This is a genomic window from Alkalibaculum sporogenes (assembly GCF_009362815.1).
In the GTDB taxonomy this organism is placed as follows: Bacteria; Bacillota; Clostridia; order Eubacteriales; family Alkalibacteraceae; genus Alkalibaculum_A; species Alkalibaculum_A sporogenes.
Map to the genome: position 1 here is coordinate 1 of NZ_WHNX01000002.1, position 57671 is coordinate 57671.

General features: G+C 32.2%; 47 protein-coding genes and 1 pseudogene (1 of these 48 running past the window's edge). 32 read left to right on the forward strand and 16 right to left on the reverse strand.

The annotated features are described in order from the left end of the window. The 3 genes and pseudogenes from GC105_RS17405 to GC105_RS01065 form a co-directional block, all read right to left on the reverse strand. A pseudogene (locus GC105_RS17405) lies at positions 1-294 on the reverse strand (hypothetical protein); the annotation flags it as partial. Between the two features lie 175 nt (positions 295-469). Then, complete coding sequence (locus tag GC105_RS01060) at positions 470-1561, reverse strand: tetratricopeptide repeat-containing glycosyltransferase (RefSeq protein ID WP_152800815.1); 1092 nt, start codon at positions 1559-1561, stop codon at positions 470-472. Between the two features lie 4 nt (positions 1562-1565). Then, positions 1566-2675 (reverse strand): glycosyl transferase family 2, encoded by a 1110-nt coding sequence (locus GC105_RS01065; RefSeq protein ID WP_246169654.1) that lies wholly within the window; start codon positions 2673-2675, stop codon positions 1566-1568. Between the two features lie 253 nt (positions 2676-2928). Between GC105_RS01065 and GC105_RS01070 the strand changes: the two genes are divergently transcribed. From GC105_RS01070 to GC105_RS01085, 4 genes are all read left to right on the forward strand, one after another. Continuing rightward, entirely contained in the window at positions 2929-4305 is a 1377-nt protein-coding gene (locus GC105_RS01070) for a class II fumarate hydratase (protein WP_193708226.1), read from the forward strand. A gap of 236 nt (positions 4306-4541) precedes the next feature. Continuing rightward, positions 4542-7196 (forward strand): DEAD/DEAH box helicase, encoded by a 2655-nt coding sequence (locus tag GC105_RS01075; protein ID WP_152800819.1) that lies wholly within the window; start codon positions 4542-4544, stop codon positions 7194-7196. Then, the gene (locus tag GC105_RS01080; RefSeq protein WP_152800821.1) at positions 7193-7897 is read left to right on the forward strand and encodes an SWIM zinc finger family protein; all 705 of its coding nucleotides are present in this window, start codon (positions 7193-7195) and stop codon (positions 7895-7897) included. Before GC105_RS01075 ends, GC105_RS01080 begins: the two co-directional genes overlap by 4 nt. A gap of 303 nt (positions 7898-8200) precedes the next feature. Further along, positions 8201-9181, forward strand: a complete 981-nt coding sequence (locus tag GC105_RS01085) for a uroporphyrinogen decarboxylase family protein (RefSeq protein WP_152800823.1) — start codon at positions 8201-8203, stop codon at positions 9179-9181. 171 nt (positions 9182-9352) lie between these two features. Here GC105_RS01085 and GC105_RS01090 read toward each other — a convergent pair whose 3' ends face one another. Further along, positions 9353-9826, reverse strand: coding sequence for a glutathione peroxidase (locus GC105_RS01090; RefSeq protein ID WP_152800825.1), 474 nt, complete (start codon positions 9824-9826; stop codon positions 9353-9355). Between the two features lie 195 nt (positions 9827-10021). Here GC105_RS01090 and GC105_RS01095 point away from each other — a divergent pair, with 195 nt between their 5' ends. Then, positions 10022-10342 (forward strand): DsrE/DsrF/TusD sulfur relay family protein, encoded by a 321-nt coding sequence (locus GC105_RS01095; RefSeq protein ID WP_152800827.1) that lies wholly within the window; start codon positions 10022-10024, stop codon positions 10340-10342. 39 nt (positions 10343-10381) lie between these two features. After that, positions 10382-10852, forward strand: coding sequence for a C-GCAxxG-C-C family (seleno)protein (locus tag GC105_RS01100; RefSeq protein ID WP_152800829.1), 471 nt, complete (start codon positions 10382-10384; stop codon positions 10850-10852). A gap of 58 nt (positions 10853-10910) precedes the next feature. On the opposite strand, the gene hydF is transcribed toward GC105_RS01100, so the two are convergent. From hydF to GC105_RS01125, 5 genes are all read right to left on the reverse strand, one after another. Beyond that, positions 10911-12143: a [FeFe] hydrogenase H-cluster maturation GTPase HydF gene (hydF, locus tag GC105_RS01105; protein ID WP_152800831.1), complete on the reverse strand. Its 1233-nt coding sequence runs from the start codon at positions 12141-12143 to the stop codon at positions 10911-10913. Between the two features lie 3 nt (positions 12144-12146). Beyond that, positions 12147-13547, reverse strand: a complete 1401-nt coding sequence (locus GC105_RS01110) for an aspartate ammonia-lyase (protein ID WP_152800833.1) — start codon at positions 13545-13547, stop codon at positions 12147-12149. Between the two features lie 371 nt (positions 13548-13918). Further along, a complete protein-coding gene (locus GC105_RS01115; RefSeq protein WP_152800835.1) occupies positions 13919-15700 on the reverse strand; it encodes an ASKHA domain-containing protein in 1782 nt (593 codons plus the stop codon). A 287-nt stretch (positions 15701-15987) separates the two neighbouring features. Beyond that, positions 15988-18435: a glycyl radical protein gene (locus tag GC105_RS01120; RefSeq protein ID WP_152800837.1), complete on the reverse strand. Its 2448-nt coding sequence runs from the start codon at positions 18433-18435 to the stop codon at positions 15988-15990. Positions 18436-18488: 53 nt separating this feature from the next. Beyond that, positions 18489-19442, reverse strand: coding sequence for a glycyl-radical enzyme activating protein (locus GC105_RS01125; protein WP_193708227.1), 954 nt, complete (start codon positions 19440-19442; stop codon positions 18489-18491). Between the two features lie 329 nt (positions 19443-19771). Between GC105_RS01125 and sdaAB the strand changes: the two genes are divergently transcribed. Together sdaAB and sdaAA are read left to right on the forward strand one after the other, a co-directional pair. Beyond that, a complete protein-coding gene (sdaAB, locus tag GC105_RS01130) occupies positions 19772-20440 on the forward strand; it encodes an L-serine ammonia-lyase, iron-sulfur-dependent subunit beta (RefSeq protein ID WP_152800841.1) in 669 nt (222 codons plus the stop codon). A gap of 12 nt (positions 20441-20452) precedes the next feature. After that, positions 20453-21316, forward strand: a complete 864-nt coding sequence (gene sdaAA, locus GC105_RS01135; protein ID WP_152800843.1) for an L-serine ammonia-lyase, iron-sulfur-dependent, subunit alpha — start codon at positions 20453-20455, stop codon at positions 21314-21316. An 81-nt stretch (positions 21317-21397) separates the two neighbouring features. Here sdaAA and GC105_RS01140 read toward each other — a convergent pair whose 3' ends face one another. After that, a complete protein-coding gene (locus GC105_RS01140; RefSeq protein WP_152800845.1) occupies positions 21398-22780 on the reverse strand; it encodes an MFS transporter in 1383 nt (460 codons plus the stop codon). Positions 22781-23052: 272 nt separating this feature from the next. Between GC105_RS01140 and GC105_RS01145 the strand changes: the two genes are divergently transcribed. Further along, the gene (locus GC105_RS01145; RefSeq protein WP_152800848.1) at positions 23053-24876 is read left to right on the forward strand and encodes a UbiD family decarboxylase; all 1824 of its coding nucleotides are present in this window, start codon (positions 23053-23055) and stop codon (positions 24874-24876) included. A gap of 182 nt (positions 24877-25058) precedes the next feature. On the opposite strand, the gene GC105_RS01150 is transcribed toward GC105_RS01145, so the two are convergent. The 3 genes from GC105_RS01150 to GC105_RS01160 form a co-directional block, all read right to left on the reverse strand. Next, complete coding sequence (locus GC105_RS01150; protein WP_152800850.1) at positions 25059-25502, reverse strand: hypothetical protein; 444 nt, start codon at positions 25500-25502, stop codon at positions 25059-25061. A gap of 3 nt (positions 25503-25505) precedes the next feature. Beyond that, the gene (locus GC105_RS01155; RefSeq protein ID WP_152800852.1) at positions 25506-26117 is read right to left on the reverse strand and encodes a GTP-binding protein; all 612 of its coding nucleotides are present in this window, start codon (positions 26115-26117) and stop codon (positions 25506-25508) included. Between the two features lie 124 nt (positions 26118-26241). Next, entirely contained in the window at positions 26242-27261 is a 1020-nt protein-coding gene (locus tag GC105_RS01160) for a uroporphyrinogen decarboxylase family protein (RefSeq protein ID WP_152800853.1), read from the reverse strand. 334 nt (positions 27262-27595) lie between these two features. Between GC105_RS01160 and GC105_RS01165 the strand changes: the two genes are divergently transcribed. After that, on the forward strand, positions 27596-29293 hold the full coding sequence (locus GC105_RS01165) for an MASE3 domain-containing protein (protein ID WP_152800855.1): 1698 nt from the start codon (positions 27596-27598) through the stop codon (positions 29291-29293). Here the strand turns inward: GC105_RS01165 and GC105_RS01170 are convergent. Continuing rightward, positions 29286-29537 (reverse strand): virulence activator alpha C-terminal domain-containing protein, encoded by a 252-nt coding sequence (locus GC105_RS01170; RefSeq protein WP_343029918.1) that lies wholly within the window; start codon positions 29535-29537, stop codon positions 29286-29288. The two genes, GC105_RS01165 and GC105_RS01170, sit on opposite strands and share 8 nt — an antisense overlap. Before the next feature lie 247 nt (positions 29538-29784). Between GC105_RS01170 and GC105_RS01175 the strand changes: the two genes are divergently transcribed. The 14 genes from GC105_RS01175 (at position 29785) to asnB (ending at position 48707) form a co-directional block, all read left to right on the forward strand. Continuing rightward, positions 29785-30291, forward strand: a complete 507-nt coding sequence (locus GC105_RS01175; RefSeq protein WP_152800857.1) for an NADH-quinone oxidoreductase subunit NuoE family protein — start codon at positions 29785-29787, stop codon at positions 30289-30291. A 15-nt stretch (positions 30292-30306) separates the two neighbouring features. Continuing rightward, positions 30307-32016, forward strand: coding sequence for a (2Fe-2S) ferredoxin domain-containing protein (locus GC105_RS01180; protein WP_152800859.1), 1710 nt, complete (start codon positions 30307-30309; stop codon positions 32014-32016). Between the two features lie 12 nt (positions 32017-32028). Continuing rightward, positions 32029-33780 (forward strand): NADH-dependent [FeFe] hydrogenase, group A6, encoded by a 1752-nt coding sequence (locus GC105_RS01185; RefSeq protein ID WP_152800861.1) that lies wholly within the window; start codon positions 32029-32031, stop codon positions 33778-33780. A gap of 109 nt (positions 33781-33889) precedes the next feature. Continuing rightward, positions 33890-35257, forward strand: a complete 1368-nt coding sequence (locus tag GC105_RS01190) for an FAD-dependent oxidoreductase (protein ID WP_152800862.1) — start codon at positions 33890-33892, stop codon at positions 35255-35257. A gap of 255 nt (positions 35258-35512) precedes the next feature. Further along, positions 35513-36577, forward strand: coding sequence for a uroporphyrinogen decarboxylase family protein (locus tag GC105_RS01195; protein WP_152800864.1), 1065 nt, complete (start codon positions 35513-35515; stop codon positions 36575-36577). A gap of 319 nt (positions 36578-36896) precedes the next feature. Beyond that, a complete protein-coding gene (locus tag GC105_RS01200; RefSeq protein WP_152800866.1) occupies positions 36897-38003 on the forward strand; it encodes an NAD(P)-binding protein in 1107 nt (368 codons plus the stop codon). A gap of 87 nt (positions 38004-38090) precedes the next feature. After that, on the forward strand, positions 38091-39113 hold the full coding sequence (gene splB, locus GC105_RS01205) for a spore photoproduct lyase (protein WP_343029919.1): 1023 nt from the start codon (positions 38091-38093) through the stop codon (positions 39111-39113). Between the two features lie 473 nt (positions 39114-39586). Beyond that, positions 39587-41311: a hydroxylamine reductase gene (gene hcp / locus GC105_RS01210; RefSeq protein WP_343029920.1), complete on the forward strand. Its 1725-nt coding sequence runs from the start codon at positions 39587-39589 to the stop codon at positions 41309-41311. 207 nt (positions 41312-41518) lie between these two features. Continuing rightward, the gene (locus GC105_RS01215) at positions 41519-41899 is read left to right on the forward strand and encodes a GntR family transcriptional regulator (protein WP_152800868.1); all 381 of its coding nucleotides are present in this window, start codon (positions 41519-41521) and stop codon (positions 41897-41899) included. Further along, positions 41899-42744, forward strand: coding sequence for an ABC transporter ATP-binding protein (locus GC105_RS01220; RefSeq protein WP_343029921.1), 846 nt, complete (start codon positions 41899-41901; stop codon positions 42742-42744). Before GC105_RS01215 ends, GC105_RS01220 begins: the two co-directional genes overlap by 1 nt. After that, the gene (locus GC105_RS01225; protein WP_152800870.1) at positions 42744-43367 is read left to right on the forward strand and encodes an ABC-2 transporter permease; all 624 of its coding nucleotides are present in this window, start codon (positions 42744-42746) and stop codon (positions 43365-43367) included. The genes GC105_RS01220 and GC105_RS01225 overlap by 1 nt, the downstream gene beginning before the upstream one ends. Before the next feature lie 161 nt (positions 43368-43528). Further along, complete coding sequence (locus GC105_RS01230) at positions 43529-44092, forward strand: TetR/AcrR family transcriptional regulator (RefSeq protein WP_152800871.1); 564 nt, start codon at positions 43529-43531, stop codon at positions 44090-44092. Positions 44093-44137: 45 nt separating this feature from the next. Next, positions 44138-46477 (forward strand): endopeptidase La, encoded by a 2340-nt coding sequence (gene lon / locus GC105_RS01235; protein ID WP_152800873.1) that lies wholly within the window; start codon positions 44138-44140, stop codon positions 46475-46477. 322 nt (positions 46478-46799) lie between these two features. Continuing rightward, the gene (asnB, locus tag GC105_RS01240; protein WP_152800875.1) at positions 46800-48707 is read left to right on the forward strand and encodes an asparagine synthase (glutamine-hydrolyzing); all 1908 of its coding nucleotides are present in this window, start codon (positions 46800-46802) and stop codon (positions 48705-48707) included. A gap of 90 nt (positions 48708-48797) precedes the next feature. Here asnB and GC105_RS01245 read toward each other — a convergent pair whose 3' ends face one another. After that, on the reverse strand, positions 48798-49478 hold the full coding sequence (locus GC105_RS01245; RefSeq protein ID WP_152800878.1) for a DUF2569 family protein: 681 nt from the start codon (positions 49476-49478) through the stop codon (positions 48798-48800). Positions 49479-49746: 268 nt separating this feature from the next. Between GC105_RS01245 and GC105_RS01250 the strand changes: the two genes are divergently transcribed. After that, positions 49747-50121, forward strand: coding sequence for a hypothetical protein (locus tag GC105_RS01250; RefSeq protein ID WP_152800880.1), 375 nt, complete (start codon positions 49747-49749; stop codon positions 50119-50121). Positions 50122-50185: 64 nt separating this feature from the next. Here GC105_RS01250 and GC105_RS01255 read toward each other — a convergent pair whose 3' ends face one another. Beyond that, on the reverse strand, positions 50186-50404 hold the full coding sequence (locus GC105_RS01255; protein ID WP_152800882.1) for a hypothetical protein: 219 nt from the start codon (positions 50402-50404) through the stop codon (positions 50186-50188). Between the two features lie 245 nt (positions 50405-50649). Between GC105_RS01255 and GC105_RS01260 the strand changes: the two genes are divergently transcribed. The 7 genes from GC105_RS01260 to alsB all read left to right on the forward strand — a co-directional run. Beyond that, positions 50650-51495 carry an HDOD domain-containing protein gene (locus GC105_RS01260; RefSeq protein WP_152800884.1) on the forward strand — a complete coding sequence of 282 codons (846 nt, stop codon included), beginning with the start codon at positions 50650-50652 and terminating at the stop codon, positions 51493-51495. 144 nt (positions 51496-51639) lie between these two features. Then, positions 51640-52635, forward strand: a complete 996-nt coding sequence (locus GC105_RS01265; protein WP_152800886.1) for a LacI family DNA-binding transcriptional regulator — start codon at positions 51640-51642, stop codon at positions 52633-52635. A 140-nt stretch (positions 52636-52775) separates the two neighbouring features. Continuing rightward, complete coding sequence (locus GC105_RS01270) at positions 52776-54317, forward strand: sugar ABC transporter ATP-binding protein (protein WP_152800889.1); 1542 nt, start codon at positions 52776-52778, stop codon at positions 54315-54317. Continuing rightward, a complete protein-coding gene (gene alsC / locus GC105_RS01275; RefSeq protein ID WP_152800891.1) occupies positions 54318-55298 on the forward strand; it encodes a D-allose ABC transporter permease in 981 nt (326 codons plus the stop codon). A 23-nt stretch (positions 55299-55321) separates the two neighbouring features. Next, positions 55322-55996 carry a D-allulose 6-phosphate 3-epimerase gene (alsE, locus tag GC105_RS01280; protein WP_152800893.1) on the forward strand — a complete coding sequence of 225 codons (675 nt, stop codon included), beginning with the start codon at positions 55322-55324 and terminating at the stop codon, positions 55994-55996. 37 nt (positions 55997-56033) lie between these two features. Further along, a complete protein-coding gene (alsK, locus tag GC105_RS01285; RefSeq protein WP_152800895.1) occupies positions 56034-56936 on the forward strand; it encodes an allose kinase in 903 nt (300 codons plus the stop codon). 64 nt (positions 56937-57000) lie between these two features. After that, on the forward strand, positions 57001-57671 hold the 5' portion of the coding sequence (gene alsB / locus GC105_RS01290; RefSeq protein ID WP_152800897.1) for a D-allose transporter substrate-binding protein. It continues 289 nt past the right edge of the window; only the first 671 of its 960 coding nucleotides appear in the window; it begins with the start codon at positions 57001-57003; the stop codon falls past the right edge of the window.

Consider the following 57671-nt stretch of genomic DNA (forward strand, 5'->3'; position numbering starts at 1 on the left):
AGGCCCAATAGGTCCAGTATCACCAGCAGGCCCAATAGGTCCAGTGTCACCAGTAGGCCCAATAGGTCCAGTATCACCAGCAGGCCCAATAGGTCCAGTGTCACCAGCAGGCCCAATAGGTCCAGTATCACCAGCAGGCCCACCAGCAGGACCCTGAGGACCCTGAGGTCCTTGAGGACCCTGAGGTCCTGGAATTGGAATAAATTTTGGATAACAGCCACATTGAGAACTGCAGCTTTTGCCATGGGGGTGGCAGTTGTTGTTTCTATAATCATTACAGCTGTATCTATTCAAAAGATAACCTCCTTGAGATATTGATATTACTATAATAATTTATGGAATTAAAAAGACAATGTTACATATTAGTACTAGTTTAGTTTATGCAATCTTAATAAATATCACTACTTGGATACTCTTAATATTGATAGTGGATTTTTAAGAATTACAATTAGCATGTTGATTTACATAATTACTTACAATTGTACTTTTTTTCTATTATATTTAGATTGTCAATAAGTCGTTTATCATTAGGGGTATATGAAAGTGCTGCTTTTGCATGAGTGAGGGATTTATGATACATACCCAGCCAATAGCAGCTTATAGCCTTCAAATCATCTGGTGTATGATCCCAGCAGTACCCCATGTTCACATACACCGGAGACTTCTCATGTATTTTGAGGGCCTCTTCCGTCATAAAAAATACCATCTCCCAATTTTTTACCAGATATGCCACTTGTGCACATTCTATATAGGGTTCTCTCATATGAGGACATTCTACAATAGCTTTATAATACCAGCTAAACGCTTCAGTGTGATTAGAAAGTTCAAAGTAAGATTTTGCAATCCATCTCATGGCAGCACAGCGCTCTTCTTTCCAAATGGAACTTTCTAAATTTAAATGCCTTTTTAATATACTAATACATTCCTCCCACATACCTTTATACATATATTCACGACCGAGATAATAGGTAACTCGGTCGTCTTCAGGAGTCTCTTCGACAGCCATTTCCAGTAATGGGAGATAGGAGCATCTTGACTTAGTATCATCTGGGTAATGATTGAGTACCATCCCAGTTGCAAATACTTTTTTTTCAGGTAGTTTTCCAATATATTTTAAGCATTCATGTACAGGATAAATCCATTTATAATCATTTCTAGAATGAGCTTTGAAATAATGAAATTGTACGTCCGGGGTGCCATCAGATTTTAAACTCCAGTTATACAGATATTTTGCCATTTTTGTCTCAGGTGTCCAAACATCTTCAAGACATCTTCGCCACCCATCTTCAAAGATTTCATCTAAATCGGTACAAACACATATGTCTATATCTTCGGGAACATGGTCTAAAGAAATATTCCTGGCTAAATCAAAGCGCCAAGGGTTTACTTTTTCATTGTAAACGACAGCACCTTTTTTAAGAAGCATTTGAACTGTACCGTCTTCTGAACCAGTATCAGTTACAATAATCGTATCAGCCTCACTCATTGATTCCATCCACCTATCCACAAATCTTGCTTCATTTTTGCAAATAGCATATACACATACTTTATACTTATTCATATTATCACCCCGTTGATTCTATCATTTTTTGATGAATTAAATGTAGATTATGCTTCAACCGTTCATTTCCTTTTGACATTTCACTAGCTTTTTTAGCATATTCATATGACCTTTGATATAAGCCCAGCCAATAATTGCTAATAGCAGCAAGGTCATAAAGTGTATAATCCCAAGATTGTAGTTCTAGAAGATAACTACCTGTTTTGTTTTTTATTTTTAATGCCTCATTCGTCATAAGGTTGACAAGTGGCCAATCTTTTTCTAAATATCCAAGCTGCGCCATATATAGATACGGTTCACGAACAAAAGGACATTCAGCAATTGCCTTATAGAGCCAGATACGAGATTCTTTAAAGTTCCCTTTTTTTTCATGACATTTTGCAATAAACCTCATTGCTGCACATCTTTCTTCACTCCATTTAGATGTAGGCATATCTAAATATCTTTTTAAAGTAGAAATGCTATCATCAAGTTTATTGTGGTACATATATTCTCTGCCAAGCCAGAACAATCCTCTATTATCATCAGGATTTTCGCGTAGGGATAACTCTAACAAGGGAAGATATTGACTTCTTGATTTTGATAAGTCAGGATAGTGATGTAAAACTAAGCCTGGAACCCAAACAGTATTCTCTTTTTCTGCGCCATGATAGGCAAGAACTTCATGGACAGGATGTATCCAGCGGAATCCGTTCCGGCAATGAACTTTTTCCATTGTGAATTGTTTATTTGGCGTTCCATCTTCATCATAACTCCATGTGAATAGATATTTTGCTCGAGTAACATTCGGCGCCCATACATTTTCGATTTTTTCTCTCCAACCTAATTCAAAGACTTCATCAAGATCATTGGAAACACAAATGTCAATGTCTTCAGGGATATGATCCATAGCGATGTTTCTTGCTACGTCAAATCGCCATGGATGTATTATTTCCTTATATACTAAAGCTCCGCGAGCTTGTAGTTTTTTAACAGTGGAATCAGTGGAACCGGTATCAGTAACAATAACTATATCAGCTTCACTTACTACGTCCATCCAACGATCAACGAACTGTTCCTCGTTTTTGCATATTGCATAAACACATATTTTATATTTATTCAAAGGATACTCCATTCTGCCGCCTTAAACGACTTTGATTTTCATACTATTATATTCAATGTTTTAGATTTGTTATTAATATATGAACTAAGAATAGTGCTTGACACTAAATAAGCGAAATAGCTAAGTCTGTATAGCTGTATTTTATAGAGCTATTTTTGAAATACTTTGACTACATATCACTGTATAACCTCAAACACATATATAATAAATAAACAAATGGTAATAATAAAGCATTATATATTTTATGATTAAAAAGGAGAAAAGTATGAGTTCTAAAAACAAATATCGATTAGAAAATGATACATTAGGTAACATAATGATATCACCAGATGCATATTACGGTCCTCAAACTCAACGTGCTGTAGAAAACTTTCAAATAAGTGGAATAAGGTTACCACGGTCGTTTATTAAAGCACAAGGAATCATAAAAGCTTCTTGCGCATCTGTAAATGTAGAGTTAGGATCACTATCTCCTGAAATGGGAAAAGCCATTATACAAGCATCTGAAGAAGTGATAGAAGGAAAACTAGATGACAATTTTGTGGTTGATGTATATCAAGCAGGAGCAGGTACGTCCCAGAATATGAACGCAAATGAGGTAATAGCTAACCGTGCTACAGAAATCCTTGGCGGTTCTCAGAAAATTCATTCAAATGATCATGTAAATATGTCACAGTCAACAAATGATACATTTCCTTCTGCACTTAATATTGCAGCAGCAGAAACTATTAATCTAAGGCTATTACCAGCTTTGTTAGAATTAGAACAGGAATTTCAAAAAAAATCAGATCAGTTTATGTCAGTATTAAAATCAGGTCGTACACATCTGCATGATGGTGTGCCTATGCGTTTGGGGCAAGAATTATCAGGTTATACATCTATTATTCATGATATATACCTTCAATTAGAGAGAAGGCTTGATACCTTGTATCAAATAGGATTAGGGGGAAAGGCAATTGGTACGAAAATAAATCTACACCCTAATTATATACAAAAGGTTATTTGCGAAGTTAATAATCGAACTAAATTACCATTTCGTGAGCCAGTAAACATTTTTTCATTTATGCAAAATATGAACGAGCCAATTCGATGCATGATGACATTAAAAGAACTAGCAATACACTTAATCAAAATCACTAGTGATTTACGGTTACTTAGTTCTGGTCCTCGAACAGGACTCGCCGAAATAACACTTCCACCTATTCAACCAGGATCAACAATTATGCCTGGTAAAATAAACCCTGCTATTTTAGAGATGACTCATATGGTGTGCTGTCAAGTTATTGGCTATGAGACGGCAATTGCTACTGCCGGTTTAGCAGGTCAATTAGAAATTAATGTAATGATGCCACTTATTGCACATACATTTTTACATTCTATTGAATTACTAACTAATAGTATTTATACACTTTCAAAAAAATGTATAAATGGGATAGAAGCAAATGTTGAAATGTGCAAAAAATGGATGGAAGATAGTCTTTCTTTAGTTACTGCTTTAAGTCCAATCATGGGCTATGATATTGCTTCACAGATTGGAATGAAGGCAGATGAAGAGAATAAAACGATAAAACAAGTTCTTGAAGCACAAGGGTTACTAACAGAAGAAATTATTAATGCACTTGACCCAAATAATATGGTATAGAAATACCGTAAGTAAGTTTAACACTATGATTATTGACAAAATAAAGTGAAACTTTATTCAGTAGGAGTTTTCTTCATCCCTTACAAAATAAAGTTTCACTTTATATATAATATTAGGTTTCAAAACACATTACTATTGAGATTGAAAAGGAGTAGATATAACTATATAATATATATAATGCAAACATCGTCTATTATATAGAGATTAACATATATAAATTAAAGGAAAAGTGAATTATGGCGGAAAATATGGAGTTAATAGCAGTAATTACCAAAGATGACTTTTATATTGATTATGAGATAATATCAAAAAAACATACGGAAGCAAAGATAATATTTGAACAAGAGTGGTCTAAAAGATTTAAAGAAGATAAATACAGTACTTTGTTTTACTTAGGATTTATTAATAAAGTAGATTATTTATCCACATCTTTGAATTTTCTCTATATGATTTCAGATATGTTTATTCAAAAAATATCAAAGCAACCTGATATTGAATTTTCTAGAGATAAGGTATATTTAGAAATAACCTTAGATGAAATGGAAGAAATTCAAAATAAAACTCCTTTTATTAATGGGATGGAGTATTTAGATAATGACTGGATCAATCAAATATGGAGTAGGCTCAATGAAGTGTTTAGAGTTGAGATTAATAACTATGAGGGATCGGTATATGCCTTCTTGACAGAACATAACTCGGGCATAAATGTAGCAGGTAGAATATTTTTTCATTTAGTAGAAAATCAAGATGAAGAATATCCTTTTGCTTTTATGGCTACCTATTCTAGTAAGCAATACAAAAATAAGAAAGCTGTACACACACCTTTGAGGAATGCACTATTAGAGTATAAGGGCGAACAAGAAAAACTTCTCTCGTTATTGTCTACGGTTAGTCAAGTTGCCAACAAGAGTGTTTTCATTTCTAATTTAATGGAAAGTGGTGAATTGTTTTCTCCTCTAAAGATTACAAAGGATGAAGCATATACTTTTTTATCTGAGGTATTAATCTATGAAGAAGCTGGTATTATGTGTCGTATTCCTGATTGGTGGAGAAAGAAAACTAATACTCTAAAGTTGTCACTATCTATTGGAGACAATGAACCTTCAAAGGTGGGATTAGACGCATTACTATCATTTAAACCAACACTATATTTTGGAGATACTAAGATAACAAAAGAGGAAATAGAAGAGTTGTTAACTCAGACTCAGGGGCTTGTCCTTATAAAGGGGAAATGGGTTGAAAGCAATCATGATAAGTTAAATGCAGCTTTACATGCATTTACTAGAGCAGAGGAACTTTCATACAATGAGAATCTTACACTTGCGCAAGCCATGCGTTTAGAACTAAATGTTGAAGATACGCTAGGGATTAAGAGTAAAGAACTCAATTTGTCAGTATCTAATGGACAGTGGTTAAGTAGTATAAAAGAAAAGATGTCTCATCCAGAATATATACAACATGAAAAGTTAGATGAAAGCTTCCTTGCAAATTTAAGACCTTACCAACAAATAGGTTTTGACTGGTTAAAATATATGCTAGACTTAGAGTTAGGTGCGTGTCTTGCTGATGATATGGGACTTGGTAAGACGATTCAGATAATCGCTCTCTTAGAATATATGAGAAACAATCGTGGTGGAAGGGTACTACTCATTATTCCTGCTTCTTTAATTGGCAACTGGCAAAAGGAAATTGAAAAGTTTGCTCCAATGATGTCGTATGGTATTTTGCACGGTCATGCAGCCCGCAAGAATATAGAAGATTTTCAAGAAAGAAAAAATTTTTTAACTATAACGACTTACGGTATGTCAGTCCGTTTAGATAAACTAATGGATACAAAATGGGATTTAATCATATTGGATGAAGCACAAGCTATTAAAAATCCCAATACGAAGCAAACTAAGAGAATTAAAGAATTAAAAGCAAGGACAAGAATTGCCATGACTGGAACACCAATTGAAAATAGACTTTCAGATTTATGGTCATTATTTGATTTTTTAGATGGAGGACTACTTGGAAATGCTAAAGAATTTACCATATTTATAAAAGGACTTAAAACGGATTCAGGAGGTTATGCAAAGCTTAGAAGGATAGTAAATCCATTTATATTAAGGAGACTAAAAACTGATAAATCTATTATAACAGATTTACCAGATAAAATTGAGCTGAAGGAGTATCCGACTCTCACTAAAAAACAAACAGTATTATATCAACACCTTGTAAAAGAGTTGAATCAGAAATTGGACAAAGCTGAAGGTATCGGAAGAAAAGGATTAGTATTATCGAGCATAGTTAAGTTTAAGCAAATATGTAATCATCCAGATCAATATTTAGGGCAGGAAGATTATAAAAATGAGCATAGTGGAAAATTTGAACTATTAAAAAATATATGTGAGACAATATATGAGAAAAGAGAAAGAGTATTAGTATTTACACAATTTAAAGAAATAACTGGTCCTCTATATTTGTTTTTAAAAGAAATATTTCATCGACCAGGTTTTGTATTACATGGAGGAACTTCAGTGTCAAAAAGGACCCAAATAGTAGACTCGTTTAATGGAGAAGATTACATTCCTTATATGGTATTATCCCTAAAAGCAGGTGGTGTGGGCTTAAACTTAACAAGTGCAAATCACATTATTCATTTTGATAGATGGTGGAATCCTGCTGTAGAAAATCAAGCAACAGATAGAGCTTTTAGAATAGGACAAAAAAAAGATGTAATGGTGCATAAGTTTATTAGCTCTGGAACAATAGAAGAAAAGATTGACTTAATGATAGAAGAAAAGCAACATCTTTCAGGAGATATAATTCAGTCATCTGGTGAAAATTGGATTACAGAGTTAAGTAATAATCAACTTATGGAATTATTTACGTTAGGTGGTAGCAAATGAGTTATTATGATTATATATCAGCAGCACAAAAAAGAGAGAATGCTAAGAAAAGTATAGATAAACTGAAGGAAAAGAATCCTGATATTGAACCCATAATTATAGTAGGAAATGCCATTGTTAATACCTGGTGGGGTAAGGCCTGGAATAAAAATTTAGAGAGTTATGCAGATTATCGCAATCGTATTAGTCGTGGTCGTAGCTACGTAAGAGCAGGTGCAGTTTTGCATTTAAAGATTGAAAAAGGCAAAATAATGGCTCTTGTACAAGGAAGTAGATCAAAACCCTATGATGTTTCAATCTCAATTAACCCTTTAGAAGCAAAAACTTGGAAAGAGATAAAGAGTATATGTAATCGTAGGATAGAATCATTAGAACAACTAGCTACGGGTAGATTTCCAAAAGAGTTAGAGATTTTGTTTACTGAAAAAGATGGGATTTTTCCATCGCCTAAAGAAATACATTTTCAATGTAGCTGTCCTGACAGTGCAAGTTTATGTAAACATGTGGCAGCAACATTATACGGGGTAGGAGCAAGACTAGACATGAAACCTATGTTGATTTTCCAGATGAGAGATATCGCTTTTGATGAGCTAATAAAAAGGTCAATAGAAGATAAATTACAGAGTATGCTTAAAAACGCAGATAATGACAGTTCTAGAAAGATTGATAGTAATAAAATTCATGATTTGTTCGGAGTTTAACAGTATAAACAACTATTTATACTGTTTTTTAATGTGCGAAACTTGTTACTACGTAATATATAGTTGTGAAGTTCTTAGAGTCGAATCTTATATTTTATTAATTATTTTAAAGAATATGAAAATAGGTCTTGTATAAAATTGTAATTTGTATTATCATATACAATAAGTGTAGTGAAAATATATTGGATAATACTCAAATATACATTATATTTTAATATGAGATAAAATCTTTATTAGATAGTGTGCTACTACAGATGCTATGAACTTAGAAATACAACATAAAATATGAGGAGGTAGTATCGAATGCTAACTAAGAGACAAAATTTGATTGAAACTATGAAAGGAGGTAATCCTGATAGATTTGTAAAGCAGTATGAAGCTTTTGCAATGATGATGGGTGTCCCTATTATACGTAAAAAACCTCCAATTGGTGGAGAAATAGTGAATGAATGGGGTGTTACGGTAAGATGGCCAGAGGGTCAAATAGGTGCATTTCCTGTACATGATCATGAACATAAAGTAATAAAAGATATTACTAAATGGAGAGAAGTCGTTAAAACACCTTCCATTGATGTTCCCAAAGAAGCTTGGAATGATATTAAAGCACAAGCTGCAGCTATTGACAGAAATGATCAGTATGTAACCGTTTTTGTAGCTCCTGGGCTTTTCGAACATACACATTATCTAATGGGTATGGAAGATGCATTAATGAACTTTTATGAAGAACCAGAGGCAATGCATGAACTAATTGAATGTCTTACTGAATATGAACTAAAGTATGCTAAAGAATTAATTGACAATATTAAGCCTGATGCTGTATTCCATCATGATGATTGGGGTAGCCAGATTTCTTCTTTTCTTTCTCCTTCAATGTTTGAAGAATTCTTTGTTGAGCCTTATAAGAAAATTTACGGATTCTATAAAGAAAACGGCGTAGAATTAGTTATTCACCATAGCGATAGCTATGCAGCAAACCTTGTTCCATCAATGATTGAAATGGGAATTGATATTTGGCAGGGAGTTATGACTACTAACAGTATTCCAGAGCTAATTAAGGAATATGGAACAAAAATTACATTTATGGGTGGAGTTCATAGTGGTATAATAGACACATTTGATTGGACTAAAGAGAAAATAGAACAAGAAGTTGAAAGAGCTTGTAAGGAAAATGGAAAATTATATTTTATACCAGGTGCAAGTCAAGGTCTAAATGTAAGTTCATTCCCAGGTGTATATGAAGCAACAGATGATGCAATAGATAAAATGAGTAAGGAAATGTTCTAAATAATAAAGATTTTAGATGAAAAAAAGTTTCACTTTATTTCAAAGCAATTAAAAAGTCTACATAAAAAGTAGACTTTTTAATTTATAGAGAATAATGAACCAAGAGTCTAATTGCAGACAATGTAACAATTAGTTTATGTAATTTATAATAGCTTGTGTACTAGTATATAATTATAATAAATTAGCAATGCTTGCATCAATTTTTTCTGCTTCTGTAGTTGGAGCAAATCTCTCTATTACATTACCTTTTCGGTCTATTAGGAATTTTGTAAAATTCCATTTAATATTTTTACCTAAAAGCCCCTTTTGTTGCGATTTCAAATATTTAAACAGTGGTTCTGCATTTTCTCCATTTACATTAATTTTAGAAAACATAGGAAAAGATACATTATAATTTAATTGACAAAAATCTACTATTTCTTCTTCAGTACCAGGAGCTTGATTGCCAAATTGATTGCATGGAAAATCTAATATTTCAAGACCTTGATCTTTGTATTTGTCATATAACCTTTGCAAACCCTCATATTGTGGGGTAAAAGCACATCCAGTTGCTGTGTTAATTATTAGTAAAACTTTACCACTATATTCTTTCATACTAACCATATTACCGTTTGAATCTTTTACTTGATAATCATAAATATTCATAGTTTAAGACTCTCCTTTTATATTAGTTTATTACCATTAAATTGTACACAACTTATTATTTTTTGTCAAGACATTGTATTAATTATTCTACATTGTATATATTATGTTTTATTATAAAATTACAAAATATATAGGTTAAGATAACATTTAAAGGTATAATAGGTTGATTACTTTAATTCTATGGGGGGGCGCAATATGAAAATAGGGATAATTATTGAGACAAAGGATTATGAAAAAGCATTTAATGGGATGCGTTTTGCTGTTACTGCATTTAAAATTGAACATGAAGTAAAGATTTTTCTACTTGGAGATGGTGTTGAAATACCGTTTCTTTCTCATGAACTATTTAATGTATCAAGTCAGGTAAAAGAATTTATTCATATTGGTGGCGAAATTTTAGCTTGTGGTACATGTATGAATATAAGAAATATCAAAGAATCAGATTATTTTGAAGTTTCTACAATGGTTGAATGTGTGAATATGGTCGAATGGGCTGATAGAGTGGTAACATTTTAAAATTAATACAATAATTAAAGATACATGGAGGTATAATAAATGATAAAAGAAATAGATGTATTAAAAATAAGAAATACTGCAGAAGGATATTATAGAAATGGTGATTATTATTGTTCTGAAGCAATAGTAAAAACAATTAAAGATGAGTTTGGGCTAGAAATTTCAGATGATATTATTGCAGCTGCATCTGGTTTTCCAATAGGTCTAGGTGGTTCGGGATGTACATGTGGAGCTGTTGTAGGTGGAATTATGGCCTTAGGACTTTTTTTTGGTAGGATAGAACCTAAGGATGAAAAGGTTAATAAGGCTATGGCTCTTACTAAAGAATTGCATGATACATTTAAAACAAATCATAAACATTTATGCTGTAGATTACTAACTAAAGGTATGGAGCTAGGTGCACCTAATCACATGAAAAAATGCATCTCCCTTACAGGAGATGTGGCAATAGAAGCAGCTCAAATTATTATTAGAGAATTAGATCAAAGATATTGTTATAAGTCTATATAATCTACATACTGATAGTATAAGTATAAAATACATAAATGTTTAAATAAATAATCATAGACTAATCTTTAGTCCATAACATTTTTGCTAAAGGAAATGGTTCTAGTGCACGGTCTAAGATACCGTGTACATGGGCAATAAGTATACCGTAGTTTACTATTGGAATGTCATATTGGGATGCAATAGAAAGTCGATGTAACATGGCACGTTGATTAAGCATACAACCCCCACAGTGGACAATTAATGAATATTTGGTAATGTCTTTTGTAAATTCGGTGCCTGAAACATGGGTGAATTTTAATTTCTTGCCAGTAAGTTGGCGTAGCCAACGTGGAATTTTTACTGTCCCTATATCATCAGATTGGCGATGATGGGTGCAGCCCTCCGCGATGAGAACTTCGTCATTGTCTTTTAACTTTGATATTTGTTTTGCACCAGAAACCAAAGTGTTTAAATCTCCTTTGTATCTTGCAAAGAGAATAGAAAAGGAGGTCATTAAGATTTCTCTTGGTGTATCAGCTGCAACTTTTAAAAAAGCTTGTGAATCTGTAATAACCAATTTGGGTTTTGCGGATAACTTATTAAAAGTATCTCTTAACTCAATTTCCTTAGTAATAATAGCCATAGCATCACTTTCTAGAATATCTCTGATAGTTTGTTGTTGAGGTAGTATTAATCGTCCCTTTGGAGCTGATTTATCAATTGGTACTACGAGTACTACTAAGTCTCCAGGTGAAATTAAGTCACCAACAATTTTAAATTTATCATCATCAGTTGGAGTGATCTTTGACAAAGTAGATTTGAATTTTTGAATACTTTTTTTATCAAAAGTAGATACTGGTAATAACTCAATTCCTAAATCTTTTTCAATTATTGATTTAGTTTCCACAGCTTTCTCTATTAAATCTATTTTATTTATAACACCAATAACTGGAATACCTTTGTCTTGTATTATTTGAAGTAATTTCTTTTCTTCTTTGAATTCTTTTTCTGAAGCATCTAAAACTAAAACTGCAATATCTGATTTATTTAAGACATCCAAGGTCTTTTCTTTTCTCAATTCTCCTAAAATAGAAGAGTCACTTAAGCCGGCTGTATCGATCATAGTTACAGGTCCTAATGGCAACAATTCCATAGATTTATACACTGGATCTGTAGTAGTTCCTTCTACAGAAGAAACTATAGCTATATTTTGACCTGTTACTGCGTTAATCATACTTGATTTTCCTGAATTTGTTTTACCCAAAAAAGCAATATGAAGTCTATTGGATGTAGGGGTACTGTTTAAGCTCATCTCTTAACTCCTTCCTGGTATACCTGGTTTTGTTACTTGGTATACATTAAAAATCTTGTTGATCTCTGTTTCATTAAATATCTTTTTCGATAAAAGTAAAGTTTCTATAGAAATATCTTTTTCAAATGATTCCTTTGCAATAGCACTAGCTTGATCATAACCAATATAATCGATTAAAACAGCAGACAATGCAGAAGATTTTTTTAATACATCTAGACAATGTCGCTCATTTGCTTTGACCGATTGGATGCAATCTTTATCAAAAATAGGGATACTATTGATTAGTAAATCTAAAGATTCCAGTAGGCATTCTGCGATTAAGGGTGAAAAAGCATTTAATTCTAGTTGACCAGAAAAGGCTGAAAGTGTTATACTGCTGTCATTTCCAATAATTTTGTATGCTACTTGGACCATCATTTCGCAAATAACTGGATTTACTTTTCCTGGCATGATAGATGAGCCAGCTTGGCGTGGTTCTATGTAAATTTCTGATAATCCTCCCTTAGGTCCTGATCCCATAAGCCTTAAATCATTTGAAATTTTAATAATATTTACGGCACAAGCTTTTAATAAGCCCGAAACCTCTACAAATACATCTGTGTTTTGTGTAGTGTCTACTAATAAATCACTGCGTGCAATGCCTAAGCCAGTTAATCGTTGCAATTTATCCGTCATTCGGTATATATATTCTTGAGGAGCATTTAGACCGGTACCAATAGCTGTTCCACCTATGTTAACTTCGCGCAATCGTTCTTCAACTTTATATATACGCCATCTATCTCTAGATATGGCTTTTGAATAAGCTCCAAATTCTTGACCTAAAGTAATTGGCAATGCATCAGATAACTGTGTTCGCCCTAACTTTAAAACTTCAGAGAATTCATTTTCCTTTTGCTGGAGGCTTTCTTGTAAATTAGAGAGAACTTCCGCTAAACATCTAATCTTATTAATGGCTGCAATTCGTATTGCAGTAGGGTATACATCGTTAGTGCTTTGTGAACAATTCACATGGTCAATAGGATGAACAATATGGTAATCTCCTTTTTTGCCTCCTAAGTTCTCTATAGAGATGTTAGCGATTACTTCGTTTACATTCATATTTGTAGAGGTGCCTGCTCCACCTTGAAGAGGATGAGTAATAAAAGACTCATAATGTGAACCACCTAATATCTCATCACATGAAGCTACAATGGCATCACTTATAGATTCAGATAATAATTTGAGATCCTTATTTACTAATGCAGCAGCTTTTTTTATTATAGTTATAGCATTAATTAAATCCATATTTACGTGATGGTTTGTAATAGAAAAATTAGCCTTCGCTCTTTGTGTGTAGATGCCGTAATAAGCTTCTATTGGAACCTCTAAATTTCCTAATGAATCACTTTCTTTACGAGTAGGCATTATGCACCAACTTTCTTTTGTTATAAGAGTAACGGGTATTTTATTTGTTAGGGAAACATTTAACTATATAGTAATCTTATAGTAACAATAAGTCAATATTATATATACTATAGGAAAAAAAGATATATAAAAGAAAATCTTAAGTAAAAAGAATTAGGGGAGAATATCTATTGCCTAACTACTGTCATATTAAGTTATAGGAGAGGATATGGCAATAAAGTTTTATACTATTTATATTTAATAAACATTAAGCTATTTCCATGGAAATAGCAAGGATTCAACAAAAAATGATAAAATAAGCATTAGAGAACAAACAAATAGCACATAACCTTTTTGCAAAAGGTATGTGCTGTTTGTTTAATGTTAATATTTTAGTAACGTTCAACTTTATTCAGATACAGATTATCAATATAATTATCATTAAAATTAGAGTTTGAAGCGATTTCTATATGAATAGCATTTTCTGCAGTTTTTCTACATTCAGCCTCTTCATTTTTAGATAATAAAAATAATTGTGAACCAGTTGCTGCAGCATTGCCAATTGTATAAACAGGAACACCTTCATAATAGGGTATCATACCTATATACTGGGCTTTATCGATATTGATATAGTTGCCAAAAGCTCCTGCCATAAGTATTTCTTCTAAATCCTCACCTTTTATACCACTCTCTTCAATTAACATAGTGCAACCTGTAAAAATAGCTGCTTTTGCCAATTGAATTTGACGAACATCTAGTTGTGTTAATAGGAGTGGTTTATTATTTTCAGTTTCCTCACTATTTGCAATAATAAATGCCTTTCCTTTTTCCGTTACAATTAATCTACTAGCTAGTTGTGGAGACTCTATCTTTGATGAGTCTACATAAGCTCCAAGTTCGGTAATTATATCGTAGCGTAATAGCTCAGCTATTAAGTCTATAATTCCTGAACCACATATTCCTTGAGGTTTTACATCCCCAATAACCTTGTAATATAAATCACCACCTGTAATTGTAACTCTCTCAATAGCACCTATAGTACCTCTCATGCCATTTTCTAGACCATATCCTTCTAATGCAGGTCCTGATGCCATTGATGAAACTTTAAAACTATAATTTTTTCCTACGCCTACTTCGCCATTTGTTCCTAAATCAATAATAAGTCTATTTTTATCATCATTTTGTAAAGATAATAAAACTGCTGAAGTATCTCCACCTACATGCCCACCTAATATAGGAAGAACAGTTATAACACCACTTGGATTTATTTTAATTTTAAGTTCTTTTGATCTTGTAAAAACTGTTTCTTGGATAGTGCTTGTGAAAGGGATTTTTCCTAAATAAGCAGGATTAAAACCGAGAAGCAAATGTTGCATTGTACTATTTCCGCAAAAATTAGCTTGATAAATCCTATTCTTATCTATATCATGTTCCTTGCAGATATCCTCGATAATTTCATTAATTGTTTCAACAACCAATTCATTTAATCTTTTTAAACCTTTATCGTTATTGATTGTATAATCAATCCTACTGATAACATCGCCGCCAATGCTTATTTGTTTATTTAATTTTGAACTCATACCAATTTGCTTATATGTTTTCATATCATACAGGTATCCTACCACGGACGTAGTTCCAGTATCGAAAGCTAAACCATAAAGTTTCGAATCTATATTTGCGGGGATTATATCAACAAGTATATTTCCGTAAACGATTACCTCTATACCGTCTAAATTATGAAAGACATTTGATAACTTTCGAAGTAATTCTATAGATGGTTTATGTAGATTTAAATTTAATGCTCTAAGTAACGTTAGCCAGTCACTTTCACCTAATTCAGTTTTCAACTCTTCACGTTTTAAGAAGAAGGATTTTAGTGAAGGATCTGGTTCGATATCTTTAATCATGTTGGTCGTAAGTATTTGAGATATTGCTTCTTGACCAGTAATCATAATTTGCATTCCATCAGATACCTTAGTAATACATCCTAGTACGGTTAATTCCTTACCATCTTGAATAATTTCCACTGCACATTTTCCACATTTTCCTTTACCTCCACATACCTGATTCAATGGGTCACCAATCATTGCACAAGCATCTGCAATTTTTGAATCTTCGCCTATTTCTAATTCTTTACCAAGTAATGGGAAATACACTTTTATTATTTTAGACAATCCTATTCCTCCTTAATGATTACAGGTTATATTATAGTTGTATACTATTATATTATACCCAATAAATTTCAAATAAAGAAACAAAATTTAGTAAATTCAATTATTTTTTTAATTGATCGATTCATTTATACTACTATAAGTTATAATAACAGTATAGTAGTTAAAACATATAAAAGTAGCTATAAGTTTAAATTAAGACTCATAGCTACTTTGTTTTTAAACAACTGTAAATTACTAAATGAACAATTATAATTGATAATCTATATAGGCAATTTAAAGTGTACTAATTAAAGACTGTTCATTTCCGTTCTACTGATGACGTCATTTTGCATTGTTGTAGGAAGTTCGTTAAAGTATGCTGAATAGCCTGCTATACGAACGACGAGATCCTTATAACTTTTTGGATCTTTTTGAGCAGCTCTCATTGTATCTGAGCTTACAACATTGTACTGAACTTCCATACCTTGATTTTCAAAGTATGCTTTAGTCATGTCTCGTAGTGAAATTTTAGCTTCCTCAGTGCTCAACGCAGAGGGATGGATTCTAAGATTTAGAGCAAGACCATCCATGTAACGTCCATGATCGAAACAACAGATAGATTTAAAGACAGAAATTGGACCATTTTTATCTCTTCCTTGCCCTGGTGAGGTAGCATCAGCAAGTGGTTGACCGGTATTTCTACCGTCAGGAGTTGCAATAGTAACAGAACCTTGGACAACGTGTTGGGCTGCACCATAGAGACCAGCTTTGTAATACTTGCTTCTTTTACTATAGCATTCGCAACAATTTTCATAGTAAATATCGGTGACCCAAGCCATTAGTTCATCAGCATAAGGATCGTCATTTCCATAGTGGGGCACTAAACTCAAGACTTGTTGTTGTAGAACTTCATAACCATTCCAGTTAGCCATGACTGCGTCGTAAAGCTCCTTAGCAGTACACAGCTTTTTATCAAAGACCATGTATTTAATGGCTGCTAGAGAGTCAGAAACAGTAGCAAGACCCGTTGCAGTACCTCCGTAGGAGTTGTATTTTGCACCACCCACAGTACAGTCTTTACCTGATTCCATGCAACCTTCAATAGATATGGAAAGTGCAGCGGAAGGAGCGTAGAATGTCGATAGGTTTTCAACGTAGTTTTGTATGGTTACTGACCACTTGTGTAAGTAATCAAACTGGGTTTTATATGCAGACTTTACATCATCGAATGTTTTCATGTCGTATAGATAGCCAGTCTGTAAGCCACCTTTCTTTCCATTGGATGGATTGACCCCATTGTTGAGAGCAGTCATAAGGACATTACCATGACTTCCAAGTCCAGCCTTACCATGTAGACCATTTCCAGCAGGATAATCATTTCCACAACCGACGATTTCTTGGCAACCGATTATACCATAGTCTCGGGCATCCCTAAGTTCGAATTCAAGTTCTTTTACAAGGCTAGGAATGATGACTTCATCATTCTGGAAAAGTGGAAGACCACCGACTAGTCTAGTTGTTTCTATAGCACAGTCCCATAGTTTATCTGGAGTGTTTTTATTGATTCTTAAAGAGATAGTTGGATCGTGAAGCTTAAGTCTACCAACAGTCTCGAGTATCATATAAGTGACAGGGTTAGTTGCATCTTCACCAGTATCGCGATTAACACCACCAATAGTTGTGTGATGGTACGTTACGCCAACACCGGTATAAGCAGCTATTTTAGGATTAGAAGCACGATAGAAGCAATTAGACTTTAGAAAAAAAGCATCTACTATTTCCTGTGCCTCATCCATAGTAATACTGCCAGATTTAAGATCAGCCTCAAGAAAAGGCCAAGTATACTGATCAAAACGACCGAAAGCGAGAGCAGGATGCCTAGCTTCTTGATAAAGTAAAATCTGATACATGATTGTAGCCTGACATGCCTCCCAGAAATTGCGAGCAGGATTTTCAGAAATCCACATTAAGCCATTTCCCATCTTCATAAGTTCGGCTTTACGACATTCATCCTTACACAAATTCGCCTTGTCAAAGCAAGCTTGACCGTAATGTTTAATCATATTAATCGCTGCATCACATATAATAACTGCGGACTTGTAAAACATATGTTTATCAACGTCATTACCCATTAGATTACCTTTGTGGGCATCAATCCAGTCTTGAGCTTGTTTTCGTATAGTGTGATATCCGGTGTTAATGATCTTTTCGTAGCCGGCAACAAGATGACCAGTGTGTATAGGTGTTCGCATTTTTGAGCCCATTTCTAGTATGCCGAGTCCTGCAACCTCTTCAAAGCCCTCAGGTGCCCAAGAGTCCATATAAGAAGTTACAGTATTGTCTTTCCAAAAGTCTCGGAATGACATAAAACTATTAATTTCTTCTCTACTCATACTCATGTGTACGCCTGATGGATCAGTACGATGATATAGACCATCATCCCAAAGTTCCCAAAGCTTCATTTCTTCGAGTTCTTGCCATAACCAACTTGCGTCCCATTCTGGCCACATGCCTGAACCTAGAAACTCCTTTCCAATATTGCCAACTATTATCTCAAAATCCTCAACACGACATGTCATTTCAGAGCAGATATCATATGTAGCTAGAGCTGTTTTGATTATTGGTGGTACCTTAGCATTTTTTTTATGCGACTTTGTTAGGGCAGCTACCCTTTCTGTATCTACTGGTATTACTCTGTCCCGCACGAGTTGATGCATAAGCTCTATACGATCTGTTGCAGATCTAAATTTGTACATAATTAAGTTCACTCCTTTTAATGTTAGATATGATTTTTTTATAGTTAAAATGATTAATGAATTTGTGCTGGTAAATCGTAGGACAACATTAAATCTAGATAACTTTGCATTTCCTCGTCAGAAGGAGGATCTACATTTACTAGTTTGTAATTAAGGCCAATGCGAAGATATTTCGTAGTTCCCATATTGTGATAAGGTAATAGTTGAATCATAGTAACAGCATCTCCCAGATCCTTACAAAAATCTGCTGTCTTCATCATATTTTCCATAGATGCGTTGAGTTTTGGAATAGTTGGAATACGTATTTGAAGCTTTCCTCCATTTTTTGCAATGAGTTTTGCATTTTCAAGAATAAGTTCATTGTCTACACCTACAAAGTTTCGACTTCTCTTCGGATCCATATGCTTTAAGTCAAATAAGAAAAGATCTACATAAGGTAATATTTTTTCGTAGTTTTCACCAGGCGCGAACCCTGTAGTATCAACGCATACAGTAAGATTGCTCTCTTTACAACGTTTAGCAATGGCATATGTAAACTCAAACTGCTCCATAGGTTCACCGCCAGAGATAGTTACACCTCCATCCTTTCCGTAATATTTCTTATCTTTTATAATACGTTTAAATACATCTTCAAGTGAAATATCATATCCTGAGGGAACAAGGGCATTAGCTGGACATACTTTAGTGCAGGCAAGACAATTATCGCATTTACTTCTATCTATATTTATCTTAGTTATCGTAGAATTATCTATTAGTGATTTTTCAGGTTCTCTTTCGTACAGAGCACTATTTGGGCAGACATTAATGCATAATCCACACTTTACTGTTCCTATGCAACGCATATCAAACCATGAGAGTTGAAAATCATAATTTTGTGACTCTGGACTATGACACCATAAGCAAGTCAGTGGACACCCCATTAAAAATACGGTAGTACGAATTCCTGGACCGTCATGTACAGAGTATCCTTGTATATCGTATACTCTTCCTTTGATATTTTCGCTCATTAACCACATACATCCCTTTCCATATATTTTTCTAATAATCCTATCATTATGTTAATAGCAATTAATTGATTCATAATTTAATCTACACTTTGAGAGATTACTTGCTATGTTTATATTGTATATACCTGATTTTACTTTCTCAATAACAATAAAGGACATACTTTATAAAAAAACGTCCTTTTTTTACTATAAATATAAAATGGTGATAATGGTACTAATATTAAATATAGTGGAAATAATATGTTATAGATGATTGCCAAGAGTTGCTTGTAGGTGAGTTTAATGAAAGGTATGTAAAAAAGAAAAGATGGATGGGTGATTTATATAATATGAATAATATAAGTGTTTTTGATGTTATAGGCCCTATTATGATAGGTCCTTCAAGTTCCCACACAGCAGGTGCTTTAAAAATTGCACTCCTAGCGGGGAAAATGATCAAAGAAGAAATTGTTAGTGTAAAATTTATACTTTATGGGTCTTTTGCTGAAACTTATAGGGGACATGGAACAGATAGAGCACTTTTAGCTGGAATTATGGGTTTTAATACAGATGACTTCAGAATAAAAGATTCGTACTCTATAGCAGATAAAAAGAACTTATTATATTTTTTTGAGGTAAATAAAACAAATATGGAAGTACATCCAAACACTGTTGATATAATTATTACTAATGAAACAGGGAAGGTAGTAACTGTAAGAGGAATATCTTTAGGTGGAGGTAATATTTCTATTAGAAATATAAATGGTGTAGATATAAGCCTTTCAGGTAATTATAATACTATTGTAGTAAAACAAATAGATACGCCTGGAGTAGCAGCACATATTACAAAAGTTTTAAGTTTAAACAAAATTAACATTGCTTTTATGAGCATTTATCGTGAAGTCAAAGGCGAAAATGCATATACAATTATTGAGGCTGATGATGAAGTAACACAAGATATTGTTACACATTTAGAGAAAAATAGTTTTATAGAAAGCGCTATACTATTAGAGGTTTAGGGAGAAGTTAGAATGGATTTTACAAATGCACAAGGTCTTTTAAAAATATGTAAAGATAAGAGAATTAGTATTTCTAAGGCTATGATTAATAGAGAAGTCGAAATAATTATGGCTCAAGAGAAAGAAGTAATTGAAAAATTAGCTTATACTTTTCAAATTATGAAAGAAGCTATTAATAAAGCACTTACACAAAAAATTGTATCTATGGGTGGGCTTATAGGTGGAGAAGCAATCAAAATAAACGCTAGAAGAATAAATAGCGATCCTGTATGTGGAAAAATAATATCTAAAGCGATATCATATGCAATGGGTGTCTTAGAAGTTAACTCGTCAATGGGACTTATTGTTGCAGCACCAACGGCTGGTTCATCAGGAGTTATTCCAGGGGTGTTTGTAGCAATACAAGAAGAATACGGATGTTCAGATGAAGAGATGGTAGATGCCCTTTTAAATGCTGGAGCTATAGGTTATTTGATAACGCGAAATGCTACTGTATCAGGGGCTGAAGGTGGGTGTCAGGCAGAAGTAGGCTCAGCAAGTGCAATGGCTGCTTCTGCTATTACTCAAATTATGGGAGGTACTCCAGAACAATGTCTCTCGGCAGCTTCAACTGCAATAATTAATACACTAGGACTAATTTGTGATCCAATAGCAGGTTTAGTAGAAGCCCCATGTCAAAAACGCAATGCTATGGGAGCATCAAATGCACTAATTAGTTCAGAGATATCTTTATGTGGAATAATGAGTATCATTCCTTTTGATGAAGTCATTAGTACGATGTATAATGTAGGTAAAAGTCTCCCGCGTGAGCTAAGAGAAACAGCTCTTGGCGGTATAGCCGCGACTCCAACTGCATGTAAGATGTGTATTAGATAACTGTTTTATGAAAAATATCACCTTACGGACATGCAAGGTGATATTTTTTATAGTTAAATATAATTATATATCCTATCTCATTTAAGTGATATTGTTTTGTCTTGTAGTAATTTCTTCTTTCATTTTCTTTAAATCTTCTGGTTTTAAGCCGTAGAATAGAATACAAACAAAACCGAAGACTGCTGCAGTGGCAGGTAGAAGAGTTGCGATAAGCGCAACTCCGGCAGCTATTTCTGGTGTTGGGTCCATTCCACCAACATAACCAATTGCTGCAAGGGCATAGGCTGAGATACTCCCAGAAATAACCATTGCAATTTTTATAGGGAATGCAGATAATGACATTACTACACTCTTAGCAGATTTTCCTGTCTTCCATTCTGCATAGTCAGCACAGTCAGAATATACAGCACCAGATATTGAAAAGCCAAAACCACTGCTAAATGACGCAAGACCACAAAGGATAAGGAAAGCCATAGGTTCTCTACCTATAAAGTAAGCTAGTACGAGGAAGAACGCTTGCCCTGATAAACCAATTACATATGTTTTCTTTGTACCTAATTTTTTTGCTAATACAGGTCCTACAAAGTTTCCAACAAAACCACCTATTGTTAAGCTTAGGAAATAGGAAGAAACAAGTAACATATCTCCAGCTACGTATTGATAGAAGAATACTGCAAATCCAGCTAAAGACAAAGCGGCAGTGAAGCGTCCAAGTTCTGCTAGCATTAATGTAATAAGGTATTTGTTACCAAGTACTTGTTGAGCCATCTCTTTAAAAGTTGGTACATTTTTTGCTGGCCAACGTCCTGGTGTGTCAACTGGTTTAGCTGCAGTAGAGGATACTATGTATGCAAACCACTGAAAGATACAGAATATTAACATGTATAAAAAGAAACCTCTTGCATTTCGCTCTCCTTGACCACCAAGAAAGATAATAATCGGTAATGAGAATAAGCTAAATAAGATACGACTTCCTGTGTTCATCTGATTAGTTCTCGAAGCAACCATTATTCTCTCATCAGGAGTATTTCCCATAGCTGGTAATAAACCAAATCTAGCAGAATACCCAAAGTTAACAAAAATGTGACCTATCATATAGAAAACAGAAAAATAGATAGCCATACTTGCTTGGCTCATACCCGTGGGAACGCGGAACATCATAATAAAAGAAATTGCAACTATTCCAGGTGCAATCATCATCCATGAGCGATATTTCCCCCATGGTAGTTTTGATTTTTCAATAATAATACCAGTAAGTGGTACAGAAATTGCATCAACGATTCTATTGATTAAAATCATTGTACCTACGAGAGCAGGTGCGAGTAATGCAATGTCAGTTAAAAAATAAACATAATAGCTTACAGCAACTTGCATCATTAAACCGAAACCTACTTCGGCAAAGCCGTAAGCAGTGGCTCTTGAAGAACTTAACTTAAAATCTGTAGCAGTATTATTTACATTCATATAAATCTTCTCCTTTATTTTTTATTTTTAATAAACTTTGTCTTTGAAAACATAATAGTATAAATAGAAAATAAAATGTGTTATAAGTGAGTATTTTTTATTTGGATATAGTTACTAGATCATTTCTATAGAGAATATTGTATCTATATATGCAAACTGATACAATAACAATAAAAGACATGATTTATAAAAATAATGTCCTTTCTAATATCTTGTAAATAAGGTGTAGTAATGTATATAAATACTATGAAAAAAGAAATGAGGCTATAAGATTGTATAGAAATTTAGAAGAGTGTATTATCGATTTAGAGAACACAGGTCAATTAGTTAGGGTACATGAGGAAGTAGATCCAAATCTAGAAATGGCAGCAATACATATGCGAGTGTATGCAAATGGAGGACCAGCATTATTATTTGAAAATATAAAAGGAACAAACTATAGAGCAGTATCTAATCTTTTTGGTACAATAGAGAGAAGTAAATTTATTTTTAGAGATACAATTAATGAAACACAGAGCGTAATCGCATTACGTAATGATCCAATGAGTATAGTGAAAAATCCTTTTAGATATATTAAAACAGGGATAGCAGCTACTAAAGCACTACCTTGGAAAAAGTCTAGTAATAAGGTACAAGGGTTTAAAGAAATACAGATTTCTGATCTTCCACTCATTCAACATTGGCCAAATGATGGAGGAGCATTTATTACTTTGCCACAAGTGTATACAGAAGATCTTGATAATCCAGGGATTATGAATAGTAACTTAGGTATGTATCGTGTCCAGCTTAGTGGTAATGATTATATAATGAATAAAGAAGTTGGTATGCATTATCAAACACAAAGAGGTATCGGTGTTCATCAACAGTCTGCTAGAAAAGATAGAGTCCCTCTGAAAGTGAGTATTTTTATTGGAGGTCCTCCTGCACATACCTTAGCTGCAATTATGCCTTTGCCCGAAGGCTTAAGTGAAATGACTTTTGCGGGATTATTATCTGGACGAAACTTTCGATACTGTTATGATGAGGGATATTGTGTCAGTTTAGATGCCGATTTTGTAATAACAGGAGAAATCTATCCATGTGAAACTAAACCAGAAGGCCCCTTTGGTGATCATATAGGATATTACAGTCTCGTTCACGATTTCCCTGTTATGAGAGTAAATAAAGTTTATGCTAAAGACAAAGCAATTTGGCCATTTACAGTAGTCGGACGCCCTCCACAAGAGGATACTTCATTTGGTGATCTAGTTCATGAGTTGACTGGAGATGCAATAAAACAGGAAATTCCTGGTGTGAAAGAAGTACATGCTGTAGATGCCGCAGGAGTTCATCCACTACTATTTGCTATTGGAAGTGAAAGATACACTCCGTATCAACAAGTTAAACAGCCATCAGAAATTCTTACTATTGCAAATAGAATATTGGGAACAGGACATGTTAGTTTAGCTAAATATCTGTTTATAACTGCAGAGGAGAATAAACCACTAGATACTCGAGATGAAATAGATTTCTTAACATATATACTTGAAAGGATCGACCTTCATCGCGATATTCATTTTCAAACAAACACAACTATTGATACTCTTGATTATTCAGGAACTGGCTTAAATGAAGGTAGTAAAGTTGTAATTGCAGCTTATGGTGACAAAATAAGAGATCTGTGTAATGATATTCCCGAACAGCTAAAGGGTATAAGTAACTTTATAGATCCTCATTTAGTAATGCCAGGAATTGTAGCTATTAAAGCACCAGAATTTTCAAGTTATAAACAAGCACAAGAGGAAATAAATCAATTATGTATTACTATTGTTTCAAAAGGTGAAATGCCAATATGTCCAGTAATTATACTTTGTGATGATAGTAAATTTATGAGTATTTTTAATAATTTTTTATGGGCAACATTTACTCGAAGTAATCCTTCCCATGATATTTATGGCGTTAATAGTTACTATAAAAATAAACATTGGGCATGTGATAATATGATCATAGATGCTCGCATAAAACCTCATCATGCACCTCAACTAATTTTAGATCCATTAGTTGAAGAAAGGATTGAACGTTTCTTTGTTGAAGGAGCAAGCTTAAATAGATTATAAGAAGAGAAGGACTTACTTAAAAGAATAAACCTCTATCATCTGACATCTTATTTCTCACTTCTCAAGGGAGCAAGGGCCAATGACGGTCACCCAAAATAGGTGGAGAATAATCTGCACAGGATAATGTAAACGCTACTGATTATGATGAAAAAGGCGACAAAATGTGTCGCCTAGGAATTTGCTTAGTTGATGTAGTCATTAAATACTTTTACGAGTATGCTTTCAAGCTGTTCTGGTTTTATATAGAAGACTATTGCTACACCTTCAATATTACAGCATTCGCTTTTTATATAATGTTTGTTTGACTCATCTTCCGTTATTGAAATCATACACTTTTTATCTTCACAAGTGATAAAAGCTTTAATGTGACCTATAATTCCACTGAGAGTAGTTACTTCCTTTGCAATTTGCTTTAATAAGTCATCGAGTATTACTTCTGCTTGTTCAAATGATTTTTTAATATTGAATCTGTAGGAGCCGACAATACTCATATCATGAGATGATATTGTGATTGGTTTTTGTTCATGATGATGCTCATGATGATGCTCGTGTTGGTGTACATCTTCATTATGTTTATGTTCTGATTTTTCTCCGTGCAAATGATGTTTTTCCTTATGATTACTCATTTCTCACGCCCCTTTACCATTTCCCAGCATTCTATCAAATACTTGTGAGTCTATTTGTTTTGAAGCGCTTATTTTAAAGAATTGAGCATTATTGTTATATGTCCTAACTGAATTCTCTACTTCTGTCAAAGTAGTTTCGTCAACAATGTCAACTTTATTTATTAAAATTACATCGGCATCATTGAGTTGGTCTTTCAGAAGCATTTCCATAGGACGGATGAGCCTTTTCCATCTCTTAGCGTCAGTAACACATGTAATGATACAATTAATATCTGGCATGGACTGAGCTATAGTTTCCTTAATATTGTGTGGATATGCTACTCCTGTTGCTTCCATAATGATGAGTTCAGGATTAAAATCACGTATTATCTTGTGTAATCCTATAACAAGTTCTCCTGACATAGTGCAGCAGACGCATCCGGAAAACATATTTGCAACTTCATATCCATTATTGATGAGTATCTTATCGTCAACGCTTACTTCACCTATCTCGTTTTCTAAGATTACTACCTTTGTCGTATTTTCAGGGTTATCACCAACTATATATTTAGCGAGCTGTATAACGACACTTGTTTTACCTGAACCTAAAAATCCACCTAAAATTAATATTTTCATTGTATATGCACCTTTTTTCTATATTAAATTACTCTGATATAACTAATTGGTATAGAACATATCTAAAGATATTTTAATAACACTTGATAATCTTTACTTTTGATTAAGTTATTAAACAAAATTTTTAATTATAAATTGTTTTACTAAGTTTATTAGCTTCATCTGCGATCCATCCATTAACCTCTTGAATTTTGGGATCCATCCAGTCCAGAGATGTTATCATGCCACTGAAGATAAATCCACCATCATGAGCTAGTTTCTTAAATGTACTCCTTACTTTTTCTCGTACTTCTTCCTCATCAATAACAGGCCATGTAATAGGCATATTAAATTCAAAACCACCGTTTATTGCAAGTTTTGGACCGAATTTTTCCTTAATGGCAACCAGGTCATTTTGTACTTGAGCAGGATCCCAAACATTAACACCTATATCGACCATTGGAGGAATCAAATCTTCACACCTTCCACAATTGTGATAAAAAATAGGAACTTCTTCTTCTCTTACAAGGTCTAAACACTTTTTATATCGAGGGACTAAGAGTTCTTTAAATACAGAAGGTGAAATGAAGGGCTGAAGTTTTGACGCTGTATCATCTAGTAAGTAGTATCCTTCAGGTTTGTAATAGTGAAGTAGATTTTTCGTTATGTATAGTGAGTGTTCAAGCAAATAATCAAAAAGCTCTTCAACTTCTTCTCTTTCTTCGTAAATGGCACATAAACCCTCCGTAAAACCCATAAATCCGATGAATTGCTGGAATATATCTGCATATCCACTAAGAACATAAGCAGTCTTATCAGGGTCTTGTATGTATTTTTTTCTGTCTGCTTTAGCAGCAGCTTCCCAGTCAAACCCAGAGTAATCTGGTGCTTTAAGTACGTCTCTCCATTTTGTTACATCAGTTAATATAAAATCATTTGGCTTTGGAAGAGCTGCAAAGTTAATTTCTTCGCTTGTTACAAATGTAACTCCCCATGGGTCTATACCACCACCAGGGCCTCTAAAACTCCCTATAATAGCTGGGTCAGCCATTGTCATAAGTGGTGCAACATCAGGTCCACCTAATGTTGCCACAGGTACGTATTCAGGCATTTCTCCACGAGCCACCCGTAAAAAGTTTTCTTTTTGAGTTAAATGAGTTGTCATAATTATCCTCCTTCTGTTTTAAAATATTTTTTTAGTTAAATTATGTAATATATAGTATTATAACATTTATTATTAAAAAATAAAGCGAAAATTGTATATATTACGCTTTGTATAAAAATACTTTAAATAAAGTGTAATAAAAATCAAAAATTAGTTAATCAATAAGGTGTTAAAGTAACTACTAGAAAAATAAATTAATATAGAAATTTAGTAGAAAGTCTAAAATAAAGTAGAAATATGTAGAATAAAACAATATTGTTTTGCAAAAGCAAAACTATTATTATATTATAGTATAAAAGACTTAAAAATTACCATAGCGAAAGAGGGTTTAGATATGGATACAAAAGTTGAAGATATGTCTAAAAGTTATCTGTCCCAAATATTCATAAAATTCTCAAATTATCGCTTAATTATAGTAAGTTTCTTCATATCATCGGCAATTTTTTATTTTATACGATATTTGGAAAACCATATATACAGGGTATTTGATACTACAAATTATTTAGTTTTTCATACTATTGTAGAGTTTGCTAGTATTGTAATGTATATATCCAGTTTTTTAATTATTTATTATGTGGGTGAAAGAGATACAAGGCTTAGAATGAAAGTTTTAGCGGGAGTACTACTATTTGTAGGATGCGTAGATTTTTGGCACACATTTTCTTATAATGGTATGCCTGGTTTATTTATTCCAAGTTCGTCACAAACAGCTACTGCTTTTTGGATTGTTGGAAGGCTCGGATTTGCTGGAGGGATTTTAATAAGTAGCTTTATATCTTTAAGAGTGAAAGTACGATTTGTAAACAGATGGATTATTGCAGCATTACCTTTGGTACTTTCAGTATTTTGTCTTGTATATGTTAGTTACTTTCCTTTTCCTACCCTATTTATAGAAGGGGAAGGTCTTACCAACACAAAGCATTTATTTGAGTATTTAATTATTTTAATGCTAGTAGCCTCTTTTGTAAATTTTTGTATTGAGTATAAAAAGGAAAAAAGTAGTATATTATCATTATTTATATCTGCACTCATTATTAGTATATTTTCTGAACTTGCGTTTCTAAGTTATGCTAGTGTTTACGATACATATAATCTTCTAGGGCACATTTATAAATTAATAGCTGCTTATATGATATTTAAGGTACTATTTATTTTTAATATTAATTATCCATATGGTAGATTAGATAGAGCAGAAAAAGAAATAAGTATGTACGCTAATAATCTAGAACAATTAGTAGATCAAAGAACAGAAGAAGTAAATATAGCTAATCAACAATTGTTATCGGATTTAGAATATGCAAAAACTATACAAAAGGCTATTATGCCAATAAAACACGAAAAATATGAAAATTTAGAAGTATATAGCGAATACATTCCCTATGAAAAAATAGGGGGAGATTATTACGGTTTTAAAGACTTAAATGATGAATATCTTGCTTTTTATATAGGAGATGTTGCAGGTCATGGTGTACCTGCCGCTATGATGACTATATTCATTAAGCAGACAATCATTACTGAAAAGATTTATCAAAGTGGTATAAAGGAAATATATTCTCCTAAAGAGGTTATGACAAATCTATATAATGAATACAATCAAACAGATTTCCCTCTGGAAATGTACGCAGTTATGGTTTACGGCTTATACAATAAAAAGACAAATAGTATGATATATTCTTCTGCTGGCCTTAATACATATCCACTCTTGTATGAGGGAAATGGAAAGGTAAGGGCATTAGAACATACTGGTTTTCCTATTTGCAAATTTGATAAGAATTATCAACCTGAGTTTAACGATTACTTTGTAGAAATGAATAAAGGAAACAAAGTTTTATTCTATACTGATGGTATTGTAGAAGTTACAAACATCAAAGGAGATTCCTTTGGTGAGAATAAATTAATGGAGATACTTAGTGAAAATGGTCATATGTCACCAAAAGAAATTTCCAAGGAAATCCTCAATGAGTTAAATAAGTTTACAGAGGGTGTCAAATTAAATGACGATGTTCATTACTTTATAATGCAAGTTAATTAAAAAAACATGAGTAATTAACGGAGCATATTTCAATTTCATTAATGCATTCAACCAACCAGTCAATATATGTGCGTTCTCTTATAATAGCACCTTTTAATACGATATAGTCACCATATTTTGGAGAAAGAATATCAGAAATGACCTTGTTATAGGGATGGTCTAACATTGACATTTCTAATTTACTTAATTTTTCTTTACTTTGTTCCAGTTGCTGTGTTAAACCTGTCCAAGTAACTGATGCCACCGTTTTCAGAGGATATTATGCTAGATTAGATATCTAATATAAGATTATTAGAATAATTGATAAGGTCTTGATTAAATAACTAAAATAAGATTTTTGAATAATAAAATTTATAAATCCGTCTTCATTTGGGAGGCGGATTTTTCTTTGGGTTAGGAACAGTTATATGATATTTTTGGAAATAATAATTAAATAGTTGCAAATGGGAATATTAAAATTTATAAAAAATATATAAGGTAGGTGAAAAATAATGACAAGACCTCAAGAAATAAGTGTTGTTGATACTGACTTGGAGTTGCCACAAGAAGGTTTTATAGAATTAGAGGGATATATAGACAATATCAAGACAACAAAGGGAGCATTAATTGAAATTTTGCATAAAGCCCAAGAAATATTTGGGTATCTGCCTAGAGACGTTCAATTATATATAGCAAGAAAATTAGGAATCCCAGGGGTTGAAGTTTTTGGCGTGGTGAGCTTTTATTCGTATTTCAATGTAAAACCTATGGGCAAACATACTATTAGTGTATGTATGGGTACAGCATGTTTTGTTAGAGGGGCAGATAAGATTATAAACAAGTTAAAAGATAATCTTGGAATAGAATCTAACGAAATTACTGAAGATGGGTTGTTTTCTCTAAAGGATGTACGGTGTATTGGTGCTTGTGGGTTGGCTCCAGTAATTTTAGTAGATGATAAGGTTTATGGAAGAGTAAAAGAAGATCAAGTTAATGAGATAATCGATAAATATCGTTAGTAATAGGAGGATATCATGAAAGTAGATTCTTTGCAAAAGTTGAATCAAATAAGAGAAGAACAAAGACAAGAAAATGCTAACAACTCAATCGTTAAAAAAATCTTAATATGTGCCGGAACGGGATGTTTAGCTAGTGAAAGTGAAAAACTCTTAGAGATCTTGAATCACGTAATAAAGGCTAGGAAATGCGGTGATAAAGTCAAAGTAGTAAAAACAGGGTGTTTTGGGTTTTGTGAACAAGGTCCTATATTAAAAATAGAACCTGATGATGTTTTTTACGTAAGGGTTGTACCTAAAGATGCTAGGACTATTATAGATGATCATATTATACAAGGTAAAATAGTTGAAAGATTATTATATGAAGAACCTACGAGTAATAAAAGGATTGAAAAGCAAGAAGATATGCCGTTTTACAAAAAACAAATGAGATTAGCTATAAGAAATTGTGGATTGATTAATCCAGAAGACGTCTACGAATATATCGAACATGAGGGCTATAGTGCACTGGGAAAAGTCTTAACAGAAATGACACAATATAGTGTAATAGATGAAATAAAAAAATCTGGGCTAAGAGGAAGAGGTGGAGGTGGCTTTCCAACAGGTTTAAAATGGGAGATCACAAAAAATCAGCACGGAAACACAAAATTTATTATTTGTAATGCAGATGAAGGTGATCCAGGTGCTTTTATGGATCGCAGTATACTAGAAGGTGATCCGCACGGTGTTATAGAAGCAATGGCTATAGGAGGGTATGCAATAGGTGCTCATAAAGGAATAGTGTATATACGTGCAGAATATCCTATGGCAATTTCTAGATTAAATTCAGCCATTATCCAGGCAAGGGACTTAGGTTTATTAGGAGAAAATATTTTAGGAACTGATTTTAATTTTGATATAGAGTTTAAGTTAGGTGCAGGTGCATTTGTATGCGGAGAGGAAACTGCATTGATTAATTCTTGTGAGGGAAAACGCGGTGAACCAAACTATAAACCACCCTATCCTGCTGAAGAAGGATATTGGGGTTATCCAACTTGTGTAAATAATGTTGAAACCTTTGCTAATATACCACCAATTATATTACAAGGATCTACTTGGTTTTCCTCAATAGGTACCGAGAAAAGTAGAGGGACTAAAGTATTTGCACTTGCTGGCAAGATAAACAATGTAGGCTTAGTAGAAGTGCCTATGGGTACTACTTTAAGGGAAATTATTTATGATATTGGTGGAGGAATCCAGGAAGGTCATCAATTTAAAGCTGTGCAAACAGGAGGTCCATCAGGAGGTGTTATTACTGAAAAGGATTTAGATACACCCATCGATTATGATAATCTTTTGGGTATTGGATCTATGATGGGGTCTGGAGGGATGATTGTTTTAGATGATAGAGACAGTATGGTAAATATGGCAAAATTTTATTTACAGTTTACTATGGATGAATCATGTGGAAGATGTACACCTTGCAGAATTGGTACTAAAAGAATGTATGAATTGCTTGTAAAAATTAGCAATGGTGAGGGTACTATGGCAGATATTGACGCTCTTAAGCAATTATCATATATGGTTAAAAACTCTTCTCTATGTGGTTTAGGTCAGACTGCACCTAATCCTGTTATAAGTACTATGAAATATTTTTGGGATGAATATATGGAACTAATAAAAGATGTTGATTATCCCGTGAGAGAAGGTACTTCTCAAATAAACAGTAGGGTAGGAATAAAGGTTTAAGGGAGTGAAAAAATGGAAGATATAAAAAAAGTGTCGGTAATATTAAATGGGCAAGAATATCAAGTGCCACAGGAAATAACTATATTAGAAGCAGCTCATAGAGCAGGTATAAAAATCCCCACATTATGCCACCTTGATCTTCATGATATAAAAATGGTAAATCAAACAGCATCGTGTAGGGTGTGCATGGTTGAAGCTCCTGGGAGAGATACCTTAGTACCTGCATGTGTGACAAAAGTAAGTGAGGGTATGGAGATTAGGACTGACTCTCTTAGGGCTATCACTGCAAGAAGAATGGCTGTAGAACTGCTACTTTCAAATCACCCAAATGAATGTTTCACTTGCCCAAAGAATCTCGATTGCGAGTTACAAGCTTTGGCTGCAGAATTAGGTGTGAGAGAAATTCGGTGGGAAGGCGAACGAATGGACTATCCAAAGGATATTTCAAGTGATGCAATTGTAAAAGACTCTAATAAGTGTATATATTGTAGAAGATGTGAAACCATGTGTAATGAAGTACAAACTTGTGGAATACTATCTGGTATTAGCAGAGGTTTTAATGCTTTTGTTGGGCCTGCCTTTAATATACCTATGGTAGATTCATCATGTACCTACTGTGGACAGTGCGTAGCAGTATGTCCTACTGCTGCACTTACTGAAGTAAATCATAGTGACAAGGTATGGGAAGCTTTGAATGATCCAAATAAACATGTAGTGGTACAAACTGCTCCAGCTATTCGTGTTGCCATCGGCGAGCTTTTTGGTATGGAACCTGGTACTATTGTCACAGGTAAATTAGTTTCAGCGTTAAAGAGAATGGGGTTTAATGGTGTGTTTGATACTAATTTTGGTGCAGATTTAACTATAATGGAAGAAGCGTCTGAACTAATTTATAGAATAGAAAACAATAAAACTCTACCAATTCTAACAAGTTGTTGTCCAGCATGGGTGAAATATATTGAACACCAATTTCCTGAATTATTAGAAATCCCTTCAACATGTAAATCTCCACATATTATGTTTGGCACAATTGCAAAAACCTATTATGCACGTAAAAATAATATAGATCCTGACAATATTGTAGTAGTATCGATTATGCCTTGTATTGCTAAAAAAGCTGAAGCAAAAAGACCAGAATTAACGAAAGATGTATTAAATAACGTAGATATTGTTGTTACAACTAGAGAATTAGGTGCTATGATTAAGGAAGCAGGAATAGAGTTTAATACTCTGGCTGATGAAGAATATGACAAACCATTAGGAGAAACTACAGGGGCATCAGTTATATTTGGGACAACTGGTGGGGTAATAGAGGCTGCTGTAAGAACTGCTTATGAATGGATGACTGGAGAAACACTTGAAAATGTAGAGTTTGATCAACTTAGGGGCTCAGATGGTCTACGTAAAGCAAGTGTGAATATTGGTGGAAAAGAAATAAAAATTGGAATAGCAAGTGGATTAGGAAATGCTAGAGAATTGTTGCAAGAAATAAGAGATGGTAAAAACGAATATCATGCGATAGAAATTATGGCTTGCCCAGGAGGTTGCATTGCTGGAGGAGGACAACCATATCACCACGGTAATTATGAAATAGTAAAAAAACGTCAACAAGCTATTTATCAAGAGGATCGCAATAAGAAAGTTAGAAAATCTCATGAGAACAAAGAAATACTAGAATTGTATGAACAATATTTGGGTAAACCTTTTGGCAAGCGGGCACATGAATTATTGCATACCCATTTTGAAGAAAGAGAAAGGATATAACTCGACTGTGAAAAAGTAAAATTGTTACTAGAAATCTAAGTAATAAATGTTTAATACTAAGTATTTATTGATATATATTACTTAGTATTAAACATTGAGGAGGTTATGTATGAGTAAAAAAGTTATTGTCATAGGTGGAGTAGCTGGTGGGGCAAGTGCTGCTGCTAGATTGAGAAGATTAGAAAAGCAAACAGAAATTATTATATTAGAAAAAGGTGAATATATATCATTTGCTAATTGTGGTCTTCCTTATTATATAGGAGACGTAATTAAGGATATACAAAATCTATTGGTAGAAACACCTACTTCTATGAAAGAAAAAAAAGATATTGATGTACGGATAAAACATGAAGTTATATCAATTGACAGAGTTAATAAAAAAGTACTAGTTAAAGATTTAAAACAAAAGGAGACTTATTCAGAATCTTATGATCAGCTTGTAATTGCAACAGGCTCATCTCCAATTGTTCCGCCAATTCCGGGAATAGAACTGCCTAATATTTTTACTTTATGGAATATACCAGATACTAAGTATATAAAGGATTATCTTAGAAATAATAATGTTAAAAAGGTGGCAGTAATTGGGGGAGGATTTATTGGAATTGAAATGGCTGAAAATCTTAAACACTTAGGGTTAGAGGTTTCAATTATAGAAATGGCACACCAAATACTTGGACCCTTAGACGTAGATGTTGTAGAAAAATTACAAGAACATATAAAGGAACAAGGTATAGAGCTTATATTAGGTGATGGTGTAAAAGAATTTAAAAAATGCGACGATAGTATTAGAATTATAACCTCAGATAATAAAAATATCAATGTTGACATGGTTATTTTATCTATTGGAATAAAACCAAATAGTCAAATTGCAAAAGAATCAGGAATAAAAGTAGGAAAAGGTGGAGGAATTATTGTAGACCAAAATCTTCGTACATCAGATGAATATATATATGCTGCTGGAGATGTAATACAAATAGAGGATTATGTAAATAAAGTGCCTGGGATGATACCATTAGCTGGCCCTGCTAATAAACAAGGACGAATTGTAGCTAATAATATTGCAGGTATAGAAGAAGAGTATACTGGAACACAAGGAACGTCAATTGTGAAAGTATTCAATATGAATGCTGCTTCTACTGGTACAAATGAGAAGACCTTAAAAAAATTAGGAAAACAAAAAGAGATTGATTATAATGTAATTACCATAGATGCTATGAATCATGCTGGTTATTATCCTAACGCTCAGAAAATACACATCAAAATTATTTTTGAACTGCCAGAAGGAAAAATACTAGGTGCTCAAATTGTTGGAGGTGAAGGTGTAGACAAGCGAATTGATATTATCGCTACTGCTATTCGTTTTGGAGCAAAAATGTCTGATTTAAAAGAATTAGAGCTAGCCTATGCTCCGCCTTTTTCTTCCTCAAAAGATCCTATCAATATTTTAGGATATATCTCGGAGAAATATATTTTATAGTGTCTTTAAATTCTTAAATATTGACGAGATTTGCATAAAATTATTGCCCATTGACATATTAAACTACTTTTATTAAAAATATCTACAGTTCCTTATCGAGAAGTTTTAGCTAGAAAAAAGAGTATTTACCACAAGGTGAATATTATAAAAACGTCTTGATTATAACATTGAATATGTTATAATATTTATAAAATCCTATATATGTAAATGAACACATTTAAATATATAATAGGTAAATGAAAGGAAGTGTAACAAATGAACAAAAATATTCCTCCCTCAATGCAGCCTGAAGGTTCTTTCCCTTGGATGTTGCAACAAGTTCCTAGACCACTTGGACCTCGTCCCATTAAACCAAAAGAAAATCAACGTCGTGTATTTACTGGTGAAATTCCAATGTGGATGCCTATCTGGCTAAGTGATAACCAGTACTGTTGGCCTGACGTTGTACTAGAACATCCAAAGTTCGAGCAAGATGGTAAAGATTGGTGGGGGACTGAATGGGTGTGGGTAGAAGTTGCAGGTGGAATGATGGTAACTCCTGGCTTTGTAACTGTTCACGATATCACTAAGTGGAGAGAAGAAATGCCAGTTCCTGATTTGAGTAAGGTTGACTTTGAAGGTGATGCAAAACTACAAACTGCTCGGTATGATAATGATAGAATGCACGTATTTCATCTTACAGAAGGGCTATTTGAGCGTCTACATGAGGCTATGCCATTTGAAGATGCACTTATGGCATTTCATGAAGAGCCTGAAGCTGTTCAGGATTTCATGACTGCAGTTGCTGATTTTAAAATTGAATTATTAAAAAAAGTGTTTGAGTATTATGAGCCTATAGATTATGTAATATACGGAGATGATTGGGGTACTCAAAGAGCTGGATTTTTCTCTAATGAAATGTTTAGAGAGGCTATTATGCCTCAAACTAAAAGAATCTGGGATTTTATACATAGTCGTGGAAAATTCATAGAACTTCATTCTTGTGGATTAACACAGCAGTATATAGAAGAGATTATTGAAATGGGTTGTGATGCGTGGACTCCTCAGGATATTAATGATTTTGATATGCTTACAGAAAAATATGCCAATAAGATAACGCTTACTGTTCCAATTGCTGGTATAGATACTGCTACAACAGAGGAAGAAGCAAGAAAACTAGTTCGTGAGTTTGTTGATAAATATGCGCCTCGAGGCAGAATTATATCGAATTTTATAATGAATCCCGACGAAAAAGTTACAGCAGCTGCTACTGATGAATTATACAAGTATTCATCAGCGTTTTATGAAAAGTTGCGTGAAAAAGTTACAGTAAATGCCTAAAAAATATCTAATAGCAATTTATGGCTTTTTAAATTGTAAAACAATGAGTTAATGTCCTGGTTGGAGACATTTTGATATTGTACACTTAACCACATAGACACTCGCGACAGCGAGTGTCTATGTGGTTATTTTAATATAAGTATAGTTTGTAGGTAGTTATTTTGAAAACACTCATATACAAAAAAATTAATAAAGTGAAACTTTATTCAGTATGGGTTTTCTGAAGTGGGAGTTTTAGTGCCTGTTAATGCGGGATAAATACTAATTTGAATAAAAAATTTTATATGATATAAACTATTTGAAAAGGAGCTGTTTTAATATGGAAGTGGCAATTATGGGTGCAGGAATTTCAGGGCTTTCCTGTGCAATCACATTAGAAAAAAATGGAGTAACACCTACTATTTTCGAAAAAAGAAAATCAGTAGGAGATAGGTTTGTAAATGCTGAATCATTGTTTAGTATTCTTAATAGACCTATTCAGGACAGCATATCTTATGTAGCAGAGAATTTCCATATCAAATTATCTCCAATAACTGAAGTCGATAAAATATTTTTACATTCTAAAAACCAGGTTGGATCGGTGAATGGGAAAATTGGATATACAAATATAAGAGGAAGACATGCGAACTCATTTGAAAATCAGTTAGCTAAACAAGTGAAAAGTAAAATAAATTTCAACTCTACTGATGAATACAAAGATATATGCAAAAAATTTGACTATGTAGTATTAGCTACTGGAGATGCAGAGTACGCTGTTAAATTAAATAACTACCGGTATGACCTTAGGTGCGCAGTAAAAGGAGTTACTGTAAAAGGTGAGTTTATAAAAAGCAACCCACATGTATGGTTTAATTATGAAATACTACCAAAAGGATATGGATGGTTAATACCCTTTTCAAAAGAAGAGGCTCATTTAGTAATAGTCTATACTGATTCAACAAGTGAAATAGATCAAATATGGGATAAATTCTTTAGCTTAGTCTGTAAAAGTCTAGATCAAGACTTAAAGATAACTGATGATTTCCAAATTAAAAATTATATGGTTGGTATATGCAATGAATCTAAAATAGATAATACTTACTTTATTGGAAATTGTTTTGGTGCCATTTCTCCAGGTTTTGGTTTTGGACAATTTGCATCTATACTAACTGGAGTGTATTCAGCATATGATATTTGTGGATTAGAAAGTTATGAGGAACTTGTAAAGCCTTTATTTGAAAATTACAATCATTCTATTGTTTTTAGAAGATTTTTAGAACAATTAACTGATAAGCAAATTGATTTTTATGTAGATAAACTTAATAATAAAATAATTGACAAAGTAGTAGGTACAGTTAGCAGTAAAAACAATGGTATAGACTTTCTTAGATTAGCAACACCTATTATGAAGCTAGTAAATGATTATAAACAAATTGAATCAAGATAAGAATTTTCACATAATTCAATAATATCTAAGACATTAAATATAGGTTTTTAGATCCATATTAAGACTAATATTGAAAGGAGTAGTAGAGTGTTTGTACCTAAAAGGATAATATTTGAAAAAGATGCACTAAATTATAGTATATCAAATCAAATACTAGATCAATTTAAAGATAAATCAGAAATAGAATTAATCTATCTGAATTCTAATAAATATAAACATCACATTCCAGGAGATAATCTACCCAAACAATATATCGAAGGAAAAAAGACTTTAATTGTTGGTAAAAAAAAGAGCTTAAAGTTTCAGACCTGTAAACCTTCTGCCCATTATCAACTTCCATTAGTGTCAGGGTGCATGGGGCAATGTGAATACTGTTATTTAAATACAAAATTAGGAGATAAACCTTTTACAAAAATATATGTAAATTTAAGTGAAATACTAAAACAAGCTAATAAATATATTGTGGAAAGGTCACCGGATATAACTATATTTGAAGGAGCTGCTACTTCTGATCCTATACCTGTAGAACCTTATACTAATGCATTACAAAAAACAATAGAAGCTTTTGGTGCTAATGAAAATGCAAGGTTTAGATTTGTGACAAAGTATAATGATATAGATTCCTTACTTCAGTTAGAACACAACGATCATACAGAAATAAGATTTAGCATTAATACATCATTTATTATTAGTCAATATGAAGGTTACACTGCTTCTCTAAATAAAAGAATAGAAGCAAGTGTAAAAGTAGCAAAGGCAGGATACCCTACAGGATTTTTAATAGCACCTGTATTTATTTATGAAAATTGGGAGAAAGAATATCATGATTTATTAATCCAATTAAAACAAAAGCTTCCAGATGATTTAAAACATCCTTTAACTTTTGAGATTATATCTCATCGATATACTACAATAGCTAAAAATAGAATTTTACAAGTGTTCCCAGAAAGCAAATTACCTATGGAAGAGGATGACCGTAAGTTTAAATATGGACAATTTGGATATGGCAAGTATGTATATCCAAAAGAAAACATAGATAAAATAAAAGATTTTTTCTCTAAAGAAATAGAAAAGATATTTGTAAATAAAGAGATTAAATATATTATTTAAATATTATTCTATTAAAAAAATTATAGAGATAAGATAGGACCAAATAATAAAGGAAGAAAATGATAGTTTTAATTGTGCACAATGCACACTAAGGATGATCGTATTACTTTTGATGATAACAAAACTTATTTTAGTCTCGACTTAGATTTAATAAGAAAGTTATGTTTTGTTCAAGTCTATATTATGCAATAAAAACACAAGTTTCTCATAAACAATATGAAACTTGTGTTTTTCTTATTCTGAAGTAAATGAGCCAATCTATTAAACAATATTCTTATTTAGATGCGATGAATGTGATGAATATGATAACAATTATATAAAATATTTAACAATAATTCAATATAACAATATTTTGTAACGTAAGTTACCGAAGTTTGCGGCGAAAGATAGTATATTATCGTTAGCAGAAGAAAGCAGCAATTAAAATAAATTGCTAGCATAAAATAGTTAATAATAAAAAGGGGAGATTTACAGTGAGTATGTTTTGTTATCAATGTCAAGAAGCATCTAAAGGAACTGGTTGTACTGTAAAAGGAATTTGTGGTAAAGATGAGAGTGTTGCAAATCTACAAGATTTATTAATTTACGTTCTTAAAGGAATTTCAATTTATAGTATGAAAGCTAAAGAGTTGGGCTTTTCAGATAATAATGTAGATAAATTTATTGTTGAAGGTCTTTTTGCTACAATTACTAATGCAAATTTTGATAAAAGTAGTTTTGAAGATAATATTAAGAAAGGATTAGCTATCAGAGATGAATTGAGAAATAAGGTTACTAAAGCTGGAGGAAAAACTAATAGTGATTTACACGATGCTGCTATATGGGGATCTAGTAATCTTAGTACGGAAGGTATTTTGCAGAAAATATTTAGTTTGTTTTCAGGTGGAAATAAAGTTGAGAATAATTATACTATTGAACAATTTCTACAAAAATCTACCACAGTAGGAGTACTTGCGACTGAGAATGAAGATATCAGATCTTTAAGAGAATTGTTAATATATGGATTAAAAGGTATTGCTGCATATTTAAAGCATGCGGATAACTTAGGTAAACAAGATGCTAATATACATGATTTTATACAAAGAGCATTAGTTGCTACTACAGAGGATACCTTATCAGCAGATGAATTAGTTGCACTTGTATTGGAATGTGGTAAATACGGCGTAGATGCAATGTCATTGTTAGATAATGCCAATACATCTTCATATGGAAATCCAGAGATTACCAAAGTAAACATCGGAGTAAAAAGCAATCCAGGTATTCTAATTAGTGGTCATGATTTGAAAGATATGGAAGAATTATTAATACAAACAGAAGATACGGGAATAGATATATATACTCATAGTGAAATGCTTCCTGCTCATTACTATCCTGCATTTAAAAAGTATAAGCATTTTGTAGGTAACTATGGTAATGCATGGTGGAAACAAGATAGTGAATTCAAGAGTTTTAATGGACCTATTTTAATGACCACTAACTGTCTCGTGCCTCCAAAATCAGAATATAAAGATAGACTATACACTACAGGTGCTACCGGTTTTAACGGTGTTAAGCATATACCCGATGGAGAAGAGGGGAAACCAAAAGATTTTTCAGCTATTATAGAACAAGCAAAAAAATGCAAGAGTCCTGTTGAAATTGAGAAAGGTGAAATTGTTGGTGGTTTTGCACATGCTACAGTATTAAGTTTAGCTGACAAAGTAGTAGAAGCTGTAAAGTCAGGAGCGATTAAACAATTCTTTGTTATGGCAGGTTGTGATGGAAGAATGAAGGGTAGAGATTACTATACAGATTTTGCTGAAAAACTTCCGAAAGATACTGTGATTTTAACAGCAGGATGTGCTAAATACAGATATAACAAACTTAAATTAGGTGAAATTGGTGGAATACCAAGAGTGTTAGATGCTGGTCAATGCAATGATTCATATTCTTTAGCAGTGATCGCACTTAAATTAAAGGAAGTATTTGAGTTAAATGATATTAATGAACTTCCTATTTCATATAATATTGCTTGGTATGAACAAAAGGCCGTTATCGTTTTATTAGCGTTGTTACATTTAGGTGTTAAAAATATACACTTAGGACCGACATTACCTGCATTTCTTTCACCAAATATTGCTAAGATACTAGTAGAAAACTTTGGTATAGGTGGTATTACAGATGTTGAAAATGATATGAAAATGTTCTTAGAAGCATAATATTTAGAATCTATTAAAAATTAAAGTTCGATAATCATAGTTCAAAAAGCTGGTTCCATTATATGGAAGTCAGCTTTTTGAATTTATAAAATATAATCTCACTGGTTATTAATTATTAAAATAATTTTTTATAAATATATTGACATAATAAGTACATTGTATATAATGAGTATATACAATATGCTTATGTTATACGGGGGTAATCTGTTGGATATTATAATAAGTAACACAAACGTGAAACCAATTTATGAACAGATAACATCTCAAATAAAAAATTTGATTTTAATAGGTGAACTTAAAGAAGGCGATGCGCTCCCTTCTATGCGTTTGCTTGCTAAAGAACTGAGAATAAGCGTTATTACAACCAAACGTGCATATGAAGATTTAGAAAGAGATGGTTTTATTGAATCAATAACAGGAAAGGGTAGTTTTGTATCATGTCAACGTGCTGATTTTATAAGGGAGGAACATTTGAGAATTACTGAAGAGTACCTGCAGAAGGCTATAGATTCAGCTCAAATATCTGGAATCAATCTTGAGGAAATTATAGAAATGATAAGTATGCTTTATAAAGAGGGGGAAAAATAGTGGAAAATGCTATTGAAATTAGCAATCTATCAAAAAAATACGATGAGTTTCATCTGCAAAATATTAATTTCAAATTACCTAAAGGGAGTATTATGGGATTTGTAGGAGAAAATGGTGCAGGTAAAAGTACAACTATTAAACTTATTTTAAACCTTATTAATAAAGACTGTGGAGAGGTTAACGTTTTTGGTCTAGATAATATAAAAAATGAAAAGAAAATAAAGGACAATATCGGAGTAGTATTTGATGAAAGTAATTTTCCGGATAATATGATTGCATCGGATGTAAACTTAGTAATGAAATACATCTATTGCAATTGGGATGATAGTATATTCAATTCGTATCTCAAAAAGTTTAGTATACCTTTAAAGAAGACCATAAATGAATATTCAAGAGGAATGAAAATGAAATTATCTTTAGCTGTGGCTATGTCACATCATGCAAAGATACTTATATTAGATGAAGCAACGAGTGGCTTAGACCCAATTGTTCGAGATGAGATACTAGATATTTTTTTAGATTTCATTCAAAATGAAGATCACTCTATATTAATTTCATCTCATATAATCAGTGATCTAGAAAAAATAGCAGATTATATTACATTTATACACAATGGCAAAATTGTGTTTAGCGAGGCTAAGGATAGTTTACTATACGACTTTGGTATCCTCAAATGCTCTAATAGCGATTATGAAAAATTAGATAAAGAAATTATTATTGGGTGTCGGAAGAATCAGTTTGGTGTAGAAGCTTTAATAAGAAAGAGCAATCTTAAAGGAAATTACATTATTGATCATGCAAGTATTGAAGATATAATGTTGTTTCAAATTAAGGGGGGGAAATAATGAAGGGACTACTTATTAAGGATCTTCTTGCTATGAAAAAGCAAGGGAAAACGATAATAGCATTACTGTTTTTTTATATAATCTACGCTGTTACATTTAAAAATGTAAGTATGTTAGGAATGGTAATAGTGTTGATCTGTGCAATGATGCCAATTACCACGCTCTCTTATGATGAGAAGTGCAAATGGGATAGTTTTGCTCTCTCCACTACTGTATCAAGGAAAACCCTTGTTCTAAGCAAATATATTTTTAGCATTATACTTATTTTATGTGCTATTGTGATTGTAGCTTTACTGAGTTCATTAATGGTGTTTTTTTCTAAAGAGCTAGAAATTGTAGATGCTTTACTAATGTCAGCTGGGCTTGGAGGTATTGCACTTGTATTTTTAACATTAACATTACCCTTGCTTTTTAAGTTTGGAGTGGAAAAAGGAAGGATGTTGATGTTAGCCACATTTCTAATTCCTTCTATGATTATAATGTTGTTTTCTAATTTTGGATTTTCTTTGCCTGATGAACAAGTACTAAGGCATATGTCTTACGTATCACCTATAATAATATTTTTTTTAATATTTATCTCTATAAAAGTTTCGATAAAAATTGTTCATAAAAAAGAATTTTGATAAATATAAACACATCTCAAAAATAAAATATTGGATTGGGACTAAAAAGCGATCAAGTATAAAAGTAAATTGTATATTGGTCGCTTAATTATATACTTTACAATAAATGAATGTTCATTTATAATAAAAGCAAGTACTATAAATATAAAGGTGATTTGTCCATGAGAACGAAAGACGATGAAAAACAAAAGAGTATTAAAAATGCTGTAATCAAGTTAATATTAGAACGAGGATTTCACGGCACTTCTATTTCTAAGATTGCTAAGCTAGCTGGCATATCTCCAGCTACTGTTTATATTTATTATGAGAATAAAGAAGAGATGATGCGAGATATTTACGAAGAATATGCATATGAAGTATTTGAGATTATTCAAAAGAGAGTAACTAGTAATTTGACAGGTGAGCAGTTAATTGAAATTATACTCTATGAATACTATTACTATATTATGAGAAATAGAGAAACATTTCATTTTACTGAACAATTTAGTAACTGTCCTTCTCTGCAAAAAGGATGTAATACATTAAAGGTACCCACATCTTTAAACAATATATTATCATCATATAAAGAACGTGGTATATTGATTGATTACAAGAATGAAAATATATGGGCATTGTTAATTTATCCTATTAAGGCAATTGCTTTAAATTCCACTGGATATGAAATATCAGATAAAGCAATATTACGAGAGATGGTTACTATAATTCAAAATTCTTTACTTCTCTAAAAGTACAAAAGTAGTAAAAAAGATTATTAGAAAGGATGAAATAATATGATAATTCCCATAATAGATATTGTGCTATTACCTGGAATGAACTATAATTTGCCAGTTAATCACTTAACTGATAATGAGATAGAAATGTTACTAAATGATAATAAAGAGATTATAGCTTTACCCCTAAAGAATAAGAAAAAAAGATCAGAATTAAATACAGAGGATTTTAATAAAATTGGAGTATCTATTGTAGTAGATGAACTGAAAACTATTGAGAAGGATCACGTGTTTCAAGTAATTATAAAAAAATTCGTTGAAGTATCAAATCTTGTTGTTACCGAGAGCCTGATTTCTGGTGAAGTAACTTATATAGATGAAATTGTCGATATCAACGAACAAAACCAATATGAAATAATGGAGTACATTAAAAAAATTGCTTTAGATATATCTGAAAAATTTAGGAATTCACAAGAAAGTAGTAATCATATTAGTAATATTGATAATTTGAACATACTCATAGGAGATATTGTTAAATACCTTCCACTCTCAAACAATGAAAAATATAGTATTATGGAAACATTATCATTAAAAGAACGGAGTTTACTTTTTATAGATTATTTTCTTAGATCAAAGGAAACTTTACAGATACAAATTGAAATGTCAAAGAGGTTTAATGAGAAAGCAAATAAACAATATAGAGAAGCTGCATTAAAAGAGCAACTTAGATTAATACAAGAAGAACTTCAAGATGGAAAACCGAAAGCTAAAGAGAAAGAATATAGTTACAGAATTGAAAAAGCTAATATGCCTGATGAAATTAAAGCAGTTGCATTAGAAGAGTTGCAAAAATTTGAAAATCAGAGTCAAAGTAGTCCAGACTATAATGTAATAAGGAATTATCTTGATTTTATATTAGCTTTGCCTTGGCATATAAACAAAGAAGAAGTTATTGATATTATTGAATCGAGAAGGATCTTAAATGAACAACATTATGGATTAGAAAAAGTTAAAGATAGAATTATACAACACTTAGCTGTAATGAAGATGAAAAAAGACAAAAAAGGTTCGATTTTACTATTAGTGGGACCACCAGGAACAGGCAAAACAAGTTTAGGAAAAAGCATTGCTGACGCTTTGGGTAGAGAGTATATTCGATTAAGCCTTGGAGGAATTCGAGATGAGGCAGAAATACGTGGACATCGTAGAACATATGTTGGTGCTTTACCTGGACGTATTTTAGCTAGCATTAAAAAAGCAGGAAGTATGAACCCTGTTATGGTTTTAGATGAAGTTGATAAATTAATGACTGGGTATAACGGTGACCCTGCTAGTGCCCTGCTTGAAGTCCTTGACCCAGAACAAAACAATACTTTTACTGATCACTATTTAGACCTTCCCTACGATTTGTCTAATGTACTGTTTATAGCTACTGCAAATTCATTAGCAAATATTTCAAGGCCTTTATTAGACAGGATGGAAATAATTGAGGTATCTAGTTATACATCTAAAGAAAAATATTGTATTGCTAAAGACCATTTGATTAAAAAATCAACTGAAGAACACGGTTTAACAGAACATGATCTTCAAATTGAAGATGAAACATTGAAAAAAATAATAGAAGACTATACTCTTGAAGCTGGAGTTAGAGGTTTAAAAAAACGTTTGGACGCTTTGTCTAGAGTAACAGCAGAAAAAGTAGTTTTAGGGAATATAAAGAAGCCTTTTATAATAAAACCAGAAGATCTACAAGAATACTTAGGAAAAAAAGTTAAACGTCACAATTTGGCACAAGACAGCAATCCACCAGGGGTTGTAACAGGTTTGGCTTGGACTTCTGTAGGAGGAGAAATTCTATTTATAGAAGCAAAAGATATGATAGGAAACGGACAAATTACTTTAACTGGAAAGCTTGGAGAGGTTATGAAGGAATCTGCTAAAATATCATTAAGCATACTCAAATCCAGGTTTCCTATCAATACTGCATCATTTAAAGAAAAAGATTTGCATATACACGTTCCATCTGGAGCAGTGCCTAAAGATGGCCCTTCCGCTGGGATTGCATTATTTACTGCATTAGCTTCGTTAGCTACTGGGATACAAGTAAGTGGAACTACTGCAATGACGGGAGAAATAACACTAAGTGGTTTAGTACTTCCTATAGGGGGATTAAAAGAGAAATTAATAGCTGCTCAAAGGGCAGGGATTAAAAAGGTGCTAATTCCAAAAGATAATGAAGTAGATTTAAGTGATGTTCCCCAAGAAGTAAATAAACAATTAGATATAATTCTAGTTGAAACTGTAGAAGATGTTCTCAAGGAATCGTTAGGGATTACTTTACCAAATTTATCAAAAGTATCTTGGTTACTAGATGATAATCAAGTTCCAGTTACTGTTTAAACACGTATATTATATATTTTAGTAATAGAATATGGATATGCAATGAGTTTTAATTATATAAACACAGGCTATTAAGATTACTCAACTTAATAGTCTTTTTTTTGTGTAAAGATAAGTCATGGAGTGTATATCTCATGTCAATTATTAAGAACAAGATTAAAGAAATTATCAAATATATAAACAAAGAAAACTTTTAAACGAAAATAAAGGTATATATATACAATGGTAAATAAGAACCAATGATCTATGTAATATTTTTATTATGAACAATATTACTCTAGTAAGAAAAATTTTTACTATAATTAGAATAGGAGAGTAAAATATGTGTGGATTTGTATCGATCGTTACAGACGAAACTTATAACCTAAGTATTAGTAGTACACTAAATAAAATGACTGAGATAATTAAACATCGTGGCCCTGATGAATGTAGGACATGGGAAGATGATCATATCTACTTAGGTTTTCAAAGACTAAGTATTATAGATTTAGAAAAAGGACATCAACCTTTTTCTTTTGATGGTGGAGATTATCATATTGTTTTTAATGGAGAAATTTATAATTATATAGAATTGCGTCAGAAACTAATTGATATGGGTATAGTATTAACGACAAAATCAGACACAGAAGTAATTATAGCGTTGTATAAGGAAGTTGGCTCCCAAGTGGTTGAGTATTTACGAGGTATGTTTTCGTTTGTTATTTGGAATAAAAAAGCCAATACACTATTTGGAGCAAGGGATCCATTTGGAATTAAACCTTTTTATTATATAGAGGAGAATGATAGGCTTTACTGCGCATCAGAAAAGAAAAGTTTGATGTTAATTGATGGAGTGTCTTTTGAGATTGATCAGGAGTCATTACATCATTATTTGACATTTCAATATGTTCCTGAGCCGAAAACACTTTTAAATCCTATATCTATACTAAAACCCGGGCATACAATAGAAAAAAAACTAGGTGAAAAATGCATCATTAATGAATATGCAAACATGCAATTTAAATTAACAAAAGATTCTACTGCAGCAAAAATTAAAATAATTAGAGAAACATTAGAAGACTCAGTATCAATGCATATGAGAAGTGACGTACCAGTAGGAACTTTTCTCTCAGGTGGAATAGATTCTACTATTATTGCAGCATTAGCAAAAGAAATTAATCCTGATATTAAAGCATTTACTGTAGGATTTGAAAGAGATGGATATAGTGAAATTCCCTTAGCACAGGAAACTGCCTCTCAAATGAACCTTAATCATTTCTGTAAAATAATAACACCAGAAGAATTTATGAACGAACTACCTAAGATTACGTGGCATATGGATGGTCCTGTAGCAGATCCAGCAGCTATTCCCTTATACTTTGTTGCACGAGAAGCTAAAAAACATGTTAAAGTTGTTTTATCAGGAGAGGGTGCAGATGAAATATTTGGAGGATATAATATCTATAGGGAACCTAATTCTTTGAGGATATTTGATTATATGCCAAATTCTATAAAGAAAATATTAAAAAATGCTTTCTCTAGACTTTCTGAAGGGACTAAAGGAAAAAGCTTTGTTTATAGAGGATGTACACCATTAGTAGAACGTTATTTTGGCAATGCACATATATTTAACGAACAAGAAAAAGAGTTTATATTACAAGTGTATAATCCTAATTTCTCATCCGATTTAATTACGAAACCGTTTTATAGAGAGGCTGAATTATATGACGATATTACAAAGATGCAATACATTGACATGCATACTTGGCTAAGAGGAGATATTCTTGTTAAGGCAGATAGAATGACAATGGCAAATTCATTAGAGGCACGGGTACCATTTTTGGATAAAGAGGTAATTAAAATAGGATCCCAATTAACAGTTAATGAAAAAATAAGAAATAAAACAACTAAATACTTATTGAGAGAAGCCTTTAAAGATACTATACCTGAGCCAACAAAAAACAGAGTAAAATTAGGTTTTCCAGTTCCTATTAAGCATTGGTTAAAAAGTGAAATGTATGATTGGGCTAAAACAATTATAAAAGAAAGTGATACTAATCAATACATTAATAAAGAGAATAGTCTTAATATGTTAGAAAAACATAGGAAAGGCGAAATTGATTATAGTAGAAGGTTATGGACAATTATTATTTTCATGCTATGGCATCAGATTTTTGTTGAGCAAAAATACAATTTTAACGTAAATACCATAGATTTTAAACCTAAATTACAGGGCAAGAAAGTATCTTAATTAAGATGCTTTCTTGGTATGCCCATTATTACAAATTAAATCAGTTTTAAAAAGAATATTGAAAAATACAAAATGAATTTATGGAATTCATTATTTGTTATTTGGTGAGTAAAATAACATTATTAAGAAAGGAATAACTATACCAAAACAATATAATATAAGTATAGATGTAAACTCATTTAAAAATCCATGATTGATCCAGAAATTTATAAACCAGAACATTTCTGATAATACAGGTAAAATTAATGTAAATAAACTTGGAAGGATTCCTGTAACAAGTACAACTAAAATAATATGTATTACAGCTAGTAATGCAAATATTGATATAAATAATATTTTTAGAAAGATTTTAGATAAATCTCCATAGTTATTAATAAAAGTATTAGCAACTCTTTTTGATTTACAAAAATAGTTTATCCATATTATAGCTAGTATAGTAGAGACGATGATACTTAATAAGTTGTTGTTATCAAAGAATATTAATCCTATAATATTAAAACAAATTACGTATGCACTTACAGTTATAGCATATGCTCGTGTTAATATAGATTTTTTGTAGATACTTAATAGAAAAAGTGCTAAAAACAAGATGCCAATAGCTAAGACAATATATATTGATGAAGAAACTAAAGCTCCATGCTGGATTACACTATCCCAAGTCATAACAATATTTCCAACCATAAATATACCTGCTATTAAGCTAATGATATAAAAAAGAAACCATCCTCCAATTCCCTCAACTTTTTCCTCCTCAAAATTTTGGTTATTCATAAAAACCACCCCTTATTGTATATATTATAGAAATAGTATATCATAAATTTGTACGATTGTACGTAGAGTCTGCTTTATCCTACGCTGATTGCTTCGACTTGCTCCTAGAATTCATTTCCCTTTTTAGTGCAAGCACAGAAAATGATTTGAATTCTAGTATTTCAAAAAAAATGATTATATGTCATAATGAATATGGAATAGAATTTGTGAGGTTAATAACAGTTTAATTTTATAAAATTTTAAAAATAAATTTGTATTAGGAGGATTTATGATTTATAAAGGATATTTCATTTACGGATTTTGGCATAATTCTAAAAAAAATACTTTCTACTTTAATGGGGTCAATACTAAAAATATTCTTCTAATAATAGTTGGTATTTTATTTTTACTATTAGGATTTATAGCTCAGAATCTAGAACAAGATATTTTAGTCAATATTTTTTCTATTTTGTCCATGCTTACAATACCTGCATCCATCTACTTTTCAACAAAGTTTAAGTATTGGTTCTCTTACAATCAAAGAAATAAAGAAACAACTCTTATATATAAGGGCAATAAAATCCCCCAAGATATATATGATGCACTTTCTATTAGTAAAAAAAAGTTTATTGCTAAAACTGGGTTTAACGGGAGAAATTCATAAAAATATTGTATAGAGGGTTATTTTAAATAGCCCTCTATACATATTAAATAGTAATTAGTTGATACTAGAGTATTTGAGTTCCATTCATAACTAATTCAAATTTTAAATCTAGAAAGCTTGCAGCTTTTCTACACATAAGCATCCTAGTGAGAAATATTTCGAAATAATCCATTAAGGAACTAATTTTAGTATCTATTGTTAAGTCGAGAGAAATAGATCTATTTTCAAGATCTATATGTACTTTTGAGTGTTCTACTGTCTTGATTATTCTTAATATCTTCATAAGTAATTCTCATTTAATCTCCTACTTTTATTGTATTTTTGCTAATATAAATGATCATAGAATATATATAGTATTGTCATTTATCTTGTAATTATAGATTTCATTAAATTTTTGTAACTAAAAATTTTTGTTGATAAGTTGAATTTAGAATAAATAAGAGTAATGGTTAATATTAATCAAGTTTTTACCGATATTATAAGGATAAAAACCAATTAATAATTTTAAATATGATTAGGAGTGAAATAATGGAAAAGCTAGTACTAGATAATATAACGAAAAAAGTAAATGATTTACCGGCTTTACCTACCATTGTAAATGATGTTATAAAGCTTACTGAAGATCCATATTCGACTGTTAAAGATATAGAGCGGGTTATTATGAAGGATCAGGGATTAACTTCTAGGATTTTACGGTTGGCAAACTCTGTTCACTATGGATACGCCAGAAGGATTAGTACTATTTCAGAGGCTTCGACATTATTGGGTTTTGAAGCAATTAAAAGCATGACATTAGCAGCTTCGGTAAATGGCTTAATGATAAAAAAAGTACCAGGTTATGGATTAGATGAAAATCAACTTTGGATCCAATCTCAATCATGTGCAATGATATCAAGGTATATATCAAAAAAAATACGATACCCATATGCAGATCAAGCATATGTAGCGGGTTTGCTTAGGGATATAGGAAAGATGATAATAAGTTATTATTTAGTTGATTATTCTAAGGAAATAATGATAAAAATTGAAGAAAACCCAAACCTTTCATTTGTTGAAGTTGAAGAAATGGTTTTAGGTTTTAATCATTCACAGATTGGCGCTCAGGTAGCTAAAAAATGGAATTTGCCTGACGAATTAATAGAAGCCATAGCTTATCACCATACACCAGAAAAAGCAACAGTGAATTTTAAACTCACTTCAATTGTACATGTAGCAGATGCAATAACAATGATGTTAGGAATTGGATTAGGTGTAGATGGCTTAATATATAATCTATCTAAAGAGGCATTAGAGAGTATTGGTATAGATGAACATGGCTTAGAACAATTTTTTTCTGATGCTTCGGACTTATTGATGGATAAAGATGTTTTCTAATTTTACGAGTATATAACTTGGGAAATCGATAATAATAAATAAATTTATAAATCTGAATTGACAATTATAATAATAGCTGATATTATGAAAATACACTACGAAATCGATTACGTAAATGTTTTATAGAAGTTACGGAGGGACATTATGAGCGAGAAGCTATCAATGATGGATATAGCTAATGAGCTAGGATTGTCGACTGCCACAATTTCTAGAGTTATCAATAACAAAGGTGGCTATTCAAAAAATACGGAAGAAAAAGTTTTAGAGTATATTAAGGATAAAGGATATACTCCAAATAATAGTGCTAAATGTTTAAGAACTAATCAAAGTAGTATAATAGGGATTATTGTTCCAGATATAACAAATGAGTTTTTTGCTAAAATAATCCGTGTTATTAATAACTTTTTTCTGCAATATAAATATTCGATTTTTATTTGTGATTCTAATGAAGATGGAGAACGAGAAGAAAAACACATGATCGAACTTATTGAAAAAAATGTTGATGGGATTATTTATATATCTGGACAAACTGAAGTTCGTTCAATATCCGAAAAACATTCCATTCCCATTGTTTATATTGATAGAAGACCGGATAAAGCAGAGATTCTTATACAATCAGATAATGAAATGGGGGGTTATCTAGCTACAAAAGAATTAATTGATAAAGGTTGTAAAAGAATTGTTTTATTGCGCGATGAAAGAGCGGTATCACCAATCCGTAATAGAAGAAAGGGATACCTTAGAGCACTTAAAGAACATGATATTAATTACATGGCAGAATTAGAGGTGCTCACAACACCATATTATGAATCTGCTAAAGATAAAATGACGGATTTTTACAGAACTAAAATAGAATTTGATGGAATTTTTGCAACTAATGATATGATGGCATTAGGATCGATTCATAGTATGGAAGAGTTAGGATTAAAAGTCCCAATGGATGTAAAAGTAGTTGGCTTTGATAACATCTCAATCTCAAGTTTTTCAAATCCACCAATTACCACTATTGCACAAGATATGGATAAGCTGGGTGAACTCGCTGCTGAAACATTACTGAAATTGCTCAATAAGGAAACAATACAAGAAAAAAATATAACAGTACCTGTAGTTCTAAATGTACGAAAATCAACTTACAGATAAAATATCTTTATAACCAGATAAATAATAATTCACGGCGATATATTGCTAATTAATGATGAATATAAAATTCTGGTTTTTATATTCAGCCTTACGTAATCGATTACGTAACATGAATATAAACTTAATAGCGGAGGTTAAATATGGGCTCATTAGTAAAGATGAAAAATATAACAAAGAAGTTTCCTGGTGTAACAGCATTAGATAATATATCTTTTGATATCGAACCGGGAGAAGTACATGTTTTGCTAGGTGAAAATGGAGCAGGGAAATCAACATTAATGAAAATTCTAAGTGGTGTATACCGACCTACTTCAGGAAAAATAACCGTTAATGAAAAGGAGTATGATTATTTAACACCAAAGGATTCTTATGAAAATGGCATTAGCATAATTTATCAGGAATTAAGTGTTATTAATGAATTGTCAATAATGGAAAATATTTTTGTTGGTAAAATACCAGTTAAGACTATTATGGGGATTCGTGTAATCGATTACCCTACTATGCGTCAAAAAGCTAGTGAGGCATTATTAAAAGTTGGACTGATTAGAGATATGAATGTGTTTGTCGAGAATATTAGCATTTCAGAAAAACAACAGTTAGAAATTGCTAAAGCTCTAGTTTCTAATGCAGAGATTATAGTAATGGATGAACCAACTACATCTCTAACAATTTCTGAAACTGAACATTTATTTAAAATCATTAAACAACTTAAGAGCGAAGGAAAGGGAATTGTATATATATCTCATAAAATGAAAGAGATTAAAGAAATAGGAGATAGAGTTACAGTGCTTAAAGATGGAACATATGTCGGAACAAGAAAAGTCGATGAAGTAGAGATTGATGAATTGGTCACTATGATGGTAGGTAGAACTATTCATGGAACATATCATAATAAAAATATAAGTGATTTTAAAAATGAACCTGTCATATTAGAAGTAAAAAATATTAGCAAAAAAGATGGTAAAGTGAAAAATGTATCATTTAAAACTCATAAAGGTGAAATATTAGGATTTGCGGGATTAGTAGGATCAGGAAGAACTGAACTAATGGATACTATTTTTGGTTCAGGACCTAAATCTTATGGAGAAGTATTCTTAAATGGACGAAAACTTGATATTAAAAATCCGTATAACTCAATAAAATATGGTTTAGCTATGGTTACAGAAAACCGTAGAGAAACAGGTTTTATGGACAATTTTGATATAAAGCAAAATATTTCAGTTATATCAAACTTAAAAAAATCAAAAGCAGGAGGGACAATAGGTTTATTAGATGACAAAGGTGAAGTAGAAAAAGCACAAATACAAGTTAAAGATCTTCGTGTAAAATGTACGAGTATTCATCAAAATATAACAGAGTTATCTGGAGGTAATCAACAGAAAGTTATATTAGGTAAATGGATGGGAGTAGGAACAGAATTTATTATTTTCGATGAGCCTACAAAAGGAATCGATGTAGGTAGTAAAAGTGAAATATATGAACTTATGAGAAGGCTTGCAGAGGATGGAAAAGGAGTCATAGTAGTATCGTCTGAATTACCAGAGTTATTGTCTGTGTGTGATACCATTTGTGTTTTTAAAGATGGAAAAATTATTGATACATTTGATATTAAAAATGTGACTGAAGAAAAAATTGTTAGTGCTTCTACAGGAGAATCTGGGAAAGTAAAAGAGGTGAATTAAATGGAAAGTGAAAGCAAAAAATTAAGGCGTGGGAGTCTAAAAGAAGTATCGTTTAGGGAGATGTGGCAGAAATACGGCACAGTAGGTATTTTAGCAGTTTTGGTAATAGCGCTAGCTATATTGAAACCAGCAAGTATTTTTTCTGCAACAAGTATCTCACAGATTTTAACTCAGAGTTCAGTTAATATTCTCTTAGCTGTTGGTGAATTCTTCGCAATATTAATTGCAGGAATTGACTTGTCGGTAGGTTCAATAGCTGCACTGACAGGCATGCTCACAGCAAAATTAATGGTAGGCGGAGTTCCACCACTAACAGCAATATTTTTAGGAATATTAATTGGTGCAGCCCTTGGATTTGTAAATGGATTTTTAGTAAATAAAACAGGGTTGCATCCATTTATTATAACACTAGGTACACAAGCTATATACAGGGGAATAACATTAATAACATCTGGAGCTAGATCTGTATTTGGATTTCCAATTTCTTTTACTAAAGGCATTAGTAGTAGTATTTTTGGAGTTCCCGTACCAGTTATTATAGCAATTAGTGTTGCTGTAATTCTAACCTTTTTTACAAAAAAGACTGTTGCAGGAAGAAATATTTATGCTATAGGGGGAAATAAAGATGCTGCTTGGTATTCAGGTATTAACGTCAAACTACACACTATGATGGTATTTATTATATCTGGTATATGTGCAGGTATTGCTGGAATCGTACTAATAGGAAGAGTAGGAGCTGCTGAACCTGGGGCAGCAACAGGGTTTGAGACTTACGCAATAGCTGCAGCTATAATAGGAGGCACTAGTTTCTTTGGGGGCAAAGGAAAGGTCTTTGGTGTTGTTATTGGTGGATTAATTATAGGAATTATAAACTACGGAATGACAGCATTGACAGTACCTAGTAGCTACCAACAAATAGTAATGGGTGGACTAATTATCTTATCTGTTACATTAGATAGGTTTATTGCAACAAAAAAATAAATAAAAAAAGGGGCGTTACAACTATGAAAGCAAAGTTTTCACCTTCACTTATGTGTATGGATTTTTTAAATATGAAAGAACAATTAGAAATATTAAATGAGCGTGCAGAATTTTATCATGTAGATATTATGGATGGACATTTTGTAAAAAATATTACACTATCACCAGACTTTGTAAATGCTATAAAACCTGCTAGCAAAATACCATTAGACTGCCATTTAATGGTAACTAATCCTGACGATTATATAGAGAGTTTAGCAAAAGCTGGAGCTGGATATATTTGTCCACATGCAGAGACTATAAATACCAATGCATTTAGAATTATAAATAAAATAAAATCATTTGGATGCAAAGCTGGTGTAGTACTAAATCCAGCAACTCCAATCTCAACTTTAAAACACTACATTCATCTTTTAGACAAAATTACTATTATGACTGTTGATCCTGGATATGCAGGGCAACCATTTATAGTGGAGATGTTAGACAAAATAAAAGAGGCAAAGGCTCTTAAAGAAGAAAATGGATACGATTATTTAATTGAAGTAGACGGCTCATGTAATCAAAAAACTTTTAAGATGTTAAATAATGCAGGAGCAGAAGTTTATATTGTTGGATCATCCGGTCTGTTTAGTCTGGATTCTGATTTAAAAACTGCTTGGGATAAAATGCTAAATATATTTGAAAATGAAATTGGATAGTGTCTGTAATAAGTAGAAAGTTGGTGGTAATAGTTCTATGGAATATGTTATAGGTATTGACGTGGGAGGAACGAATTTTAGAATTGGTGCTGTATCGAATGACGGCCAGGTGGTAGGTTTTGAACAAAAATATACTAGTAGTGTAGTTACTGGTGATGTGGTAGAGAGTTTTGTTGCAGAAATTAAATCATACATTTATCGAAACGATTTATTTGGCAAAGTTGAAGCATTAGTTATAGGTTTACCATCTGTGGTAAGTAAAGATAAATCTTATGTATACAATACTCCAAATTTAAAAGGAATAGATAACATCGATCTAGGAAATGAGTTAAGCAAATGTTTAGAACTAAAAGTGATAATTGAAAGAGATGTAAATCTTCTTCTTTACCATGATATCGAAAAATATAATCTCGATAAAGAGAGAAAGAAGACCGTTCTTGGATTTTATATAGGAACAGGTTTTGGGAATGCTATTTATATTGAAGGAAAAAGTTATAAAGGAAGTAATGGATCTGCGGGAGAACTGGGACATATACCTATGTATGGACTAGACGAAAAGTGTCCATGTGGAAATACAGGATGTATAGAAATTCGTTGCTCTGGTAAATATCTACTGCAACTAGTATCTGAAAACTTTAAAGATACAAATATTGATAATGTTTTTACATTACATAGAGATCATTCAATAATAGTTGATTATGTAAAGTCTTTAGCTATCCCGATAGTAACAGAAGTGAATATACTCGATCCTGATATTATCATTTTGTCGGGGGGAGTCTTGTTTACGAAAGACTTTCCTAAAGAGTTGCTATTACATGAAATACAAAATAAGTTAAGAAAACCATATCCATATATTAATTTAAAAATAGTTTTTGCTGAACATAATCAAGATAGTGGAGTTATTGGTGGAGCTAGTTATTTTAAAAATCTAAAAGTATAACAAATGTTGTTTTCAGCCAAATAATATGGTTGTAAATATATTTAAAATTTAAGGAGGGTAATAAATGAAAAGACTAATGTTAATTATGCTAGTTACTATGTTTTTCATGGCAGCATTTGTAGGTTGTAGTTCAGAAGCTGCAAACGCGGATAAGGAGGAAGAAGAAGTTTATGCAGTAGTACTAAAGACACAAGCAGCCGATTTTTGGGTAAAAATGAAAGAGGGAATTGAAGCTAAAGCTGATGAGTTGGGAGTAAAAGTAGAAGTGTATGCAGCTCAAAATGAAGAAGATACTGAGGGACAACTTAAAATTTTAGAAAGTCTATTAAATGAAAATTACAAGGCAATTGGTGTAGCTCCTCTATCACCAGTAAATTTAATACCAGGTGTGGTTGCGGCAAATGAAAAAGAAATATATGTAATGAATATTGATGAAAAAATTGATATGGAACAGTTAAAAGCACAAGGCGGAAGTGTTATAGGTTTTGCTACGACTGATAATGTGGCAGTTGGAAAGAAAGGGGCTCAGTACATAGTTGATAATGTTCCATCAGGAAGCAAAGTTGCAATAATTGAAGGAAAAGCAGGAAATGCATCTGGTGAAAACAGAAAACAAGGTGCTGCTGAGGCATTTGAAGCTAGTGGAATGACAGTAGTTGGTAGTTTGCCTGGTGATTGGGATAGACAAAAAGCTTTAGATATTGCTACTAGTTATATCCAACAAAATCCAGATTT

Coding starts and splice junctions, on each gene's coding strand:
- GC105_RS01060 (WP_152800815.1), bottom strand. CDS start 1,561: ATGAATAAGTATAAAGTATGTGTATATGCTATTTGCAAAAATGAAGCA.
- GC105_RS01065 (WP_246169654.1), bottom strand. CDS start 2,675: ATGGAGTATCCTTTGAATAAATATAAAATATGTGTTTATGCAATATGC.
- GC105_RS01070 (WP_193708226.1), top strand. CDS start 2,929: ATGAGTTCTAAAAACAAATATCGATTAGAAAATGATACATTAGGTAAC.
- GC105_RS01075 (WP_152800819.1), top strand. CDS start 4,542: ATGGCGGAAAATATGGAGTTAATAGCAGTAATTACCAAAGATGACTTT.
- GC105_RS01080 (WP_152800821.1), top strand. CDS start 7,193: ATGAGTTATTATGATTATATATCAGCAGCACAAAAAAGAGAGAATGCT.
- GC105_RS01085 (WP_152800823.1), top strand. CDS start 8,201: ATGCTAACTAAGAGACAAAATTTGATTGAAACTATGAAAGGAGGTAAT.
- GC105_RS01090 (WP_152800825.1), bottom strand. CDS start 9,826: ATGAATATTTATGATTATCAAGTAAAAGATTCAAACGGTAATATGGTT.
- GC105_RS01095 (WP_152800827.1), top strand. CDS start 10,022: ATGAAAATAGGGATAATTATTGAGACAAAGGATTATGAAAAAGCATTT.
- GC105_RS01100 (WP_152800829.1), top strand. CDS start 10,382: ATGATAAAAGAAATAGATGTATTAAAAATAAGAAATACTGCAGAAGGA.
- hydF (WP_152800831.1), bottom strand. CDS start 12,143: ATGAGCTTAAACAGTACCCCTACATCCAATAGACTTCATATTGCTTTT.
- GC105_RS01110 (WP_152800833.1), bottom strand. CDS start 13,547: ATGCCTACTCGTAAAGAAAGTGATTCATTAGGAAATTTAGAGGTTCCA.
- GC105_RS01120 (WP_152800837.1), bottom strand. CDS start 18,435: ATGTACAAATTTAGATCTGCAACAGATCGTATAGAGCTTATGCATCAA.
- GC105_RS01125 (WP_193708227.1), bottom strand. CDS start 19,442: ATGAGCGAAAATATCAAAGGAAGAGTATACGATATACAAGGATACTCT.
- sdaAB (WP_152800841.1), top strand. CDS start 19,772: ATGAATAATATAAGTGTTTTTGATGTTATAGGCCCTATTATGATAGGT.
- sdaAA (WP_152800843.1), top strand. CDS start 20,453: ATGGATTTTACAAATGCACAAGGTCTTTTAAAAATATGTAAAGATAAG.
- GC105_RS01140 (WP_152800845.1), bottom strand. CDS start 22,780: ATGAATGTAAATAATACTGCTACAGATTTTAAGTTAAGTTCTTCAAGA.
- GC105_RS01150 (WP_152800850.1), bottom strand. CDS start 25,502: ATGAGTAATCATAAGGAAAAACATCATTTGCACGGAGAAAAATCAGAA.
- GC105_RS01155 (WP_152800852.1), bottom strand. CDS start 26,117: ATGAAAATATTAATTTTAGGTGGATTTTTAGGTTCAGGTAAAACAAGT.
- GC105_RS01160 (WP_152800853.1), bottom strand. CDS start 27,261: ATGACAACTCATTTAACTCAAAAAGAAAACTTTTTACGGGTGGCTCGT.
- GC105_RS01165 (WP_152800855.1), top strand. CDS start 27,596: ATGGATACAAAAGTTGAAGATATGTCTAAAAGTTATCTGTCCCAAATA.
- GC105_RS01175 (WP_152800857.1), top strand. CDS start 29,785: ATGACAAGACCTCAAGAAATAAGTGTTGTTGATACTGACTTGGAGTTG.
- GC105_RS01180 (WP_152800859.1), top strand. CDS start 30,307: ATGAAAGTAGATTCTTTGCAAAAGTTGAATCAAATAAGAGAAGAACAA.
- GC105_RS01185 (WP_152800861.1), top strand. CDS start 32,029: ATGGAAGATATAAAAAAAGTGTCGGTAATATTAAATGGGCAAGAATAT.
- GC105_RS01190 (WP_152800862.1), top strand. CDS start 33,890: ATGAGTAAAAAAGTTATTGTCATAGGTGGAGTAGCTGGTGGGGCAAGT.
- GC105_RS01195 (WP_152800864.1), top strand. CDS start 35,513: ATGAACAAAAATATTCCTCCCTCAATGCAGCCTGAAGGTTCTTTCCCT.
- GC105_RS01200 (WP_152800866.1), top strand. CDS start 36,897: ATGGAAGTGGCAATTATGGGTGCAGGAATTTCAGGGCTTTCCTGTGCA.
- GC105_RS01225 (WP_152800870.1), top strand. CDS start 42,744: ATGAAGGGACTACTTATTAAGGATCTTCTTGCTATGAAAAAGCAAGGG.
- GC105_RS01230 (WP_152800871.1), top strand. CDS start 43,529: ATGAGAACGAAAGACGATGAAAAACAAAAGAGTATTAAAAATGCTGTA.
- lon (WP_152800873.1), top strand. CDS start 44,138: ATGATAATTCCCATAATAGATATTGTGCTATTACCTGGAATGAACTAT.
- asnB (WP_152800875.1), top strand. CDS start 46,800: ATGTGTGGATTTGTATCGATCGTTACAGACGAAACTTATAACCTAAGT.
- GC105_RS01245 (WP_152800878.1), bottom strand. CDS start 49,478: ATGAATAACCAAAATTTTGAGGAGGAAAAAGTTGAGGGAATTGGAGGA.
- GC105_RS01250 (WP_152800880.1), top strand. CDS start 49,747: ATGATTTATAAAGGATATTTCATTTACGGATTTTGGCATAATTCTAAA.
- GC105_RS01255 (WP_152800882.1), bottom strand. CDS start 50,404: ATGAAGATATTAAGAATAATCAAGACAGTAGAACACTCAAAAGTACAT.
- GC105_RS01260 (WP_152800884.1), top strand. CDS start 50,650: ATGGAAAAGCTAGTACTAGATAATATAACGAAAAAAGTAAATGATTTA.
- GC105_RS01265 (WP_152800886.1), top strand. CDS start 51,640: ATGAGCGAGAAGCTATCAATGATGGATATAGCTAATGAGCTAGGATTG.
- GC105_RS01270 (WP_152800889.1), top strand. CDS start 52,776: ATGGGCTCATTAGTAAAGATGAAAAATATAACAAAGAAGTTTCCTGGT.
- alsC (WP_152800891.1), top strand. CDS start 54,318: ATGGAAAGTGAAAGCAAAAAATTAAGGCGTGGGAGTCTAAAAGAAGTA.
- alsE (WP_152800893.1), top strand. CDS start 55,322: ATGAAAGCAAAGTTTTCACCTTCACTTATGTGTATGGATTTTTTAAAT.
- alsK (WP_152800895.1), top strand. CDS start 56,034: ATGGAATATGTTATAGGTATTGACGTGGGAGGAACGAATTTTAGAATT.